The organism is Nocardia brevicatena NBRC 12119, from assembly GCF_000308495.1.
Taxonomy (GTDB): domain Bacteria; phylum Actinomycetota; class Actinomycetes; order Mycobacteriales; family Mycobacteriaceae; genus Nocardia; species Nocardia brevicatena.
In genome coordinates this window covers 1-55,651 of sequence record NZ_BAFU01000021.1, presented here as the reverse complement: position 1 = coordinate 55,651, position 55,651 = coordinate 1, and the positions used below count along the sequence as shown (strand labels likewise).

63 protein-coding genes, 2 pseudogenes and 1 riboswitch are annotated in these 55,651 nt (G+C 65.6%); of the genes and pseudogenes, 33 read left to right on the top strand and 32 right to left on the bottom strand.

From position 1 onward, the window contains the following. The 3 genes from ON20_RS04875 to ON20_RS04865 form a co-directional block, all read left to right on the top strand. The coding region (locus tag ON20_RS04875) for a hypothetical protein (protein WP_040833744.1) at positions 1-342 on the top strand (342 nt) is incomplete at its 5' end. 76 nt (positions 343-418) lie between these two features. Continuing rightward, on the top strand, positions 419-766 hold the full coding sequence (locus tag ON20_RS04870; protein ID WP_040833726.1) for a YbaB/EbfC family nucleoid-associated protein: 348 nt from the start codon (positions 419-421) through the stop codon (positions 764-766). 26 nt (positions 767-792) lie between these two features. Then, positions 793-2,064: a SatS C-terminal domain-containing protein gene (locus ON20_RS04865; RefSeq protein WP_040833725.1), complete on the top strand. Its 1,272-nt coding sequence runs from the start codon at positions 793-795 to the stop codon at positions 2,062-2,064. A 212-nt stretch (positions 2,065-2,276) separates the two neighbouring features. Here ON20_RS04865 and ON20_RS04860 read toward each other — a convergent pair whose 3' ends face one another. From ON20_RS04860 to ON20_RS04850, 3 genes are all read right to left on the bottom strand, one after another. After that, entirely contained in the window at positions 2,277-3,374 is a 1,098-nt protein-coding gene (locus ON20_RS04860; protein WP_040833724.1) for an adenosine deaminase, read from the bottom strand. Positions 3,375-3,533: 159 nt separating this feature from the next. Further along, positions 3,534-4,832, bottom strand: a complete 1,299-nt coding sequence (locus ON20_RS04855; RefSeq protein WP_040833723.1) for a thymidine phosphorylase — start codon at positions 4,830-4,832, stop codon at positions 3,534-3,536. A gap of 75 nt (positions 4,833-4,907) precedes the next feature. Next, a complete protein-coding gene (locus ON20_RS04850) occupies positions 4,908-5,309 on the bottom strand; it encodes a cytidine deaminase (RefSeq protein WP_040833722.1) in 402 nt (133 codons plus the stop codon). 306 nt (positions 5,310-5,615) lie between these two features. Here ON20_RS04850 and sdhC point away from each other — a divergent pair, with 306 nt between their 5' ends. The 7 genes from sdhC (at position 5,616) to ON20_RS04815 (ending at position 11,838) form a co-directional block, all read left to right on the top strand. Next, a complete protein-coding gene (sdhC, locus tag ON20_RS04845) occupies positions 5,616-6,014 on the top strand; it encodes a succinate dehydrogenase, cytochrome b556 subunit (RefSeq protein WP_040833721.1) in 399 nt (132 codons plus the stop codon). 4 nt (positions 6,015-6,018) lie between these two features. After that, entirely contained in the window at positions 6,019-6,450 is a 432-nt protein-coding gene (locus ON20_RS04840; RefSeq protein WP_040833720.1) for a succinate dehydrogenase hydrophobic membrane anchor subunit, read from the top strand. 93 nt (positions 6,451-6,543) lie between these two features. Further along, positions 6,544-8,313 carry a succinate dehydrogenase flavoprotein subunit gene (gene sdhA / locus ON20_RS04835; protein ID WP_040833719.1) on the top strand — a complete coding sequence of 590 codons (1,770 nt, stop codon included), beginning with the start codon at positions 6,544-6,546 and terminating at the stop codon, positions 8,311-8,313. Next, on the top strand, positions 8,313-9,092 hold the full coding sequence (locus tag ON20_RS04830; protein WP_040833718.1) for a succinate dehydrogenase iron-sulfur subunit: 780 nt from the start codon (positions 8,313-8,315) through the stop codon (positions 9,090-9,092). The genes sdhA and ON20_RS04830 overlap by 1 nt, the downstream gene beginning before the upstream one ends. Before the next feature lie 147 nt (positions 9,093-9,239). Then, positions 9,240-10,184, top strand: a complete 945-nt coding sequence (locus ON20_RS04825) for a metal ABC transporter substrate-binding protein (RefSeq protein ID WP_083864655.1) — start codon at positions 9,240-9,242, stop codon at positions 10,182-10,184. After that, positions 10,181-10,915 carry a metal ABC transporter ATP-binding protein gene (locus ON20_RS04820; protein ID WP_040833717.1) on the top strand — a complete coding sequence of 245 codons (735 nt, stop codon included), beginning with the start codon at positions 10,181-10,183 and terminating at the stop codon, positions 10,913-10,915. Before ON20_RS04825 ends, ON20_RS04820 begins: the two co-directional genes overlap by 4 nt. Positions 10,916-10,920: 5 nt before the next feature. Then, complete coding sequence (locus tag ON20_RS04815; RefSeq protein ID WP_051161655.1) at positions 10,921-11,838, top strand: metal ABC transporter permease; 918 nt, start codon at positions 10,921-10,923, stop codon at positions 11,836-11,838. A 6-nt stretch (positions 11,839-11,844) separates the two neighbouring features. On the opposite strand, the gene ON20_RS04810 is transcribed toward ON20_RS04815, so the two are convergent. Both ON20_RS04810 and ON20_RS04805 read right to left on the bottom strand, forming a co-directional pair. Next, positions 11,845-12,537: a JAB domain-containing protein gene (locus ON20_RS04810; RefSeq protein WP_174361853.1), complete on the bottom strand. Its 693-nt coding sequence runs from the start codon at positions 12,535-12,537 to the stop codon at positions 11,845-11,847. Positions 12,538-12,630: 93 nt separating this feature from the next. Continuing rightward, positions 12,631-12,834 carry a type II toxin-antitoxin system VapB family antitoxin gene (locus ON20_RS04805; protein WP_040833716.1) on the bottom strand — a complete coding sequence of 68 codons (204 nt, stop codon included), beginning with the start codon at positions 12,832-12,834 and terminating at the stop codon, positions 12,631-12,633. Positions 12,835-12,934: 100 nt separating this feature from the next. Here ON20_RS04805 and ON20_RS04800 point away from each other — a divergent pair, with 100 nt between their 5' ends. Further along, the gene (locus ON20_RS04800) at positions 12,935-13,837 is read left to right on the top strand and encodes a phenylalanine 4-monooxygenase (RefSeq protein WP_040833715.1); all 903 of its coding nucleotides are present in this window, start codon (positions 12,935-12,937) and stop codon (positions 13,835-13,837) included. 99 nt (positions 13,838-13,936) lie between these two features. Here the strand turns inward: ON20_RS04800 and ON20_RS04795 are convergent, their stop codons facing one another. Next, positions 13,937-16,561 carry an ATP-binding protein gene (locus ON20_RS04795; RefSeq protein ID WP_157228696.1) on the bottom strand — a complete coding sequence of 875 codons (2,625 nt, stop codon included), beginning with the start codon at positions 16,559-16,561 and terminating at the stop codon, positions 13,937-13,939. 193 nt (positions 16,562-16,754) lie between these two features. Here ON20_RS04795 and ON20_RS04790 point away from each other — a divergent pair, with 193 nt between their 5' ends. Both ON20_RS04790 and ON20_RS37790 read left to right on the top strand, forming a co-directional pair. Then, on the top strand, positions 16,755-18,047 hold the full coding sequence (locus ON20_RS04790) for a D-alanyl-D-alanine carboxypeptidase family protein (RefSeq protein WP_083864651.1): 1,293 nt from the start codon (positions 16,755-16,757) through the stop codon (positions 18,045-18,047). A 172-nt stretch (positions 18,048-18,219) separates the two neighbouring features. Next, positions 18,220-18,738, top strand: a complete 519-nt coding sequence (locus ON20_RS37790) for a hypothetical protein (RefSeq protein ID WP_245547057.1) — start codon at positions 18,220-18,222, stop codon at positions 18,736-18,738. 86 nt (positions 18,739-18,824) lie between these two features. Here the strand turns inward: ON20_RS37790 and yhjD are convergent, their stop codons facing one another. The 3 genes from yhjD to ON20_RS04770 form a co-directional block, all read right to left on the bottom strand. After that, complete coding sequence (gene yhjD, locus ON20_RS04780) at positions 18,825-19,850, bottom strand: inner membrane protein YhjD (RefSeq protein WP_040833713.1); 1,026 nt, start codon at positions 19,848-19,850, stop codon at positions 18,825-18,827. 147 nt (positions 19,851-19,997) lie between these two features. Further along, entirely contained in the window at positions 19,998-21,032 is a 1,035-nt protein-coding gene (gene trpS / locus ON20_RS04775; protein WP_040833712.1) for a tryptophan--tRNA ligase, read from the bottom strand. Between the two features lie 21 nt (positions 21,033-21,053). After that, entirely contained in the window at positions 21,054-22,034 is a 981-nt protein-coding gene (locus tag ON20_RS04770) for an oxygenase MpaB family protein (RefSeq protein ID WP_245547055.1), read from the bottom strand. Positions 22,035-22,153: 119 nt separating this feature from the next. Between ON20_RS04770 and ON20_RS04765 the strand changes: the two genes are divergently transcribed. Further along, positions 22,154-22,789: a TetR/AcrR family transcriptional regulator gene (locus tag ON20_RS04765; RefSeq protein WP_040833711.1), complete on the top strand. Its 636-nt coding sequence runs from the start codon at positions 22,154-22,156 to the stop codon at positions 22,787-22,789. A gap of 48 nt (positions 22,790-22,837) precedes the next feature. Here the strand turns inward: ON20_RS04765 and ON20_RS04760 are convergent, their stop codons facing one another. The 6 genes and pseudogenes from ON20_RS04760 to ON20_RS04740 form a co-directional block, all read right to left on the bottom strand. After that, positions 22,838-23,377 (bottom strand): barstar family protein, encoded by a 540-nt coding sequence (locus ON20_RS04760; RefSeq protein ID WP_040833710.1) that lies wholly within the window; start codon positions 23,375-23,377, stop codon positions 22,838-22,840. After that, on the bottom strand, positions 23,377-23,883 hold the full coding sequence (locus ON20_RS04755; protein ID WP_040833709.1) for a guanyl-specific ribonuclease: 507 nt from the start codon (positions 23,881-23,883) through the stop codon (positions 23,377-23,379). Before ON20_RS04755 ends, ON20_RS04760 begins: the two co-directional genes overlap by 1 nt. A 115-nt stretch (positions 23,884-23,998) precedes the next feature. Continuing rightward, a pseudogene (locus tag ON20_RS36090) lies at positions 23,999-24,127 on the bottom strand (exodeoxyribonuclease III); the annotation flags it as partial. A gap of 667 nt (positions 24,128-24,794) precedes the next feature. Continuing rightward, positions 24,795-25,640, bottom strand: coding sequence for a helix-turn-helix domain-containing protein (locus ON20_RS04745; RefSeq protein WP_051161639.1), 846 nt, complete (start codon positions 25,638-25,640; stop codon positions 24,795-24,797). Positions 25,641-25,650: 10 nt separating this feature from the next. Continuing rightward, on the bottom strand, positions 25,651-26,163 hold the full coding sequence (locus ON20_RS40440) for a DUF6879 family protein (protein ID WP_083864647.1): 513 nt from the start codon (positions 26,161-26,163) through the stop codon (positions 25,651-25,653). After that, positions 26,144-26,473, bottom strand: a complete 330-nt coding sequence (locus tag ON20_RS04740) for a hypothetical protein (RefSeq protein WP_040833736.1) — start codon at positions 26,471-26,473, stop codon at positions 26,144-26,146. The genes ON20_RS40440 and ON20_RS04740 overlap by 20 nt, the downstream gene beginning before the upstream one ends. A 220-nt stretch (positions 26,474-26,693) precedes the next feature. Between ON20_RS04740 and ON20_RS37785 the strand changes: the two genes are divergently transcribed. The 3 genes from ON20_RS37785 to ON20_RS36085 all read left to right on the top strand — a co-directional run bounded on the left by ON20_RS37785 (position 26,694) and on the right by ON20_RS36085 (position 27,879). Further along, positions 26,694-26,849 (top strand): hypothetical protein, encoded by a 156-nt coding sequence (locus ON20_RS37785; protein ID WP_218002438.1) that lies wholly within the window; start codon positions 26,694-26,696, stop codon positions 26,847-26,849. 318 nt (positions 26,850-27,167) lie between these two features. Beyond that, positions 27,168-27,617, top strand: coding sequence for a hypothetical protein (locus tag ON20_RS04735; RefSeq protein ID WP_040833707.1), 450 nt, complete (start codon positions 27,168-27,170; stop codon positions 27,615-27,617). Positions 27,618-27,630: 13 nt separating this feature from the next. Next, positions 27,631-27,879: a hypothetical protein gene (locus ON20_RS36085; RefSeq protein ID WP_157228695.1), complete on the top strand. Its 249-nt coding sequence runs from the start codon at positions 27,631-27,633 to the stop codon at positions 27,877-27,879. A gap of 307 nt (positions 27,880-28,186) precedes the next feature. Here ON20_RS36085 and ON20_RS04730 read toward each other — a convergent pair whose 3' ends face one another. Further along, positions 28,187-28,720, bottom strand: a complete 534-nt coding sequence (locus tag ON20_RS04730; RefSeq protein ID WP_040833706.1) for a hypothetical protein — start codon at positions 28,718-28,720, stop codon at positions 28,187-28,189. An 800-nt stretch (positions 28,721-29,520) separates the two neighbouring features. Next, complete coding sequence (locus tag ON20_RS04725) at positions 29,521-30,384, bottom strand: exodeoxyribonuclease III (protein WP_086008914.1); 864 nt, start codon at positions 30,382-30,384, stop codon at positions 29,521-29,523. A gap of 70 nt (positions 30,385-30,454) precedes the next feature. Here ON20_RS04725 and ephH point away from each other — a divergent pair, with 70 nt between their 5' ends. Then, complete coding sequence (gene ephH, locus ON20_RS04720) at positions 30,455-31,294, top strand: epoxide hydrolase EphH (RefSeq protein WP_040833705.1); 840 nt, start codon at positions 30,455-30,457, stop codon at positions 31,292-31,294. 40 nt (positions 31,295-31,334) lie between these two features. On the opposite strand, the gene ON20_RS04715 is transcribed toward ephH, so the two are convergent. Then, positions 31,335-32,561 (bottom strand): acyl-CoA dehydrogenase family protein, encoded by a 1,227-nt coding sequence (locus ON20_RS04715; protein ID WP_040833704.1) that lies wholly within the window; start codon positions 32,559-32,561, stop codon positions 31,335-31,337. 156 nt (positions 32,562-32,717) lie between these two features. Next, positions 32,718-33,719 (bottom strand): helix-turn-helix domain-containing protein, encoded by a 1,002-nt coding sequence (locus ON20_RS04710; protein WP_040833703.1) that lies wholly within the window; start codon positions 33,717-33,719, stop codon positions 32,718-32,720. A 127-nt stretch (positions 33,720-33,846) separates the two neighbouring features. Here ON20_RS04710 and ON20_RS04705 point away from each other — a divergent pair, with 127 nt between their 5' ends. Beyond that, entirely contained in the window at positions 33,847-34,764 is a 918-nt protein-coding gene (locus ON20_RS04705) for an NAD(P)-dependent oxidoreductase (RefSeq protein ID WP_040833702.1), read from the top strand. 75 nt (positions 34,765-34,839) lie between these two features. On the opposite strand, the gene ON20_RS04700 is transcribed toward ON20_RS04705, so the two are convergent. Then, the gene (locus ON20_RS04700; RefSeq protein ID WP_040833701.1) at positions 34,840-36,057 is read right to left on the bottom strand and encodes an NADP-dependent isocitrate dehydrogenase; all 1,218 of its coding nucleotides are present in this window, start codon (positions 36,055-36,057) and stop codon (positions 34,840-34,842) included. A 263-nt stretch (positions 36,058-36,320) separates the two neighbouring features. Then, positions 36,321-36,431, top strand: a riboswitch (SAM riboswitch). Between the two features lie 56 nt (positions 36,432-36,487). Here ON20_RS04700 and metX point away from each other — a divergent pair. Beyond that, complete coding sequence (gene metX, locus ON20_RS04695; protein WP_438803379.1) at positions 36,488-37,624, top strand: homoserine O-acetyltransferase MetX; 1,137 nt, start codon at positions 36,488-36,490, stop codon at positions 37,622-37,624. Positions 37,625-37,637: 13 nt separating this feature from the next. Here metX and ON20_RS04690 read toward each other — a convergent pair whose 3' ends face one another. Continuing rightward, positions 37,638-37,883: a DUF3017 domain-containing protein gene (locus ON20_RS04690; RefSeq protein WP_051161649.1), complete on the bottom strand. Its 246-nt coding sequence runs from the start codon at positions 37,881-37,883 to the stop codon at positions 37,638-37,640. Between the two features lie 187 nt (positions 37,884-38,070). Between ON20_RS04690 and ON20_RS04685 the strand changes: the two genes are divergently transcribed. Further along, positions 38,071-38,535, top strand: coding sequence for a tRNA (cytidine(34)-2'-O)-methyltransferase (locus ON20_RS04685; RefSeq protein ID WP_040833732.1), 465 nt, complete (start codon positions 38,071-38,073; stop codon positions 38,533-38,535). Between the two features lie 62 nt (positions 38,536-38,597). On the opposite strand, the gene ON20_RS04680 is transcribed toward ON20_RS04685, so the two are convergent. From ON20_RS04680 to ON20_RS04670, 3 genes are all read right to left on the bottom strand, one after another. Then, positions 38,598-38,828, bottom strand: coding sequence for a DUF167 domain-containing protein (locus tag ON20_RS04680; RefSeq protein ID WP_040833700.1), 231 nt, complete (start codon positions 38,826-38,828; stop codon positions 38,598-38,600). Beyond that, positions 38,785-39,738 carry a DUF4349 domain-containing protein gene (locus ON20_RS04675; protein ID WP_040833699.1) on the bottom strand — a complete coding sequence of 318 codons (954 nt, stop codon included), beginning with the start codon at positions 39,736-39,738 and terminating at the stop codon, positions 38,785-38,787. The genes ON20_RS04680 and ON20_RS04675 overlap by 44 nt, the downstream gene beginning before the upstream one ends. A gap of 144 nt (positions 39,739-39,882) precedes the next feature. After that, positions 39,883-40,335: a hypothetical protein gene (locus ON20_RS04670; protein WP_040833698.1), complete on the bottom strand. Its 453-nt coding sequence runs from the start codon at positions 40,333-40,335 to the stop codon at positions 39,883-39,885. Between the two features lie 185 nt (positions 40,336-40,520). On the opposite strand from ON20_RS04670, the pseudogene ON20_RS04665 reads away from it, so the two are divergent. Next, a pseudogene (locus ON20_RS04665) lies at positions 40,521-41,459 on the top strand (SDR family NAD(P)-dependent oxidoreductase); the annotation flags it as partial. A gap of 505 nt (positions 41,460-41,964) precedes the next feature. Beyond that, the gene (locus ON20_RS36080) at positions 41,965-42,228 is read left to right on the top strand and encodes a hypothetical protein (RefSeq protein WP_051161632.1); all 264 of its coding nucleotides are present in this window, start codon (positions 41,965-41,967) and stop codon (positions 42,226-42,228) included. 3 nt (positions 42,229-42,231) lie between these two features. Here the strand turns inward: ON20_RS36080 and ON20_RS04655 are convergent, their stop codons facing one another. Next, on the bottom strand, positions 42,232-43,485 hold the full coding sequence (locus ON20_RS04655) for a serine hydrolase (RefSeq protein ID WP_051161645.1): 1,254 nt from the start codon (positions 43,483-43,485) through the stop codon (positions 42,232-42,234). Positions 43,486-44,259: 774 nt separating this feature from the next. On the opposite strand from ON20_RS04655, the gene ON20_RS04650 reads away from it, so the two are divergent. The 5 genes from ON20_RS04650 to ON20_RS04635 all read left to right on the top strand — a co-directional run bounded on the left by ON20_RS04650 (position 44,260) and on the right by ON20_RS04635 (position 46,748). Continuing rightward, positions 44,260-44,691 carry an SRPBCC domain-containing protein gene (locus tag ON20_RS04650; RefSeq protein ID WP_040833696.1) on the top strand — a complete coding sequence of 144 codons (432 nt, stop codon included), beginning with the start codon at positions 44,260-44,262 and terminating at the stop codon, positions 44,689-44,691. Next, the gene (locus ON20_RS04645) at positions 44,681-45,022 is read left to right on the top strand and encodes an ArsR/SmtB family transcription factor (RefSeq protein ID WP_040833695.1); all 342 of its coding nucleotides are present in this window, start codon (positions 44,681-44,683) and stop codon (positions 45,020-45,022) included. Before ON20_RS04650 ends, ON20_RS04645 begins: the two co-directional genes overlap by 11 nt. Positions 45,023-45,032: 10 nt before the next feature. Then, positions 45,033-45,560 carry a hypothetical protein gene (locus ON20_RS04640; RefSeq protein ID WP_040833694.1) on the top strand — a complete coding sequence of 176 codons (528 nt, stop codon included), beginning with the start codon at positions 45,033-45,035 and terminating at the stop codon, positions 45,558-45,560. 59 nt (positions 45,561-45,619) lie between these two features. Then, complete coding sequence (locus ON20_RS36075; protein ID WP_157228694.1) at positions 45,620-45,757, top strand: hypothetical protein; 138 nt, start codon at positions 45,620-45,622, stop codon at positions 45,755-45,757. Between the two features lie 124 nt (positions 45,758-45,881). Then, positions 45,882-46,748, top strand: coding sequence for an LLM class flavin-dependent oxidoreductase (locus ON20_RS04635; RefSeq protein ID WP_040833693.1), 867 nt, complete (start codon positions 45,882-45,884; stop codon positions 46,746-46,748). A 69-nt stretch (positions 46,749-46,817) separates the two neighbouring features. On the opposite strand, the gene ON20_RS04630 is transcribed toward ON20_RS04635, so the two are convergent. Then, the gene (locus ON20_RS04630) at positions 46,818-47,477 is read right to left on the bottom strand and encodes an MBL fold metallo-hydrolase (RefSeq protein ID WP_245547049.1); all 660 of its coding nucleotides are present in this window, start codon (positions 47,475-47,477) and stop codon (positions 46,818-46,820) included. Between the two features lie 128 nt (positions 47,478-47,605). Then, on the bottom strand, positions 47,606-48,259 hold the full coding sequence (locus tag ON20_RS04625) for a cysteine hydrolase family protein (RefSeq protein ID WP_040833730.1): 654 nt from the start codon (positions 48,257-48,259) through the stop codon (positions 47,606-47,608). Between the two features lie 199 nt (positions 48,260-48,458). Here ON20_RS04625 and ON20_RS04620 point away from each other — a divergent pair, with 199 nt between their 5' ends. Both ON20_RS04620 and ON20_RS36070 read left to right on the top strand, forming a co-directional pair. After that, complete coding sequence (locus ON20_RS04620) at positions 48,459-48,794, top strand: winged helix-turn-helix transcriptional regulator (RefSeq protein WP_040833692.1); 336 nt, start codon at positions 48,459-48,461, stop codon at positions 48,792-48,794. 424 nt (positions 48,795-49,218) lie between these two features. Next, complete coding sequence (locus ON20_RS36070; RefSeq protein WP_157228693.1) at positions 49,219-49,383, top strand: hypothetical protein; 165 nt, start codon at positions 49,219-49,221, stop codon at positions 49,381-49,383. Here the strand turns inward: ON20_RS36070 and ON20_RS04615 are convergent. Next, positions 49,345-49,620 (bottom strand): helix-turn-helix domain-containing protein, encoded by a 276-nt coding sequence (locus tag ON20_RS04615; protein WP_040833729.1) that lies wholly within the window; start codon positions 49,618-49,620, stop codon positions 49,345-49,347. The genes ON20_RS36070 and ON20_RS04615 overlap by 39 nt on opposite strands. Positions 49,621-49,894: 274 nt before the next feature. Between ON20_RS04615 and ON20_RS04610 the strand changes: the two genes are divergently transcribed. Beyond that, complete coding sequence (locus tag ON20_RS04610; protein WP_083864643.1) at positions 49,895-50,695, top strand: peptidoglycan recognition protein family protein; 801 nt, start codon at positions 49,895-49,897, stop codon at positions 50,693-50,695. Positions 50,696-50,750: 55 nt separating this feature from the next. After that, on the top strand, positions 50,751-51,101 hold the full coding sequence (locus ON20_RS04605; RefSeq protein ID WP_218002437.1) for a hypothetical protein: 351 nt from the start codon (positions 50,751-50,753) through the stop codon (positions 51,099-51,101). Between the two features lie 74 nt (positions 51,102-51,175). Here the strand turns inward: ON20_RS04605 and ON20_RS04600 are convergent, their stop codons facing one another. The 4 genes from ON20_RS04600 to ON20_RS04585 form a co-directional block, all read right to left on the bottom strand. Continuing rightward, entirely contained in the window at positions 51,176-52,309 is a 1,134-nt protein-coding gene (locus ON20_RS04600) for a hypothetical protein (protein WP_157228692.1), read from the bottom strand. 214 nt (positions 52,310-52,523) lie between these two features. Then, positions 52,524-53,696, bottom strand: a complete 1,173-nt coding sequence (locus ON20_RS04595) for a tetratricopeptide repeat protein (RefSeq protein WP_040833689.1) — start codon at positions 53,694-53,696, stop codon at positions 52,524-52,526. A 229-nt stretch (positions 53,697-53,925) separates the two neighbouring features. Next, positions 53,926-54,555, bottom strand: coding sequence for an SUKH-4 family immunity protein (locus ON20_RS04590; protein WP_040833688.1), 630 nt, complete (start codon positions 54,553-54,555; stop codon positions 53,926-53,928). 682 nt (positions 54,556-55,237) lie between these two features. After that, a complete protein-coding gene (locus ON20_RS04585; RefSeq protein WP_051161628.1) occupies positions 55,238-55,489 on the bottom strand; it encodes a hypothetical protein in 252 nt (83 codons plus the stop codon). Between ON20_RS04585 and ON20_RS40435 the strand changes: the two genes are divergently transcribed. Then, positions 55,468-55,651 (top strand): helix-turn-helix transcriptional regulator (locus ON20_RS40435; protein ID WP_157228697.1); only part of this gene is annotated, 184 nt, incomplete at its 3' end. The genes ON20_RS04585 and ON20_RS40435 overlap by 22 nt on opposite strands.

Genomic DNA, 55,651 nt, shown 5'->3' with positions numbered 1-55,651 from the left:
CAGCAGCCCCCGCGGATACCCAATGTGACGGTGTCCACCAGCACGAACCGCTCCGGCACCATCACCGTCCGGGCCACCGACCAGGGTATGCCGGTGGAGATCAAGTTCGAGCGCAGCGAATACCGATACGGCGCACAGGCGCTGGCCGACGAGATCCTTCGGCTCACCAGGCGGTCCACCATCGCGGCCAAGGCCCGCCGTCGGGAGATCCTGGCCGAAACCGGTATGCCGAACGAGGTCCTCGACGGTCTCGGGCTGCCCACCCGGCAGCAGGCGGTGGACGAACTGGACCGCATCGATGACGCCGACACCGGCCCGACGAGCTGGATGCGGCCCGTATGAGCGGTCAGCGCCCGGAGGCGGTAGCGGAGCGTGACCTCGCAGGGCGCCCGTTCATGCCACGAAAGGACGAGACAGCATGAGTGCGGAGATGGATGCCCTGGTGGCGGGGGCCACCCGGAAACTGGAGGCGCTGGAGGCCGCATTGTACGGCCTGAAGCAGGTGCGTGGGCGGTTCGCCACCGAGGACGGCGTGGTTTCCGTGGAGGTGGACGACAGCGGCGCCCTGGTGGCCCTGCACCTATCCGAGTCGGTGACGTCGCTACCGCCGGCCGAGGTGTCCCAGCTGATCATCTGGGCGTGCGGGCAGGCCGTTGAGGACGCGGGAAATCAGCGGTCGAACGTTATTGGGGCACTGAACGAGTCGTTCACCCCGGAACGGCGCGACGCTGCGGGAACACCCGGGGCCGGGTCGGATAGTGCCTGAGCCGGAAGCTCGATAGGCTTCCGCACATGGCTTCTGGAGACATCGTCCCGATCGAGCTCGGTCTCACCGACGGCGATCTGGTCACCCTGTGGGCACCGCGATGGCGTGACGGTGACGACGAGTGGGAGGCGTTCCTAGGTAACGAGGACGCGCTCTACGGTTTCGAATCCGTAGCGGAGCTGGCCGCCTTCATCCGGACCGACAACGACAACGATCTGGTCGATCATCCGGCGTGGAAGATCGTGGCGGGGCTGTCGGCGGCGGAGCTGGAGCCGCAGGCCGATCATTCCTTCGACCTGGTCGGTGTTCCCGAGCTGGTCGCGGGTGATCCGGATGTGGATTCCGTCGCCGAACTCGAGGACACCCTCACCATGGCCCGCAATATCGGCGAGGTATGCGAGCTCGATACGGTGACCAAGTTCTTCGGTTCGCATCCGGTGCTCGGCGCGCTGGCCGGCGGCGCGCATACCTTCGCCGGCCGCGAGGGCGAGGAGCTATGGCACCAGATCGGTGCCGCGGTGGCCAAGGACTGGGACGATGTGCTCGACGCCATCGATTCGGTGGTCCGCACTCCGGAGGTGGCTGCCGAGGCGGTTGCGGTCGCCGAAGCCGAGCTGCTCGCTGCCGAGGAGAACATCGTCGACGCCGAGGACGCCGCCGACACCGACGACGAGGATTTCGAACCGGTCGACCTCGACGAGGACGAAGACGAAACCGAGGACGAAGACGAAGACGAAGACGACGAGGAGCTGTCGTTCTGGGACGAGGTCGGCATCGACCCCATCAAGATCGTCGCTTCGGGCGCGACCTATTTCACCCTGCGCTGCTATCTGGACGACGAACCGATCTTCCTCGGGTCCAAGGGTTCGATCCTGGTGTTCGGCTCCGAACGGGCGTTGGCCCGCTACCTGGCCGACGATCACGACCACGATCTGTCCCGGGTGAGTACCTATGCCGAGGTACAGACCGCCGCTATCGACGGTTCCCTGGAGGTGGAGGTCACCGACGAGAACGTCTACGTACTGCCCGGCCTGGCCGACGACCTGGCCGAGGGCCCCGAGGCGGTCGATGTGGAACAGTTGGACCTGGCGGTCGAACTGTTCACCGACGCCGCCGACTACGCCGAGGACGACACGGTCGAACAGGCCCTCGCCAAATCCTCCCCCCTGGGCTGGTACGTCTCCTACCTGCTGAATCCCGACCCGACCCGAATGGCCCCCAACCCACCCTTCGACACCGAGGCCGAGGCCTGGCGCGGCCTGGAACGCTACTTCGAGTCCAAACTGTCCCCCCGATAACCACCCCACCCCGACCCCACGGACACACCGCCTCCGCAGCCCCCACGCAAGCTTCTTTAAAACTGACCCCGTCGGGGGCCGCGCCGTCGCGGCCGCGTTCGCGGCCCGTCTCGTGTTTCGACACCCGAAGCGCATGTGCCGAAGGCGCGAGTCTCGGGTGCCGAAACACGAGACACAAGGGGGCCGCGAACACGCTTGCGCGGAACGCGGACCTAACCAATCAGCACGGCGTAGCCGGGTTTGATGATGTCGTCGATGATGCGCAGGCGTTCCGGGAACGGGATGAATGCCGATTTCATGGCATTGATGGTGAACCGTTCCAGATCGCTCCACCCGTAGCCGAACGTCTGCACCAGTTTCAGCATTTCCCGGCTCATGCTGGTGTCGCTCATCAACCGGTTGTCGGTGTTGACGGTGACGCGGAACCGCAGCCGGGCCAGCAGGTCGAAGGGGTGTTTGTCCAGTGAGGGGGCGGCCCCTGTCTGCACATTGGACGAGGGGCACAGTTCCAGCGGTACTCGCTTGTCCCGGACGTAGTTGGCGACCACTCCCAGTCGCGCGTCCTCGATCGAGCCCGGTACGTCGATATCGTCGGTGATTCGTACGCCGTGCCCGAGGCGGTCGCTGCCGCAGAACGCGAGCGCTTCGTGGATGGACGGCAGTCCGAATGCTTCTCCGGCGTGGATGGTGAAGTGGGCGTGGTTGGCCCGCAGATATTCGAATGCGTCCAGGTGCCGGGTGGGCGGGTATCCGGCTTCGGCGCCGGCGATATCGAATCCGCAGACGCCCTGGCTGCGCCAGCGGACCGCGAGTTCGGCGATTTCCCGGGAGCGCGCGGCGTGCCGCATGGCGGTCAGCAGGCAGCGCACCACGATCGGCCGGCCGGCCTCGGCCGCCAGTTGCTCCCCCTGTCGAAAGCCGGCCAGGGTGTGTTCCACCACTTCGTCGAGGGTGAGTCCCCGTTCCAGGTGCTGTTCCGGGGCGAACCGTATCTCGGCGTAGACGACACCGTCGGCGGCCAGGTCCTCGGCGCATTCCCGGGCCACGCGGCGCAGCCCGTCCGGGGTCTGCATGACGGCGACGGTGTGGTCGAAGGTCTCGAGGTACCGCACCAGTGATCCGCTGTCGGCCGCCTCGCGGAACCAGTGGGCCAGTGCTTCGGCGTCGGCGGCGGGCAGTCCGTCGTAGCCGCAGTCCTCGGCCAGCTCCAATACGGTGGCGGGTCTGAGCCCTCCGTCCAGGTGGTCGTGTAGTAGCGCCTTCGGCGCTTGGCGGATCGAGGCGAGATTCAACGGCATCGGTCCAGTCATGCCACGACGGTAGTCGTCCGGTCCCGGTTCGGCAGGCGAGTCGGCGCACGTAATCTCGCGTGGCCATCCGGTGCTCGCCCTCGTACACCGCGATTTCCCGTCCCGCGGGGCCGGTGGGCCGGATGGCGTACCCGTGCGGCGGCCGGTTCGACCGTGCGGTCACGGGTGTTCGCCGATTCGTTCGAGGATCAGCGGACCGGCGGGTCGGGCGTCGGGTTCGTCGGTGATGGTGATAGCGCCTTCCAGCGCGGCCAGGGCCCGGGGGAACGCCGCCGGGGTGTCGGTGTGCAGGGTGAGCAGGGGTTGTCCGGCGGCGACGGTGTCACCGCGGCCTGCGTGCAGCCGTACGCCGGCACCCGCCTGCACGGTTTCGCCCTGCCGGGTGCGTCCGGCACCGAGCCGCCAGGCGGCCCTGCCGACGGCGAGGGCGTCGAGGCCGGTCAGGGTGCCACCGCGCTCGGCGTGGACGGTTTCGGTGTGTGCGGCGCGGGGCAGCGGCGCGTCCGGGTCGCCGCCCTGGGCGCGGATCATGGCGCACCAGTGATCCATGGCCCGGCCGTCGGCGAGGGCGTCGGCCGGGTCGGTGTCGAGTCCGGCCAGAGCGGCCATTTCCCGGGCCAGGGCGAGGGTGAGTTCGACGACATCGGCGGGCCCGCCACCGGCCAGTACCTCCACGGCCTCGGCGACTTCGAGCGCGTTGCCGATGGTGCGGCCCAGCGGGGTCGACATATCGGTGAGCAGCGCGACGGTGCGCACGCCCTTGTCGGCACCCAACTCCACCATGGTGGTGGCCAGTTCACGGGCCTCGTCCCGAGTTTTCAGCAGTGCGCCGGAGCCGACTTTCACGTCCAGGACCAGGGCCGCGGTTCCTTCGGCGATCTTCTTGCTCATGATCGAACTCGCGATGAGCGGCAGGGATTCCACGGTGCCGGTGACATCGCGCAGGGCATAGAGTCGTTTATCGGCGGGCGCCAGGTCGGCTCCGGCAGCGCAGCATACGGCGCCTATCTCGGGGGCGGACAGGATTTCGCGCATTCGCGCCGGGGTGAGGTCGGCGTGCCAGCCCGGTATCGATTCGAGTTTGTCGAGGGTTCCGCCGGTGTGGCCGAGTCCGCGGCCGGACAGTTGCGGTATCGCCGCACCGCAGGCGGCCACCAGCGGAGCCAGCGGCAGCGTGATCTTGTCCCCGACGCCGCCGGTGGAGTGTTTGTCCACGGTGGGGCGCGGCAGATCGGTGAAGTCCAGGCGGCGGCCGGTGTCGAGCATGGCGGTGGTCCAGCGCGCGATCTCCCGGCGGTTCATCCCGCGCCAGAGGATCGCCATGGCCAGCGCCGACATCTGTTCGTCGGCGACTTCGCCGCGGGTGAAAGCGTCCACCACCCAGTCGATCTGTTCGTGGGAGAGCTGCCCGCCGTCCCGTTTCGTAGTGATAACCGATACCGCGTCGAATCCCGTCATCCGCCCAGTTTCACAGTAAAGGGGTGCTGTCGTAGGGCGAAGCCGTCGGCCGGCGCGACGCCGGGCCGCTTGGGGTCATGTCCGTCCGGCATTCAGATCGTCGGGCCCGAAGGCGTCGGCCAGTAGCGTTCCCAACCGCACCGGGCCGTTGCGATGGTCCACCAGGATCTCGGCCCCGCCGAACTCGTAGAGCATCTGCCGGCAGCGGCCGCAGGGCAGGAGAATCTCGCCGCGCGAGTCGCATACCGATACCGCCATCAACCGACCGCCTCCGGTCGATTGATGGTTACCGACGAGTACGCATTCTGCGCACAGGCCTAAACCGTATGAGACATTTTCCACATTGCAGCCACGCACAATCGCGCCATCGGCGCGCAGCGCCGCCGCGCCGACCGGAAAGCGCGAGTAGGGGGCATACGCATGTCGCATGACCTGAAACGCACTGTCGCGCAACGTCTTCCACTCGATTTCCGGCATCGCGGCCCTCCTGCGGCAGCGTCGGCGAGTGGGCATGCGAAAGCCGTCGCGGAGCCCGTCACGACCGAACGAAGGCAACCCTAACCCAGCCGGGTGTTACGCAACGCACGGCACGCCGAATTAGTTCCCCCAATCTCAGAGGATTAGAGTCCACATCAGATCGGTTCAGGTTCCGACGGCGGGCCGGAATACGGCAACCGCTGGGTATACACCCCGCACGCGGACTGCTTCCAGCGATTCGGCTGCTGCGGCCGGTGTCGGATCTTCGACCGGGTCCATCAACGATGTTGGAGGCACCGAACTCTTATGACCACGATAGAGGCTCCGGCTCAGCCGAAGCGCAAGACGCTCTACCGCGGCGACCCCGGAATGTGGTCCTGGGCACTCCACCGGATAACCGGTGTCACCGTGTTCTTCTTCCTTTTCGTGCACGTCCTGGATACCGCACTGGTCCGGGTCAGCCCCGCCACCTACGACGCAACGATCGAGACATACAAGACGCCGATCGTGGCGCTCATGGAGATGGGCCTGGTCTTCTGCGTGCTGTTCCACGCGCTCAACGGCGTGCGAGTGATCCTGATCGACTTCTGGTCGCAGGGTCCGCGCTACCAGAAGCAGATGCTCTGGGGCATCCTGGGCCTGCTTGTAGTGCTGGTCGTGCCCGCTGTCGGACGCATGTTCTACCTACTGTTGACGGAGCACTGAGACCATGACCGCACCCGTTCTCGGCAAGTCCTACGATCGTCCGGCGAGCCTGGATCTGCCCCGCTCCCCCCGCGGCCACGCACGCGGCAACTTCGAGAAGTACGCGTGGCTGTTCATGCGCTTCTCCGGCCTCGCGCTGATCCTGCTGGTCCTCGGCCATATGACGATCATGCTGCTGCTCGACGGCGGCGTGAAGCGCGTGAACTTCGCCTTCGTGGCCGGCCGCTGGTCCAGCCCGTTCTGGCAGGTCTGGGACCTGACCATGCTGTGGCTGGCGCAACTGCACGGCGGCAACGGCCTGCGTACCGTGATCGACGACTACTCCCGCAAGGACGCGACCCGGTTCTGGCTCAAGACCCTGCTGGTCATCTCGATGATCCTGGTCATGGGCGTGGGCACCTACGTCATCTTCACCTTCGACCCCAACATCAGTTAGGAACGGTCTCCTTCGCATGAGTGAGCGCAGCGAACGAATCCATGACACAGCGTGCTTCGCACATGCCGGAGCCGCGCGAAGCGAGGCGCAGGCATGAGTGAAACCCGACCGGTCCAGGAGCACCGCTACGACGTCGTCATCGTCGGCGCCGGTGGCGCGGGTATGCGGGCGGCGATCGAGGCGGGACCCCGGGCGCGCACCGCGGTACTGACCAAGCTCTACCCGACCCGCAGCCACACCGGCGCGGCGCAGGGCGGTATGTGCGCCGCGCTGGCCAATGTCGAAGAAGACAACTGGGAATGGCACACCTTCGACACCGTCAAGGGCGGCGACTACCTGGTCGACCAGGATGCCGCGGAGATCATGGCCAAGGAGGCCATCGACGCGGTGCTCGACCTGGAGAAGATGGGTCTGCCGTTCAACCGCACCCCGGAAGGCAAGATCGACCAGCGCCGGTTCGGCGGGCACACCCGCGACCACGGCAAGGCCCCGGTGCGTCGCGCCTGCTACGCCGCCGACCGCACCGGCCACATGATCCTGCAGACGCTGTACCAGAACTGCGTCAAGCACGACGTGGAATTCTTCAACGAGTTCTACGTGCTCGACCTGGTGCTCGCCGAGACCGATCGCGGTCCCGTGGCCACCGGTGTGGTCGCCTACGAGCTGGCCACCGGTGAGCTGCACGTCTTCCACGCCAAGGCGATCGTCTTCGCCACCGGCGGTTCCGGGCGGATGTACAAGACCACGTCGAACGCGCACACCCTCACCGGTGACGGTATGGCGATCGTGTTCCGCAAGGGCCTGCCGCTGGAGGATATGGAGTTCCACCAGTTCCATCCGACAGGCCTGGCCGGTCTGGGCATTCTCATCTCCGAGGCGGTCCGCGGCGAGGGCGGCATCCTGCGCAATGCCGACGGCGAGCGTTTCATGGAGCGCTACGCTCCCACCATCAAGGACCTCGCGCCGCGCGATATCGTGGCCCGTTCCATGGTCCTCGAGGTGCTGGAGGGCCGCGGCGCGGGTCCCAACAAGGACTACGTCTACATCGACGTGACCCACCTCGGCGAGGACGTGCTCGAGGAGAAACTGCCCGATATCACCGAGTTCTCCCGCACCTACCTGGGTGTGGACCCGGTGAAGGAACTGGTGCCGGTGTTCCCCACCTGCCACTACGTGATGGGCGGTATCCCCACCCGCATCCACGGCGAGGTGCTGCGCGACAACGACAACATCGTTCCCGGCCTGTACGCCGCCGGTGAGTGCGCGTGCGTCTCGGTGCACGGCGCCAACCGCCTCGGCACCAACTCGCTGCTGGACATCAATGTCTTCGGCAAGCGCGCCGGTATCGCGGCGGCCGAGTACGCCCATCGGGTGGAATTCGTGGATATGCCGGAGAACCCGGCGCAGATGGTGCAGGACTGGCTGGCCAATCTGCTGTCGGACCACGGCAACGAGCGGGTCGCCGATATCCGTACCGAATTGCAGCGGTCGATGGACAACAATGCGTCGGTGTTCCGCACCGAGGACACCCTCAAGCAGGCCCTCACCGATATCCACGCGCTCAAGGAGCGCTACGCCCGCGTATCGGTGCAGGACAAGGGCCGCCGCTACAACAGCGATCTGCTCGAGGCCGTGGAACTCGGCTTCCTGCTGGAGCTGGCCGAGGTCACCGTGGTGGGCGCTCTCAACCGCAAGGAGTCGCGCGGCGGCCACGCTCGCGAGGACTACCCCGACCGCGACGACGTGAACTTCATGCGGCACACGATGGCCTACAAGGAAGGCACGGAACTGCTGTCGGATATCCGGCTGGACTTCAAGCCGGTGGTGCAGACCCGTTACGAGCCGATGGAGCGTAAGTACTGATGACCGCTGTAGCCGAGAATTCCGCTGCGTCGGCGGCGAGCCCCGCGCCGGTTCCCGAGGGCTCGACCATGATCACCGTCAAGGTGGCGCGGTTCAACCCCGAGGACGGTAAGGGCCAACACTGGGAATCGTTCCAGGTCCCCGCCCTGCCGACGGACCGTTTCCTCAATATCCTCATCTACATCAAGTCCTATCTGGACGGCACCCTGACCTTCCGCCGCTCCTGCGCGCACGGGGTGTGCGGCTCCGATGCCATGCGCATCAACGGCGTGAACCGGCTGGCGTGCAAGGTGCTGATGAAGGACATGCTGCCCCGCAGCGGCAAGCCCATCACGGTCACCGTCGAACCGATCCGCGGTCTGCCCGTGGAGAAGGACCTGATCGTGGACATGGAGCCGTTCTTCGACGCGTTCCGCGCCGTGAAGCCGTACCTGATCACCACGGGTAACGAGCCCACCAAGGAACGCATCCAGAGTCAGGCCGACCGTGCCCGGTTCGACGACACCACCAAGTGCATCCTGTGCGCCTGCTGCACCACCTCGTGCCCGGTGTACTGGCACGACGGCAGCTACTTCGGCCCGGCCGCGATCGTGAACGCGCACCGCTTCATCTTCGACAGCCGGGACGAGGGCGCCCGGGAACGCCTGGACATCCTCAACGACGTGGAGGGGGTGTGGCGCTGCCGCACGACCTTCAACTGCACGGACGCCTGCCCGCGCGGTATCGAGGTCACCAAGGCGATCCAGGAGGTCAAGCGCGCGCTCATGTTCGCCCGCTGAACCTTGTCGCGGGTATCGCGGTAACGCGAAGGCCGCTCCGTCACTGTGACGGAGCGGCCTTCGCGGTTTTACACCCCGGGCCGGGAGCTGTTTCCGTTACATAACGCAAACTTGAGGATTAGGTATACCGAACATTAAAATTCGGATATGGTCAATCGGCGTTCCGGCAAAGGGACGCGAGTGGTGTCACGGATCGGCGCCCTCCTCGCGGTCTGCGGTCTGGCGTTCACGGCCGTCGGATGCGCTTCGTTTCATCTGCCCCGCAGCGGGGATCCGGTGGTGGTGACGACGTTCACCGTGCTCGCGGATATCGCGGCGAATGTGGCGGGTGGACACCTGGTGGTGGAATCCCTGACGAAACCGGGAGCGGAGATCCACGGCTACGAGCCCACACCGGGGGATATCAAGAAGGCGGCCAAAGCGGATCTGATCCTGGACAACGGATTGAATCTGGAGGGCTGGTTCGCCCAGTTCGTCTCCGGTATCGATGTCGAGCACGTCACCGTCAGCGACGGAGTGCAGCCGATGGACGTCACCGGCGGCGCCTACCGGGGCAAACCCAACCCGCATGCCTGGATGTCACCGCTGAACGTACGCATCTATGTCGACAACATGGTCACCGCGTTCTCCGGACTCGCCCCGGAACACGCCGCCGATTTCCGTGCCAACGCCGAGCGTTACAAGGCGCGCCTGCAACAGGTACACGACGAACTCGTCGCCGCCGTGAACGCGCTGCCGCGTAGCCAGCGAGCCCTGGTGACCTGCGAAGGGGCCTTCTCCTACCTGGCTCGCGACACCGGCCTGAGCGAACGCTACATCTGGCCGGTGAACTCCGAGGCGCAGGCCACCCCGCAACAGATCACGGGCGTTATCGAGTTCGTCCGGAACAACGCGGTACCGGCGGTGTTCTGCGAATCGACCGTATCCGACGCGCCGATGCGGCGGGTGGCGGAAGCCACCGGCGCGAGATTCGGCGGGGTGCTCTACGTCGATTCGCTCTCGAAGGCCGACGGACCGGTGCCGACCTATCTGGACCTGATCCGCCACGATACCGAAACCATCGCCGCGGCACTCACCAGGAGCAAGCCATGACCGTCCCCGCTCTCCATGTCGACGATGTCACTGTGCGCTACGGCGAGGTGCTCGCGCTGGACCGGGTGCGGTTGACCGTGCATCCGGGCCGGGTATGCGGGTTGATCGGAATGAACGGGGCCGGGAAGTCGACCCTGTTGAAAGCGATCATGGGCCTGATCACTCCGGAGCACGGCACGGTGCAGGTCAACGGCGAGAAACCGGCCGCGGCGCGGCGGGCGGGAGTGGTCGGCTACGTCCCACAGAGCGAGGCGGTGGACTGGTCGTTCCCGCTGTCGGTGCGGGACGTGGTGACAACCGGCCGCTACGGACGGATGGGATTCACCCGCCGGGCCCGCCGCACCGACCGCGACTCCGTGGACATGGCCCTGGCCCGGGTGCACCTCACCGAGCTGGCCGACCGCCAGATCGGCCAACTGTCCGGCGGCCAGCGCAAACGGGCGTTCGTGGCGCGCGGCATCGCGCAGGGCGCGAGCGTGCTGTTGCTGGACGAGCCCTTCGCCGGGGTGGACAAACGCTCCGAGGCCACCCTCACCCGCCTGCTGCGGGAACTGGCCGCCGACGGGGCGACAATCCTGATCTCCACCCACGACCTGCACGCCCTCCCCGACCTGGCCGACGAGGCGGTGCTGCTCCTGCGAAAGGTGCTCATGCACGCTGCCCCCGAGGAGGCATTGCGGCCGGAGAACCTGGCGCTGGCCTTCGGACTCGATGTGCTGGAGCAGCGGTGAACGGCATGGATATCGGCACGCTTCTTCTCGAACCACTCCAGTACGCGTTCATGATCCGCGCGTTCACCACCAGCATCATCGCCGCGGTGGTATGTGGCCTGCTGTCGTGCTGGCTGGTGTTGATCGGCTGGTCACTGATGGGCGACGCGGTCTCACACGCGGTACTGCCCGGGGTGGTGCTCGCCTATATCGCGGGCGTGCCGTTCGCGGTGGGCGCGGTGATCTTCGGCTTCCTCGCGGTCGCGCTGATCGGGGTGGTCCGTGACACCAGCCGGGTGAAAGAGGACGCCGCCATCGGCATCGTGTTCACCACGCTGTTCGCGTTCGGCCTGGTACTGGTCTCGGTGACACCGAGCCAAACCGACCTCAACCACATCATCTTCGGCAACCTGCTCGGCGTGGCTCCCTCGGAGCTCGCCCAGATCGCCGTCCTGGCCGCGATCGTCTTTACCGTCCTGCTCCTGAAACGACGGGATTTCACCCTCTACGCCTTCGACTCCACCCACGCCTTCGCCATCGGGCTCAGCCCCCGGCTGCTGGGCGCGGCACTGCTCGGCCTGCTCGCCCTCACCTCGGTGGTCGCCCTGCAGGCAGTCGGCGTCATCCTGGTGGTGGCCATGCTCATCATCCCGGGCTCCACGGCATACCTGCTCACCGACCGGTTCGGCCGGATGCTGCTCATCGCGCCGACGCTGTCCGCCTGCTGTGCCGTCGTAGGCCTCTACATCAGTTACCACCTCGACACCGCCCCCGGCGGCACCATCGTGGTCGCCCAAGGGGCGGTGTTCATCCTGGCGTACCTGTTCGCCCCTCGATATGGAATTCTCGGCAGGCGATCCGCCGCTGCTCGACTACGCCGCCGATCCGACACCGCGCCGCGGGCCGCGCAGCCGACGGGAACCACCCCTTCTCCGGAACACTGATACTTCTCACAGACCGGATATCTCCGGCCGGGCCAATGGCTCGGCCTGGCTCCACCGCTCCCCCGCGATCACTATATGATCGAGAAACCGCAGCCCGACGGTGTTCGCGGCCTCGACCAGCAGGGTTGTGGCCCGGCGGTCGTCGAAACTGGGTGTCGGATCACCCGACGGATGATTGTGCACGATCGCGAAGGCCTTCCCGTCGTGCCGCAGTACCGCGTTGAGGATCTCCCGGACCGGCACCGCCACCTGGTCGATGGCACCCTCCGCCACGAAAACCCGCCGACGCAACCGATGGCGCGCATCGCAGATCAACACCAACAGTCGTTCCACCCGTGCGCCGGCGAACAATGGCCACGCCGCACGCCGCACAGCGTCGGCACAAGCCAACAGCGGCGCCGGATCCGAGGTGACACGGGCCCGGGCAGCCAGCTGAAACGCCGCGGCCACCGCCGCCGCTTTCGCCGCCCCCACCCCATACCGTTGGGCCAACTCCTCAGGCCGCGCCGTGGACAGCCCAGCCACACCGCCGTATTCGGCCAGCAGCGCGGCGGCGAGTTCGAGTGCGTTCTCCCCACGACGACCGTGCCGCAGCAGCAGCGCCAGCAGTTCAGCGTCGCTGAGCGACTGCGGACCCAATGCGACCAGCCGCTCCCGCGGGCGCTGATCGAAAGGCAGATCGGCGATTGATACCGACAAGACTCCCCCTGTGTTCGGTGGTGGTTGCGCGCCATCGAATCATGCCGGCAGAGACCGACAGGTTCGGCGGATATTGGGTCCGTCTCGGATGGATCAGTCCTCGACCACGTTCGGCTTCCGGGATGGTTGCCCGGTGAGCGCGGACGCGGCGAGGCGCTCCATATGTTGGCGCTGCCGTTCATGTACGACGATGCGGCGCAATGCCTCTGTGATGGTGGCCCTGCTGTCCGAGGTGCCGAGAACCGCGCCCGCCGCCGCAAGTAATTTCTGGTCAAGATCGATCCGCACCATCCGCATACCACCCTCCTGAAGAACATCGGCAGTCACCAGCCAGATAGTTTGCCCAGCTGTCGGCGGATTCATTGTGAGAACGACGGGACAGTGCTTGCATTGAGACATGTTCACCGAAGCTCGGCTGTATTCACCGGTGATTCGCGGCCACGACGGTGATGTCACGGTGCACCTGAGTGACGAGCATCCCGGCGTGCGCGACCCCGAATACCGGGCCCGCCGCAACGCCATCGCCGCCCTGGCCCTGGGACACGCCCCTGGCACACCGGTTCCGCATATCGACTACACACCCGACGAACAGCGGGTATGGCAGATCGTCTCGGCCGAACTGGCCCGTCGACACCGTCGCTATGCCTGCGCGGAAATACTGGACGCGGCCGTGCGGCTCGCCCTGCCGGTCGACCATATTCCGCAACTGGACGAGGTGTCGGCGGCATTGGAACCACTGACCGGGTTCCGGTATGTTCCCGCCGCCGGTCTGGTTCCCCTGCGCGAGTTCTTCGGATCGTTCGCCGATCGAACCTTCCACGCCACCCAATACATCCGTCATCATTCCGCCCCTCTGTACACCCCGGAGCCGGATGCCGTACACGAGGTGATCGGACATGCCAATCAGCTCGCCAGTCCCCGTTTCGCCGCCGTCTACGCCGCGGTCGGCGCGGCGGTGACCCGGCTGACCACCGAGACTGCCTTGAGGTTCCTGGCGAATGTGTTCTGGTTCTCGATGGAGTTCGGGGTGCTCCGCGAACACGGCGAAGTGCGGTGTTACGGAGCCGGCCTGCTCTCGTCGTATGGGGAGATAGCGGAATTTCGCCACGCCGAGCTGCGCCCGCTCGATCTCGCGGCCATGGGCACCGCGACCTATGACATCACCCGTTACCAGCCCGTTCTGTACTGCGCCGAATCAATCGCCGAGATCGAGGAGGCGATAGGCGGGTTCTTCGCCGAGATGGACGACGAGACCCCCCTGCGGCTGCGCGCCGGCCTCGAAGGCGGTAGCGCAGCGTGACCACGCAGGGGCAGTGAACCGCCAACGACACAGCGGCCGGGCATCGACATCGAGTCGTTGTCCATCAGCGGCTGTCCGAAATCTTCAGGCACCGTGGATTCAACGAAGCTGTTGAGATTCTCGTCGTCCACGGCCGAGATGAGGTCGTTTCGATATTTCGGCGCGGATTCGGCCGGTCTGGTGTTTGGGGACGAATGCGATGATGTCCTTGCGTGAGGTGATCGCCAGTTTACGAAGGACTGCGGCGATCTGCGCGTCGACGGTCCGGCAAGAGCTTCCTCGACGAAGGGCTATCGCGGCGTTCGTCCATCCCGAGGCCGCCAGGATCGCGACCTCTTGCTCAGCTGTTGACAACTGGCTCCAATGCGACGGGGCGGCGGTGTGGGCCGGGTGACCGGCCGCCATCTTCTCCAGCGACAACGTGCCCAGTGCCAGTCGCTGCACCTCGTTCGATTCCGGACGCAACAATGAGCCCTGCCTTTCGACCGCGGCGTATGCTTCAGCGCCCAGCACACCGCGGGCCACGTCGATGGCCTTGGCCGTCTCATCACCGAAGGGCCCGCTTACCGCCACCTCGGCACCCAGCTCCCTACGAAGGGTTTCGGCCCCGCCGATCAGTTGAGCGGTTTCCTTGGCGAGTGTGCAAAGCCGGGCTCGATCGGTATGCCCGTCCGCGATCAGATTGGTGATGATCCGCGCCAATGACCAGCTCCGAAACTGGACCGCCAAAAGCGCACCCCATTGGTCGCCTATTTCCAGGTAGTAGGACAATGTGGCCCGCTCTCCGGCCAGGGCCTGGGTGGGATCGCCGTGCATGGCCAGCGCGAACGCCCACGCCAACCCGCCCCAGTACTTCATCCAGCGCACCCCGGAAGCATTGGTGCGCTCGAGATGACGTTGCGCTATGTCCAACGCTTGCTGTTTCGTTCCGAGCAAACTGACCGCATACGACTCCCACTGAGCCGACATAATCGCACTGCGGCGGCCTCCGAGTTCCTCGAACCTTTTGCGGGCGCATCCCAACACTTCGATTGCCCTCGGGTCTCGATGAACCTGAAGCAGTTCCATGCCCCACACCAGCGCCACGGACACGGGCAGATCGGAGGCGTTCGCGGTCTGCCGCCAGGTTTGCTTGGTCTGCGGATCATCGATACAGATATCGATACAGGCCTCGAGCATGCGCTCGGCGTCCTCGTGCTCACCTTGGCACAACGCCGCCCACCCGATGAGCGCCATGGCCGTCATCTGGAGCTCGACAGGCTGTGGACTCAGAGAGCGGGTCGCCGACAAAGCCCGCTCGGTCCGTTGACGCATCTCCCACATGGAGCCGGGGAACATGAACCCTCGTAGGGTGATCAGGCTCATCGAGATCTCCAAGCCGAGCGCGGCCTGGCCTGGTGTCGTGAGACTTGTCTCAATCGCAACCAAGAGGTTGTCCAACGCGGCGCGGGCCCAACCCACCGAGTCGTACTCCACAGGACAGAACCAATCACCGCGCTCCTGAGCCAACTTGTTTCGGTAGTATTCTCGGTGCCTTCTGGCCACTCGTGCCGGTTCGTCCGTCTCATCGGTAGAGCGTGATTGCAGTCGTTGTCGGGCGAATATGCGAATACTTTCCAAAAGGGAGTACCGCACCGTTATCGGAGTGATGTGAGCGATGACCAAGGATTGGTCCACCAGACGCTCGAGCAGATATTTGATCTCCTCTCGCGCCAGCCCCCCTATCCCCTCGCTCTCGTGTATGAGCTTCTCGCCGTCATCGGCCGTCCGCTCGTCGCAGCAGACGGCTTCGACGGCTTCCAGTTCAGCTCCCACATCGAGGACGGACCCGGCGGTATCGTCGTCGGGGTTGGTGTCGTAACCGGCGGCGAATACCGACATGCGGTCCAGAAGCAGGCGTTCCTTGTCGGTGCACAGCTCATAGGACCAGGCGATGACGTCGCCGACCCCGCGGTGGCGTGTCTCCGTGCCGAACCTGGGCCCGTGCGACCACTGCAAACGCTCATCGCTCGCCTCGCCGCTGAGTTCTCGAAGAAGCACCGCCAGAGGTTGACGCAATAGTCGCGCGGCCGCCAGACGGATGAACAGGGGATGGTTGTGCACATGATGGCATACCACGCGGGCCATCGCGATCTGGTCGGTATCTGTCAGCGGCCGACCTGCGAGTTCGGCGCGTGCCCGGAACAGGGTCAAGCCCTGCTCCTGTGTCAACGGAGGGACCGGGAACAGAAACTCGTCCATCCAGCCGATCGGTTCACGGCTGGTCGCCAGGATGACCAGTCCTGGCACCGCATCCAGCAACTCGGCACAGACCTGAGCCACACTCTCCAGTACGTGCTCACAGTTGTCCATCGCCACTATGGTGCGCGGAGCCTTGCCCCGTTCATCGGCGCAGGTCAGCTTGTCGAGTAGTTCGTCCACAGTCGGTCGTACGGACGAGTCGGCGTCGAGAACCGATCGCGCGACTTCCAGTTCCACCGCCACGGTATCCGCGCCTGCGGGCAATCGCACCAGTCGTACCCAGTACACCGAGGTGCGGGCGGCTTTGCCAAACCGAGAGACGACCTCCGCGGCCAGTCGTGTTTTTCCGATCCCACCCGGACCTGTCAAGGTGACCAACCGTGCCGTGCCCAACAGCAAGGTAATGATCTTCTCGATTTCCGACTCGCGGCCGACGAACATATCCGAAGCCGCCAGCCGTGTACCGGTTCGTGTCCGATACATGGCCATAAGCCTAACTTCGATCCGGTCACTACGCATCTCTTCGAGGTCAGTCCCGGGGCCGGCCTGCCGGTCCGGTCTCGACGTGGGTGAACAGATCTGTTAACAGGACACTGGTACAGCATCCATCACCCGCCCCTACAACCTCGGTTGCGCCCGCTCTGAAAGACGAGATATCCGCGTTACCCTTCATCCGATGAACGTCTGGGAGCTCCACCATCGCACCGTGCGCCGAATCTGGCCGGTGCTCACCGCCGCCGCACTGGCGGTCGGACCGATCACGCTGTGCGGACCTGCGGCGAGCCAGCCGCCTCCCATGTCGACACCGTTCGCCACACCCGATACCGCCCACTGCCCGCAGAAAACGCAACCGCCGCCGCCGATCGACCTGTCGGAGGTGCCCGAACCGGGTGAGAAGCCCCCGGCTCCGCTGCCGGTGCCGGATCGGCCCGTAGGCGGGGAAAGGCTCGCCACCTGCGGAATCGTGGTACCGGAGGGGGCGCCGCCGGTACCGTCGGATATTTCGGCGACCGCCTGGGTGGTGTCGGATCTGGACACCGGCGCGGTCGTGGCGGCCAAGGACCCGCACGGCCGCTACCGCCCCGCCAGCACGATCAAGGTGCTGCTTGCCACCCTCACATTTCGCACCCTGGACCTGGACAAGGTCGTGGTCGGCACCCAGGCCGACGCGGATGTGGAGGGCACCCGGGTCGGTATCGGCCCCGGCGGGCGCTACACCAACCGCCAGTTGCTGCAGGCGCTGCTCATAACATCCGGCAACGACGCGGCCCATGCCATCGCCGCCCAGTTCGGCGGCGACGACGCGGCCGTGGCGAAAATGAACGACCTGGCGAAAACCCTGCGCGCCTTCGATACTCGCGCCGCCACTCCGTCCGGGTTGGACGGTCCCGGGATGAGCACATCGGCCTACGATCTGTCGCTGCTGTTCCGGGAGGCCATGTCCATTCCGCTGTTCGCCGAGATCATCGGCACCGAGCAGCTCGATTTCCCCGGCTACCCGCCGAATCCGACCATTCCGGGCGATACCGACCATCCCGGCTTCTCGATCGGCAACGACAACCAGTTGCTCTACAACTATCCGGGCGCGCTCGGCGGTAAGACCGGTTATACCGACGACGCTCGCCAGACGTTCGTCGCCGGGGCCGAACGCGATGGCCGGCGGCTCGCGGTCACCCTGTTGCAGGCCGATGTGCTGCCGATTCGCCCGTGGGAACAGGCCGCCCGGCTGCTGGACTACGGTTTCGCGCTCGACCCGGCGAAATCGGTCGGCGAACTACCCGGCGACGAGCCGGAAACCGAGTCCGACGCCGCGGTTCTGGCCGCGCCACCCGGGGAGAAGGTCGGTCATCTGGCACAGCCGCCGACCGGGGACAACCGAGAGCAGTGGCGCATTCTGGCGATGATCGGCGCGCTGGTACTGATACCCACCGGTCTGCTGTGGACCTGGCACATCCGCACCCGCCGCTGACCCGCCGGTCGGTCCCGCCCCTGCGCTCAATCCTCGGTTCCGAGTGCGGCCGACCGCGGAACAAGTGATCAGGAATCGAGAAGCGCTGGTCACAGGGCCGTCATTAGCGTCGTCATCGACATTCGCGCGGCAGATCGCCGGAAACGCGAGATCGATGTCGGAGGAGAACGCAATGAACCGGAACAAGCGGGTTCGGCAGACGCACCGGGTGGTGGCCATGGTTTTCACGGCCACCGTCGTCATCGCCATCGCCGCCTCGGCACTACAGGGGCCGGTCTGGATGTCCTATCTTCCGCTGCCCCCACTCGCCGTACTTCTGTTCTCCGGCCTCTACCTATATGTACTGCCGTTCGCCGTGACCCGGCGCGGCGGGCGAACCGGGGATCTCCCACCCCACCGGACCTCCGGGCCGCGGGCTCGCTCGTCCGCACGATGGATATGGCAACTGCACCGCTGGGCGGCCGCTGTCTTCGCGGTGACCGTCCTCGCGACCTTCGTCGCGTTGGCTCTGCCGGAACCCGTCGTCTGGGTGTCCTACCTGCCCTTGCTCCCGCTCGCCCTACTCTTGTTCTCCGGGCTGTACATGTTCGTACTGCCGTATCGCGCCGCGTGCCACAGCACCCTCGAGGCCCATTCCGGTTCGAGCGGCCGAGGATCCGCGCCGGCGAACGAACCTTCCTCGACGCCCTGAACATCTCCTCGTACCAGGTGCACCGACAGAGATTTCCGGGCCGAGCGGTCGCTCACCGCGCTGGGGGATCTCGGTGGTTTTTCGGCCTAGCGATCACGTCGCAATCGGCTGAGCCCCAGCGCAGCAACAAGTCCCACCCCGAACAAGGCCGCCACACCTGCGCGGGATATCCCGGCGGGCGGCGCCACCCGCGGTCGGATGATCGCCGGGCCGGGGACGGGAGCCGGCGCAAGCTGCTCGTTCTCTCGGGTGGTCGCCGCCCACGCGGTCGCGAACAGGATGATCCGATACACCACGTAGCTGAACACCATGATGCCGATGACCGAACCGAATGCGGCGCCCGCCGGTGAGTTCAGTACCAACTGCAGGTAGATCGAGGCCACCATCTTGAACACCTCGAACGCCACCGCCGCGAGAGCCGCGGCCCGCACCGCGCTGGACAGGGTGACCGGTTCCCGTGGCAGACGCGCGATGATCCATACGAATACCGCCCATGAGGCCAGCAGCGCCAGCGCCGTGGACAGCACCCACAGCACCAGCCGGGCCCCGGGCATCTCCGCGAGCCCGGCGAGTTCGAGCAGCCGCCGGCCGACCCCGCTCGACGCGACCGCCGATAATCCCAGCGAGACGACGAACGCCAGCCCGAGTCCGATCAGCGCCCCCAAATCGGAGAGTTTGGTGCGCCACCAGCTGCCGTCATCTCTCTGCTGTTCCCACTGTTCGGTCAGTGCCGCACGCAGGTTCGCCATCCAGCCCAGGCCGGAGTACAGGCCGGTGAGCAGACCGAGAACACCCACCGTGGCGCGCGAGCTGACGGCCTGATCGATCAGGTCGTTGAGCTGACCACCCATTTCACCCGGGATATTGTCCACCACCCGGTCCTGCAATTCCCTCAGCAGCTCCGCATTACCGGCCAGGACGAAACCGGCCACGGCGAACGCGACCATGAGCAGCGGGAACAGCGACAGCACAGTGAAATACGTGATTCCCGCCGCGTAGTGATCACCGCGCTGCCGCTGGTATCTGCCTGCCGTACGCACCAGATGGTCGAGCCACGGCCGCTGCTGGACCTGACGCTCCACCGTGGCTTTGATATTGTCGATCGCCTGCACCAGCCCTGCCCTCCGCTGTGTCCGATGGGCGGCTTCGCTGCCCCTTCGTGGTCACACTGCGCTACCGCCTCCGGGCCTGACGCTGCGCCGCCGTGTCCGATGGGCGGCTTCGCTGTCGCCTCGCTCGGCCGCCGGCTCGCGACCGGGTCAAGAGGCGAGAAAACCCATCCGATCGTAGACCTGTGCGAGCGTTTTGCCGGCAATCTCGCGTGCACGCTCGGCTCCGGAGGCGAGGATTCGGTCGAGTTCGCCCTGATCCGCCAAATACTCTTCCACTTTCGTCCGCAATGGCGTGAGGAATTCGACCAGAGCGTCGGCCACATCGGATTTCAGGTCGCCGTAACCGCGGCCGGTGTAGTCGAGTTCCAGGGTGACGATCGGGATCTCGGTGAGCGAGGACAGGATCACCAGCAGGTTGCTGATACCCGGCTTGTTCTCGGGGTCGTAGCGGATCTCGCGCCCGGTGTCGGTGACCGCCGAGCGCACTTTCTTCGCCGTGATCTTCGGATCGTCGAGCAGGTTGATCAACCCCGCCTCGGACGAGGCCGATTTGCTCATCTTCGAGGTGGGGTCCTGCAGGTCGTAGATCTTGGCGGTGCCCTTGACGATATGCGCCTCCGGCACCACGAAGGTCTTCTTGAATCGGCTGTTGAACCGCTGCGCGAGATTGCGGGTGAGCTCGAGGTGTTGGCGCTGATCCTCCCCGACCGGCACCTGATGCGCCCGGTACAGCAGGATGTCGGCGGCCATCAGCACCGGGTAGGTGAACAACCCGACGGTGGTGTTGTCGGTCCCCTGTTTCACCGACTTGTCCTTGAACTGCGTCATCCGGCTCGCTTCACCGAAACCGGTAATACAGCTGAGCACCCAGGTCAGCTCGGCGTGCTCGGGCACCTGGCTCTGCACGAACAGGGTGGACCGTTTCGGGTCGATACCGATGGCGAGCAGCTGGGCGACGGCGCGGCGAGTGCGGTTACGCAGTTCTTTCGGGTCGTGCGGCACCGTGATCGCGTGTAGGTCCGGGATGAAGTACAGCGCGTCGTAATCGTCCTGCAGGGTCACCCAGTACTGCAGGGCACCGAGATAGTTGCCGAGATGGAACGAGGCGCTGGTCGGCTGGATCCCGGACAGCACCCGCTGTTTGCGGTCCCCGGCGGCCGGGGTCTGGGCAGGACTGGACATGCCTCGATCTTCGCATGTGGTTCAAGCGGAATTTCGCTCCGCCCAATTGCGCGGATCGATACCCGGCATGCTCGGCAGGCCGCGTCGGACGAGATCCTGCTCCCGTTTGGTGATGATCCGGTACACCGGGGCGCTCGGCCCGTTCAGGGCGGTGCGTATCCGGGGCATTACCAGCCACGACGGCACACCGTGGGCGGTGCGTACCGCGTGGGTCAGGGTGCGGTGGGTCATTTCCTCGGCGATCCCCCAGCGGATGTCGTACATCCGCCGTATCCGCGGCGGCAGACTGCCCTGGACGAGTAGGAAGAACGCGGTCTCCGCCTGGCGCAGCGGCACCGGCGGTGGGTATGGAACCTGCTGTCCGGCCAGGTACTGGCCGACCCGGCGGGCCTCGTCGGTGAGGTACACCTCGTCGGAGGTCAGGTAGTCGTCGTAGTACCGGCGGAAGGCCGGGTAGTCGGCCGGCGCCGCCTCGCGCGGCATTCCGAACAGCTCACCCCAGCGCACATAGTCCTGGTACAGGTCCTCGCGCTCGCCGTCGCCGAGCCGGCGCACCAGCAGGTCGTGCATGACCTCGGCGGATTCGAAGGTGAACGCCATGGTCATGAACATCAGATGCGGATCGTAGGCCGAGTAGGCGGTCCCGGCCGGATGCTTGTCGCCCGCGTCCTCGGGGAGCGCGCCGGCCACCCGGGCGTGCTTCTTCCCGGTGAAGGCGAGGGCCCGGTCGGCTTCCTCTCGGGTGCCGAAGAACACGGCCTCGAACAGTTTCCCGGTGAGCGCCAGCCGGGTGTAGGGCATGGTGCGGTGTTGGGTGCTCTCGGCGGTGCCGACGTACAGCAGGGGATGGACCGCACCGATCACCAGTGCCCGCAGCCCGTAGGTGAGACCGACGGCGCGTTTGCGCATAACCCGTCGAATCATCGAGTCATCGGTGAAGTAGCCGGTGTCGGCAGTGGGCACGGCCATGGCAGCCTCCTGGTCGAGCTCCTCGTCGAGCATCTGGCAATAGCATCCACCAGATTTCGAATTCTGGCAACAACTACTGCCCGAATTCGACGAAATCCCAGCACAACGGCATACCGTCCGGCTCCGAAACGACACCTGCCAGAATCGGAGAGGTGACAGCGCAGCGAACGTATGGCGGAGTCTCCGCCCAGCAGCGACGAGCGCAGCGGCGGGCCGCGCTGTTGGAGGCGGCGCTGGAGATCATCGGCACCCAGGGCCTGGCCAAACTCACCGTCTCCGGGATGTGCACTCGCGCCGGACTCAACGAGCGCTACTACTACGAGAGCTTCGGCAGCCGCGACGAGGTGCTCACGGCACTGCTCGAGGGCATCGCGGCCGAGCTCGCCGCCGCCATCCTCACCGCCCTCGAGGCCGCTCCCGCCGATACCCGGGCCAAGGCCCACGCCGCCATAACCGCCGGTGTCCACGTGCTCACCGACGATCCCCGTAAGGCCGAGGTGGCGCTGGTGGCCTCCATGGCGACACCCGAACTGCGGGCACGAACCACCGAAACCACCCGCACCTTCGCGCGGATGGTCGCCACCGAGGGCATCGTGTTCTACGGAATCACCGATCCCGAGCCGGACCCGGCGATCGATTTCCGCGCCACCTACCTGGTGGGCGGCCTGGTCCAAACCCTCACCGGCTGGCTGCGCGGCGACCTGCCCATCGATCGCGACCAACTGATCGAATACACAACCGACGTCTTCGTACTACTCGGCGAGGACCTGGCCGGCCGCCTCGACTGAACACGCCACAGCCCTCGCGGCCGGCCCGGACGGACATGGCCGTATGTACTACAGAACCACCGCGACGGCGGGCAGCCCTTCCGGGTTGCCCTGCAGCACGACCCGGAACGCGACGTCCTGCCCGGACCAGAACCGCGCGCATTCGCGCAGTGCGGCACCGAGCCACTGCCGTTCGTCGGGGGTCTCGGCCAACACCTGGTCGGCGTCCCGGATCACCACGACATAGCCGGGTGCGGGGCCGAGGAAATCGTCCAGATCACGCAGACAGTCGTCGAACGCGTCCTTGTTCGCACCGAAGTAGTACGGAAATTGCAGCGCCGCCGCGAACTCGTCGAACAGTCCCGCCACGGTGCGCATCCGATCACCGCGTAGTTCCCGCACCTGATATCCGGACGGGGCCTGGTATCGCACCCCGCTGAATTCGGCGGCATCCGCCGTGACCGCACCGAGAACGGGTTCGCCGGTGCGACTCGGCGCACCTTCCACTTCGGCACCGGCGTTCGCATTCACCTTCGCCGCGACGGGCTCGTCGGTCTCGGTATGCCCGGGACGGGTCAGAAAGCGGGCGAGCGGAACGGATTCGGGCATCAGCGCATCCTCGTGAAGGTCTCGTAGTGGTCGCCGGTGTACCAGGCCGAACCGTCACTGCCGGTGACGATGCGCTCGGCGTCACGGGACCGGCCGGGCCGCTTGGGGTTCACGTCCCATTCACGGTAGGTGACCGTCCGACCCACGGAATCGGTATCGGGCAGCCGGCCTTCCCGGTTCCCGAAACGCTCACCGCCCTTGGTGCCGGGCGCGTTCGCAGAATCCGGCCAACGGCCCGCATCGATCTCCTCCAGGGTGCGGTATGCCCGCTCCGGTACACCGGCGACCTTGGGGACGACCGCGGCATCGGTCGCCGTTGTCACCATGCCCGGTGCCGGTTTCGCACTCCCGACCGTGGACACGTTCGACGTCCCCGTTATCGATTCGGCGGCAGAAAAGACGCTCGCCTCGTCCCCGCTCTGGGCGCTCAACACGGCGACGGCAATCGCCACCACCGCGGCGCCCAACGCCGAGAGAATCCTCAGAACTTTCGCCCGCACGGCCAATCCCCTTCCCGACCCGCACCCGCGGCCGATACCGGGGGCGAGAATCCGTCCAACAGCTCGGCACATTAGCGCTTGGCGGTTACCGATCGACGAGCACACCGCCGGATGGGCGGGCTCACCGGTATTGGACCGTCACCGGGGCGTGGTCGGACCAGCGCTGCGCGTATGTCGCGGCCCGCTCGACCACCGCCTGTTTCGCCCGATCGGCCAGATCCGGCGTCGCCAACTGGTAGTCGATCCGCCACCGTCTCCACAACTCGTCCTGACCAGCAGGTGACAACCCGTAGTCCCGCACCGAACCCTCCACGCCGACATGATCACCCATGCGGTGATGCAGTGACCGGTTGAGCCCAAGATCGTTTATGAGACACCCGCTCGGGAGTGGGGTATGCCCCTCCCCGGGGCACGGTGGTCCGCTCTCAGGCATAGCTGCCCGTCTCCCCCCGAGCTGAATTACCGGCACGGGTGGGGGGTGCCCCCCTCCGTGCCCTCCTGCGGCCCGCCCTCGGGCATATGGGCCTATCTCACGCACAGGAGGGGTGGGGGTGCGGGCAGGGTCTCCGGCACTGGGTAGGGAGTGGCGTGGGTGCCGTTCCGGGTGCCCACCTGGCTGCTGAATGCAGCCGTGCCGTCACACCGGTTGTCCGACTGCGGGAATTGGCAAGCGGCCCAGTCGCCCCATGTTCTCTAGAGAACATGGGGCACGCCTCGGAGCGTGACCGTGGCACCCAGGGGCTATCCCCCGCCCCCAGGCTCTCAGATCGGCTCGTTATGCGGGTCTCATCTCGTGTACGGGTTTTGGAAGTCCACAAGCAGAAATGGGCCTATTTTCACCGTGGCGAGGAATAGGTGACGCCACCGGAATTGTCCACCTGGAATGATTTAGTGGCTCAGCGTGGCCGCAGAGGCTTCTAATCGCTGTCCCCATGCTGGGCTTCAAGCGCCCGGCGGATCAACTCTCGCGCTTTCTCACCGGTCACGGATTGACCGGCAAGAATATCGAACGTCCGGTGATAAACCTTGATCTCTCGCGGTTGAGTAATCGTCAACTCTGCGGTAATCGCCTCGACAGTTACACGGCGTTCATCGAACATGACGAAATTTGTCAACTGCATCGGCAGTTCCGCATTTAAAGGAACGATTCCGAAGTTGACGCGGGGCAATCCCATTGCCGCGAGCAACCTATCCAGTTGTCCCGCCATCACCGAGGGACCACCGACGTTGTTGTATAACGCTGGCTCACCCATCAGGATATGAAACCGCCGATCGCCCCGATATAGAATCTGCTGACGATCTAAACGCATGGCAACGCCTTCGTCCAGATCATCTGGTATCTGATGAAACTTGATGGACCTTCGCAGAATCGCCGCAGCGTATTCGGCCGTTTGAAGGAGTCCAGGTATCAGCGTCGGTTGATATACCCGCATCACCTTGGACTGTTGCATCAAGCGTAAAATCTCGTGCTGCTTTTGCCTAGTTCCGCCGCTAAGCGTGCGCCGCCACTCGTGGTATGCGGCTTCTATGTTCTGAAGTGTTGCGATTAGGTCGGGTATCTCGCTTTCGGCTCCGGTAAGGGAGCACCAGACCTGTATGTCAACAACCGATGGCTTTGTCTTACCGTATTCGATTTTCGGCACCCTGGTTTGATGCCACCCCGCTCTACGTGCAAGCTCGCTACCACTGAGCCCGGCAGACTGGCGAAGCCCCCGGAGACGTTCCCCGACAGCTTCGCGCGCTTGCTGTACCGAATTAGTCACCGGTCAGAGTTCACCGGGAGTATTCGTTGAACGGAACCGCAGATTGCCAGAGATTTTCTTTCACGCTCCGGCAATAAGCTGCAATACCAGGGTCGATGGTTATTGCCGCTCCAGCGGGCTTCCCGTCAATATCTACTAGATTGAAACCTACCTTTGTGTCATCGAACAGCCACCAGTCATCCGAAGGAACTTCCCCGGCAAGATGACGGGGCAGGTAGCGAATATCTTCGCCGGCCTCTACATTGCTGGCCGTTATGGAAAACAGCCAGCGCTGATAATCGCTGTGCGGCACAGTGACCACTCGGACCCGTGTAACCCTCACCCCGCGGCTAACGGTTTCCTGGACCAACTCCGTCCACGGCCGCTTGCCGTATTCCGGCACAGGTGGCTCACCGCTCAGAAACCGGCGCAGCGGTTCGGACTCGCTAGGCACGGAGTAGGTGTCTCTCACTTCCAGGTGGAATGCTTCCCGTTGGGCCTCCCGGAAGAGTTCAGCCCACGGACTAGGCTGCCGCAGTAACACCGTAATAAGTCCTCTCTGCCTTCGGTACTTCGACGGCGGTCTCGTGAGGTTCCATGCTCATATGATCCAACGTCTCACGGTCAGTGATCGGCCGACCGGACACCAGGAAGGTTCCCCGGCCCGTGTCCGTCATGGCGGCCCCGATGAAGGTGTCCGGCTCAGCGAACCCGGTCAGAAGGTGCGGTATCTCCACCGTCCCCGGTGTCTCCGTCTTCCAGCCCACCACAACGTAGGTACCCGTATCCGTCGCGAACAACGTGGGGCACTCGCCGTCACCTGAACCACCCTTACCAAGGAATTTCAACCACATGATGAGTCTCCTGTCTGGTTCTACGCGCAACTATGCTTGCGCGTCTCAATCATCCCTCTCGTAAGGTGTGTTTGACCTCGGAATAGGCCAATCTGAGCATAGTTCGGCATAGATGTGGTCGTGGTAGGCGGACATTTCCTAGCGTCTGAGCTGGCCCCCGTGACATGTGACGCCAACCGGTCACGGGGTGCCTAACCAACACCGGACTACAGGAGTCGAGATGGACAGGCGCACACTACTGTTCGTGTTCCCAGGAGGGTTGTTGGAGGTCTCCGACAACGGCAACGAAGACGGTTCGGTGTACCTGGAGTTGTTCAGGCCGGACCCCCGGACCGAGCAAACGAGCCGCCACCCGACCGAACCAGAGGTTTCCTGATGCTCGACCGGCATATCGGCTTGGTCGTGGCCGTCTGCATCCCGCTCGGTGTGTTCGCGGTGGCGGTGTTCTGGCCTCAGCGGATACCGAAAGAGAATTCTGCACAAGCGATCCGGGAACGGATGGAACGCGAAGATACGCGTCGGCAAGGCGGTACGTAGATGACTGACGACGATCTTCCGGAACGTGACCCGGGTGCGAGATTGGGCCTGTTTTTCTCTCTGGCTTTGACGAGTGGGAACCTCCGACGCCCGATCTTCCAGAGCGAGTTAAGTCCGGACTGAATAATTCGAATCCATCACAATCGGGGGGGTCCCTTTGAAGACCAATATTGCCCGATTCGGGCTTATCTCTGCGGCCGTGCTGATCGGCATGAGTCCAGCGGCTACGGTCGGCACCGGCACGGCCCGCGCTGCCCTCAGTTGCGATTTCGAGTTCACGCGCAGCGTGCCGACAGTGCTCCCGCCCCAGATCACGGGGGATGGCATTGCCGCCTGTGATGTCCCGCCGGACGAACACATAGTTACGTTGTCGCTGGACTATCAAGAGGGTGGTAAGTGGGTTTCTGCCTCCACCCGTCCCGATTCGACCATTCCCCCGCCATACCGGGCCGGTGGACACTCCTACACGGTGTCGGCCGCGTGCTACGCCGGACGATGGCGCGTCAGTGTCGGCATACGGGGCAAGATTCAGGGGCACCAGTTCACCTACGCCAACGCATCCGGCACCGTGGAGGTACCCACCTCGCAGTGCCACCCCCGATTCTGAAGGAGCCAGAGTCGTGTCTACACCCGAACCGATCGAGTACCCGATAGATCCCGACAACCCGCCGGAGTTTCCCGGAAAGCTACCCCGAGAGCTTTCGGAGACGCTCCGTGATCGGTTGCAGAAGATTGCCGAGGAAGTGAACCCGTACCTGGGTCCAGAGCACCGGGCCATAGCCGCACTGGTTCAAGCCGCACGAGAGTTGACAGTAGCCACCTTCCCTAAGTCGTCGGGGCGGTACGCCGAGTACACCCCGGACGAGTGACCCAGGAGGGGAATGGTCGAGCGTTCGACCCGCTCGCCGGACAGTCCGTGGCCGGAGAAGCGGCCCGCCTGCTGATCAGACGGGCGCTGGTCAGTCGGGCGTAGGAATACCAAAGCGCTACCGCGCCGGGGGCTCCTTACCGGCTTCGTCGGTATCGAGTAGATCCAAAACGAATCTCAGTAATTCCGAGTCACGAGTTCTCAGTTCGCTACAGGAGGGGCGTCTCGTATTGCCGTGAACTAATTTGCAGCGAATATCGTACGCTTCTTTGAAATACGCTACAGAATTCATGCCACCATATACCCCTTCAAGTATCGCGGCTTTCTTCGCGGCTAATTTCGACACTGACTCTCTTGTCGTCGCGAAGTAGGTCAAGTAGGCGCTTTTTGACAGCCGGGTCGGCGTCGGCCCATCCGTCAACTAGCTCTTTTAAACGATCCAGCCCGGCAAGAATATCCGGTTCCACTGGTCGACCAACAAGGAGAGCTTCCACGGCGGTTACAAGGAGGATGTATCTTACCTCGGGGTTCTCGTCCCATAATGCGTTGTGAACGAGGCGGTACGCGAGTTTGTGCTTATCAGACCATTTTGTTGAATCTGATTGGCGAATATCGCGCAACTGCGTTTCAAACTGAGACATACCCCTTTTCACTTTCGCTTCGGCAGTGAAACACACAAACTTCGGGGCGGGCTCAGTTTGAAACACCTGCAACCGGTCGCTGTCCATGATTATGCGGTCCCCCTCCGATCCCATTTCACTGAACGGAAAGGGGGTGTCAACACTGACGATCACACTTTCAGGGAAAACAGGCGAGTCGTCTTCACTGAAATCTACGGCCATGGATTGGCGAGCGAATACTTTGAGCAGATAGTGTTTCCAACGGCGTCCCGCGTCGATGGCGTCATCAAGCCTGCCGTACCCGGTTCCCTGGACGGCTAAATCCGATAGTTCGCTGATATTGCTGCCAGATATGGTCGATAACAGGGAGACCTTGCCTCTGAATCTGAATCAGCCAGCACGTACACCTCCGCTTCGACATCAAGATGGTTACCTCTGACGATTTTGAAGCAGTGCCGGAATGTGTAGCTCATACCGACGCATGTTTCCATACATCCCTAAATCGAGGAGCCATTCGGCAGAAATCTCGGCGAGAGGTCAGATGGCCGCTCGGGGTATTTCCACCGAGGGGTATTTGGAGGCGGGAAAGCTGACCGCCGGTATGTCGCAAAGCCGTTGGGCACCGGCCCCGGCGGTCAGCCCCGCCGGAACCTATCAGCCGGACTCGGTGGATGCGATATCAACCCGACTCTGCGGCTACAGCATTGGTGGGTTTCTCGGAGAATTCGGCGGTTTGTCATCGTTACGCTCACGACCAGGCACCTCCCGGCGCGGTCTCCGGAACAGGTTTGCAAGCGCGTTGATAATCTCCGCGCGCGTTTCGGGTGGTGCACCCCGAAGGGCGAAGATACAAACAGCCGATCCACAGGCGGCCGTGATTGCGGTAGTCGTTCCCACGTCCATACCGGTTTTGAACCTTCCTCGGTCAAAGGAAGGCGTCGACGGCCTCACCCGTGACCAGATGCGTACTCATGCTGGCAAGGTGACGGCTCAATTCGTCGATCGGCACAAGTCTACATACGTCAGTCGACCAGCACGGATGCCTTCTCGGCGCCGGGGACGCTGCCCGTAGGTGGTTTGATCACCACCGGCTCAGGTGCTTTGTCTGCGAACTCCACCGTGACCGGGGCATGATCCGACCAACGTAACGAGTACTCGGCAGCACGCTCCACCCGTGCCGACACGGCTCGGGATGCGATATCCTGCGTTGTGTAAACCGTGTCGATGCGCCAGCCCGTATCGTTGTCGAACGCCCGCCCCCGATACGACCACCAACTGTACGGTCCGTCGCCGTTCGGGTGCAGTCGGCGGACCACATCGACATATCCCGCGGCCAGCTGCCGGTCCACCCAGGCCCGTTCCTCGGGCAGGAACCCGGACTTCTTCAGGTTGCCCTTCCAGTTCTTCAGATCTCGTTCGGTATGGGCGATATTCCAGTCCCCGGCGATGACGAACGCTCCGGTCCTGGTGGCCATGCGGCCGGCGATCTCGTCGAGGAAGCGGTATTTCTCGTCCTGTCGCGGGGTCCCGGCCTCCCCGGTGTGCACATACACGCTGGCCACCGTGACCTCGTCGAATTCGACCTCGATATACCGACCGGAGGCCGCGAATTCACTGTCGGAGCCGGGTCCCACCCGCACCGAACACGCGGGCCGCCGCGACAGCACCCCGACCCCGGCGCGCCCCTTGGTCTCCGGTTCGGCATGCGCCAGGTACCAGCCGTCGGCGAGGGCGGGCGCCAGGGTGGCGGCCACCTGGGTGTCGTCGGCGCGGGTCTCCTGCAGGCAGACGATATCGGCTTCGGTGGCAGCCAACCAGCTCAACAGCCCTTTTCCGGCGGCGGCGCGCACGCCGTTGACGTTCACGGTCGTGATGATGTACGGCACGTATCGACCGTACAATGCAGTTCACAGATCCTCCCCCAGGACATCCGTCCAGGAAGGGGTGCAGACGACGATGTCGAACACCTCCGCACCCGCGCCGGTCAAGGCGCTGCATCTGGGGTCGGGTGCCCCGCTGCTGCTCTTACACGGACTCATGCTCTCACCGCACTGCTGGGAGCAGACCGCCGAACGGCTGGCCGCCCGTTGCGAGGTGTTCGCGCCGGCCCTGGCCGGACACTGGGGCGGTCCCGACCTGCCGATCGGTCGCATCGACGTGCGGGCCCTGACCGATCGGGTCGAGACCCAACTGGACGAGTTGGGTTGGCGCACTTGCCATATCGTCGGTAGCTCACTCGGCGGCTGGATCGGTTTCGAACTCGCCCGGCGGGGCCGCGCCCGCACCCTCACCGCCATCGCTCCCCTGGGCGGCTGGACGGCCCCGTCACCGGCCCAACTTCGCGCGGTGGCCGAATTCGCCTCGCTCGATCTGGTGACGAGGATCTGCCGCCACCTGGGTTCCTTCCCGACCAACAGCCGAATCATGCGCCGGGCCACGGCGTTCCTACTGGCCAAGGACACCCGAGCCGTCTCGCACGGCGATATCGAGGCCCAGATCACCGCGGCCCTGAACTGCCCCGCCGTGGCGCCCCTGGTCGTCGAGTTCCTGCGCGGCGCGCGCCTGACCGACCTGGCCGATATCACCACCCCGGTCCGGCTGCTGTTCGCCGACACCGACCGCATCCTCCCCCGGCACACCTATGCCCCCCGCTTCCTGCGCGAACTCCCCGACTCCACCGACCGCATCCTGATCGCCGGGGTCGGACACGTCCCCATGCTGGAGGCGCCCGACCGGATCGCCGGCCTCATCGCCGAACATATCTACGCCAGCCGCGACCACCTGAGAGCGGTATGACCCGGGGGATGGGTTTGCGTGCCCCGTCCCCCACCGAGCCCTACGCGCCGAGCAGCCCCTTCGCGACGTGGGTCACCTGGATCTCGTTGCTACCCGCGTAGATCATCAGGGATTTGGCGTCGCGGGCCAACTGCTCGACACGGTATTCGGCCATATACCCGTTCCCGCCGAACAGTTGTACGGCTTCCATGGCGACCTCGGTGGCGGTTTCGGAACTGTACAGTTTCATCGCCGACGCCTCGGCCAGGCTCAGCGGTTTTCCGGCGCGGCCGCGTTCGAGAATGGTGAACACCATGTTCTGCACATTGATCCGCGCGATCTCCATCTTCGCCAGTTTGAGCTGGACGAGTTGGAATCTGCCGATCTCCTGGCCCCATAGTTTCCGGTGGCGCGCGTAGTCGATACACAGCCGGCGGCATTCCTCGATGATCCCCAGCGCCATGAACGCCACCCCGACCCGTTCGGCGACGAAGCTCGCACGGGCGCTCTCCCGACCGTCACCGCCGGAGTGGTCCTCGGTCTCACCGAGTAGGTGCTCGCGGCCGAGCCGGACATCGTCGAAGAACAACTCCCCGGTGGGTGAGGCGTGCAAACCCATCTTTTTGAACGGCTTGCCCTGGGTGAGGCCCTCCATTCCCTTCTCGAGCACGAAGGTGAGGACCTTGCGGTCGCGGGGCGGTGTCCCGTCGCCCTCGTCGAGCTTGGCGTAGACGACCAGGATGTCAGCGAACGGGCCATTGGTGATGAAGGTCTTCTGACCGTTGAGGATGTAGCCGTCGCCGTCACGCCGGACCGAGGTCTTCATCCCGCCGAACGCGTCCGATCCGGAATCGGGTTCGGTGATCGCCCAGCAGGCGATCTTGCGCAGGCTGACGATATCGGGGACCCAGTGCTCCTGCTGGGCCAGGGTGCCCCGCGACATAATGGTGGCCGCGCCGAGCCCGAGGCTCACCCCCATCGCGCTGACCATGCCCAGACACACTCCGGACAGTTCCCCGATCAGCACGGCCATCATCGACTGTTGACCGCCGAGCGGGTTGCCGCCGGAATCCCCACCGCGCTCACCGGCCCGCTTGGCGGCCAGCGACTTCTCGACGGCGTCCTCGTTCATGGCCGCGATCCCGAAGTCCGAGAACAATTTCCGCAGGATCGGATACGGCTGCATCTCACCGCTGTCGAGCGCGTCGAGGTTCGGCCGCACCTCTTTGTCGACGAACCCGCGTACCGCGTCGCGGACCATCAGATCGGTCTCGGACCATTCGAACATCAACGTCCTCCTCCATATCACCGTGCACCGCCCGCATGTCCGGACGGCCCCGGGCCGGCCCGCCGGTTATGGCGACCGATACAACGACAGCCTGCCGGCCGGGCGGCCGGTCTGTGGCGGAGCGGGGAAAGTCTCCCGATAAGCGGGCACCCGCCGTCACGCCGCGGGATGCGATTCGCGACGGCGAAAGGTGCGGCGGTACTCGGCCGGCGCGACGCCGACGACCGTGGCGAAATGCCGCCGCAGGTTCGTCGCCGTGCCCAGGCCCGACATTCGGGCGATCCGATCGACCCCGAAATCCGTTTCCTCCAGCAGGGACTGCGCATGGGCAATGCGCTGGTTCAGCAACCACTGCATGGGCGTGAGCCCGACGGTCTGCTGGAGCCGCCGATGCAGTGTGCGGGCGCTCATATTCGCCCGCGCGGCCAGGGTGTCCACGGTGATCGGACGGTCGAGGTGGGCGAGGGCCCATTGCAGTACCGGGCCGAGATCGTCCTCGGGCCGGGCCGGCACCGCTCGCTCGACGAACTGCGCCTGTCCTCCGGAGCGGTGCGGTGGGATCACCATGCGCCGGGCCAGCCGGTTGGCGACCGTCGCACCCAGATCGCAGCGGACCAGGTGTAGGCACAGGTCCACGGCGGCGGTCATCCCCGCGCTGGTGAGCACATCGCCATCGTCCAGGCAGAGCAGCGAATCGTCCACCGTGATATCGGGAAAGCGGGCGGCCAGCGCGGCGGCGTGCTCCCAGTGTGCGGTGACCCGGCGGCCGGCGAGCACACCCGCGGCGGCGAGCGCGAAGATTCCGTCGCACAACGCCACCATGCGCGCGCCGCCGGCATGTGCGGCGGCCAGCGCCTCGAGCAGTTCGGCGGGTAGGTCGTGATCCGCGGTGAGGTAGTTGTGCGCCACCGATGGAACGATCACGGTGTCGGCGGACAGCAGTGCGTCACGGCCGTACTCGGCACGCAGGAAGGTACCGAAACCCAGCTCTTGGGTGCGCGGACGCGACCGCACCGAGCAAACCTTCAGGTCGTACCAGGTCTCGGACAGGTCCGGCTGCGGGGTTCCGAAGATCGACACCACCACACCGAGTTCGTACAGGTCCCATGGATGCAACTGTCCGGACGAGACGGCCAGTGCGACGGTATGAGCGGACATGATCGCCAGCTTATGGCAGGAATCGTTCGGTCGGTGGCGGTTCTGACACTCACATTCCGCGGCGGGAACGACGCAGACTGGTCCTCGGGCGCCCGGACCGACACACCACCCGACCAACGGAGTAACGATGAACCACGACAGCACATCGGTGAGCGTGCTCGGCCTGGGCCGCATGGGCTCGGTGATCGCCGAGACCTTCCTGCGCAACGGCCACCGGACCACCGTCTGGAACCGCTCTCCCGGCAAAATCGACCGACTCACCGCGCAGGGCGCTACGGCCGCCGACACCGCCGTCGACGCCGTGACCGCCGGAGAGTTGGTCGTGTTCGCCGCGGCCGATACCGCCTCGACGGCCCGGTTGCTCGCCGAACTCGACACCCGCCGGTCGGACGGCGACTCGCCACTACGCGGCAAGGACATCCTCAATGTCGCGACGGGGCGACCGGACGAGGCGCGCGCACTCGCCGAGCGGATCGCCGCATCGGGCGGCCATTTCCTCGACGGCGCCATGCTCGCCGTACCGCAGACACTGGCGACACCGGAGGCGCTGATCATGTACAGCGGTTCCCCCGAGGCCCGTCGCAGGCGGGAATCGACGCTCGCCGAACTCGGGACCGCGAGATATCTCGGTGCGGACGCCGGCCTGGCGGCCCTGCACGATATGGCGGTCCTCGCCGGAATGTACGGGTTGTTCGGCGGGTTCTTCCAAGCCGTCGCCATGGTTGCCGGCGAAGACACCACCACCGGCGCGTTCACGGAGAACTATCTGGGCCCGTGGCTGCGCTCGGTGCTCGACCTGTTGCCGATCATGGCCGACGAGATCGATTCGGGGGATTTCCCCGTGCATTTCTCGGACTTGTCGGTCAACGCGACCGGGTTGGAGAACATCCGGACGGCGAGCCGCGGTCAAGGGGTGTCGACCGAATTGCTCGACCCTCTGCAACGACTGTTCGACCGTCAGGTGGAGCACGGCCACGGCGGGGACAGTTTCACCCGTGCGGTCACCGGCCTGCGGCCCGCCCGGGTGCCCACCGACGCGGACTAGCCCGGCGGTTCGGGTCCGAAGACACCTCGGGCACCCGCGATACCCGCGGGTGCCCGGTCTTCGAAGGGGACCCGGTCAGCGCAGGGCGCGGGCCAGGTTGGCGTCGAGCGCCGCGAGGAACTCCTCGGTGGTCAGGTAGCCCTGGTCTCCGCCGACGAGCAGCGCGAGGTCCTTGGTCATCTGACCGCCCTCGACGGTCTTGATGACGACATCCTCGAGGGTCTGCGCGAAGCCGATCACCTCGGGGGTGTTGTCCAGTTTGCCGCGGTGTTCGAGGCCGCGGGTCCAGGCGAAGATCGACGCGATCGGGTTGGTGGAGGTCGGCTTGCCCTGCTGGTGCTGGCGGTAGTGCCGGGTGACGGTGCCGTGCGCGGCCTCTGCCTCGCAGGTCTTGCCGTCCGGGGTCAGCAGCACCGAGGTCATCAGGCCGAGCGAACCGAAACCCTGTGCGACGGTGTCGGACTGGACATCGCCATCGTAGTTCTTGCAGGCCCACACATAGCCGCCCTCCCACTTCATGGAGGAGGCGACCATATCGTCGATCAACCGGTGCTCGTAGGTGAGGCCCGCGGCGTCGAACTGGCTCTTGAACTCGGAGTCGAAGATCTCCTGGAAGGTGTCCTTGAACATGCCGTCGTAGGCCTTCAGGATGGTGTTCTTCGTCGACATGTACACCGGGTAGTTCTGCTGCAGGCCGTAGTTGAGCGAGGCCCGCGCGAAATCCTCGATGGACTTCTTGAAGTTGTACATACCCATGAGGACGCCACCGTCCTCCGGCATCTGCACAACTTCGTGCACGATCGGCTCACTGCCGTCGTCCGGGGTGAAGGTCAGCGTGACGGTGCCGCCCTGGAACACCTTGAAGTCGGTGGCGCGGTACTGGTCACCGAAGGCGTGGCGGCCGATGATGATCGGCTTGGTCCAGCCCGGAACCAGGCGCGGAATATTGGAGATGATGATCGGCGCACGGAAGATCGTGCCGCCGAGGATATTGCGGATGGTGCCGTTGGGCGACCGCCACATCTTCTTGAGACCGAACTCCTTCACCCGGGCCTCATCCGGGGTGATAGTGGCACATTTCACACCGACACCGTGCTGTTTGATGGCGTTGGCGGCGTCGATGGTGACCTGGTCGTCGGTTTTGTCGCGGTACTCGATGCCGAGGTCGTAGTATTCGAGGTTCACGTCGAGGTACGGGTGGATCAACTTGTCCTTGATGAACTGCCAGATGATCCGGGTCATCTCGTCGCCGTCGAGTTCTACGACGGAACCTTCAACCTTGATTTTGGACATGGATCTTCGTGTCCTCCTAGGATGTGTGCCCTCATTGCACGGCCAGGCGAACACGCTTGTGAGCGGACCCCAGCTGTTCAACGACAAACGTATACCGCCCCACGTCGGTCCGAGGGGCGGGTAGTGGTAACAAGACGAGCGTACTGCTGATCGGACCATCACAGCATGGCCGGCCCCCCACGGTGATCCTTACCACACCGTTTTCCCGCGGTCGATAACCATGATTTCGATCCGCCGGGTCTCGCGGTTACCATGTGGACTCAGGTCATGAGCGCCAGCGCGAAGCCCCGGCTCGCTGGCCGGCAACCCTCCAGCTGCGGTGGGGTGCTCCGGGTGATGACCGGGTTCCCGAGAGCCGGGAGCAAGCGCAGCACGAGGAGGTCCCGAGGAATGTGTTGTCCGTCATTCGTATCGAAATAGCCTCGTGACGGTGAGGTCGGAATGGAGTACCACCCGTCCGGCGCAGTTGCCGCCACCGGACGGGCGACTCGGCATAGTCGGCATCGGGAACATCGTGCTGGAGAGCGGAGCGGTCGTTCCCGATGTGCATCTGGCGGTTCAGCGCTGGGGTGAGCTGTCCCCCCGTCTGGACAATGTGGTGCTGGTCGAACACGCCCTCACCGGGGACTCCCACGTGGTGGGCGAACCGGACGATCATCACCCGCTGCCCGGCTGGTGGAACGGCATGGTCGGCCCGGGCGCCCCGCTGGACACCGATGAATGGTGCGTTGTCGCGGCCAATGTGCTGGGCGGCTGTCAGGGCAGCACCGGCCCCTCCTCGCTCGCGCCCGACGGTCGGCCCTGGGGCTCCCGCTTCCCGTGGATCTCCATCCGCGACCAGGTGAGTGCCGAGGCGAAGCTGCTGGATCTGTTCGGTATCGAACGGTTGGCCGCGGTGGTCGGCGGATCGATGGGCGGTATGCGGGTCCTGGAATGGATGGTCGGCGCCCCCCGACGAGTGGCCGCGGCCCTGATCCTCGCGGTGGGCCCACGCGCCACCGCCGACCAGATCGGCACCCAGACCACCCAGATCGCCGCCATCACCAGTGACCCCGACTGGCAGGGCGGCGACTACCACGGCACCGGCCGCGCTCCCCTGACGGGTATGGGCATCGCCCGCCGTATCGCGCATCTGACCTACCGCACCGAGACGGAACTGGAACAGCGGTTCGCCAACCGCCCGCAGGACGGCGAGAGCCCTTGGGACGGCGGACGGTACGCCGTCCAGAGCTATCTGGACCATCAGGCCGCCAAACTCGGCAAACGCTTCGACCCGGGGACGTATGTCCTGCTCAGCGAGGCGATGAACCGACACGATGTCGGCCGGGGACGCGGTGGTGTCGCGGCCGCCCTCGCCGCGACACCGGTGCCGTGCCTCGTCGGCGGCGTCGATTCGGACCGTCTGTACCCGTTGTACACCCAGCAGGAACTCGCCGACGGACTGCCCGGCTGCCAGGGCCTCGAGGTCATCCACTCGATCGACGGTCACGACGGTTTCCTCACCGAGGCGGCGGCGATCTCCAAACTGCTGGTCCAGACCATGAACCTGGCCCGCACCAACCGCTGACCGCCCCGCCCGGTCATATCACCCCGAGGGTGTTGATGGTCACGGCAATGAACACGATGGCACTACCGAGCAGTGCGAGGGCCCCGACATCGAACCGTTTGCTCCGCACCGCGAGCAGCCCGACCCGTTCCGTCGGCAGGCACAACCGGAACATCGCCGCCAGCAGCGTCGCGCCCCCGAAGAACAGCGCGCCGCGCCGCCAGCGGTCCCAGACGACGAAGGCGACCGCGACCGTGATCACCAGCGCCACCACGACCATCGGCAGATGACAGCGCAGGAACCGCGCTGCCCGGGTACTGGTGCTGATGGTCTCCGCGTCGCTCACGGCCGCGATTCTTCCAGACGAGGACGGCGGCGAGCAGCCCCCGTTCCGGGATCGGCACTTGTTGCCCGGCCGACCGGCTCGGTCATCGAACAACCGCAACCGCCTGGTTGACTGGTCGGCTGTGTTCCGATTGATGTTCCACGAGCCGTGCATCCCGCCCAACACCGGTAACGCCATCCGGCTCTCCGCCGGCACCGGGTGCGAACTGCACCTGGTCGAGCCGTTGGGGTTCGACCTGTCGGAGCCGAAACTGCGCCGCGCCGGATTGGACTACCACGACCTCGCGAAGGTGACGGTGCATCCAAATCTGGCGGCGGCGTGGGCGGCGTTACGGCCGGAGCGGGTGTACGCGTTCACTACCAAGGCCACGACCCGATACACCGATATCGAGTATCGGTCGGGGGATGTGCTGCTATTCGGCACCGAACCCAGCGGGCTTCCCGAGGATGTGCTCGCCGACGAGCACATCACCGACCGGGTGCGTATCCCGATGCTGCCGGGACGGCGTTCGATGAATCTGGCCAATTCGGCCGCGGTCGCGATCTACGAGGCGTGGCGGCAGCACGGCTTCGCCGGGGCGGTCTGAGCCCCCGCACCGAACACCGCCCGCGCCCGCCTGGTACGCGACCCGCGTGTCGGCGCGTCCGTTCAGTTGTCGATATCGAAGCGCTTGTGTCGTGAGGTGGCGCCCGCGACCAAGCGGACCGCGCTCTTCGGAATGCCGAAGTACTCGGCCAACAGCTCGATGGCCGCCCGGTTCGCCTTGCCCTCCGCGGCGGGTGCGCGGACGTAGAGCCGCAGGGTGCCGTCGGGTAGGGTTTCGACCAGTGGGCCCTTACGACTGTTCGGCTTGATCGTCGCCCGAACCGTTGTCGGCATGCGTAGCTCCTGTCCCGGTGGGCGTTTTCGCGTCGACGGCGGGGCGGGTCCGGGCGGGGCGGCGAACCAATCGCACGATCCCCCAGCAGATCACGCCGATCAGTGCGAGGAATCCGAGCCACGGAACGGCTGTACCCGCGAAGACGACAGCGTCCTTCAGCCAGTCGACCAGGGAGTTCCATCCGGCGATCACACCGTCCCAGAAGTTGGTCGGCCCGTCGTCGGCCTCCTCCTCGTCGGTGGTGATGGTGAGGGTGAGGGTGGACAGCGCGATCTGGTCGTCGAGCAGGCGTTTCTGCCCGGTGAGGCTATCGAGTTCCCCCTGCCGGGTCGAGAGGGCCTCTTCGGCGGCGATCAGATCGGCGGTGTTGGTTGCGCCCGCCATGAGTGCGCGCAGCCGATCGACCGAGGCGCGCAGGGCGGCGATCCGGGCGTCCAGGTCCTGCCACCGCATGGTGACATCATCGCGGTTGGTGGTGATTTCGGTGAGTTCGCCGATACTTTCCAGGCCGTCGATGAACGCGTCGGTGCGGTCGGCGGGGATACGCACGGTCAGTTCCGCGCGCGCATCCTCGTCGTCGGTACCGGGCTGTTCGGTGCGACTGTCGACTCTCCCCTTCAGTTCCTCCACCCGGTCGACCACGGTGGCGGCGGCCGCCACCGGGTCACCGGCGGTGATGTCGACCTGACCGGTGACGACCTCTTTGCGGTCGGTTGTCTGTGCGCCCGTGTCCTGTTCGGGTTTCGGGCCCTGTTCCCGTAGCCCTGGCGCGATGGCCGGGGCGGGCGCCTCGGAGTACGACGACCATCCCGCGCTCGAACCCTTTTCACCGTCGTTGTCGTTGTCTCCGCATCCGGCGAACAATATCAATCCGAGCAGGACGACCAGCAGCACACCAAGCTTCCGCATGATCGCAGCGTAGTGGTTCGTCCAGGGGGTCGGGCGGCGAAATGAGCGAGGCCGCCGGAACTCCGCGGGAAACGACGACCGGGCGTGGACCGGCCGCCACCCCGCCGGGCGGCCGATCCACGCGCCGACCGTTCGGCGAAACGGTCAGCAGGCCAATCGTTCCGTGGATTCGGCGTCCAACGCGGCCTCCACGTGCTCCAGGCCGGTCCGAATCACGTGACGGTAGGCATCGTTGGGGAGCACACCGATATGCCCTCGGGCGAGCGCCAACTGCATTCGGGCGGAGTCGAAATCGCCGACCAGCCGGTGACTGTCGGCCAGGCTCAGATACAGCGACGGCAGGAATCCGCGAATCCCGTCGTCGAGCGGATTTCCGGGCATGAAGGCCGAATCGAGTGCCTGCCGATCCCAGAACAGCGCCTCTTCGGCCGATTCCTGGACATCCGCCAGATGATGGGCGATCACGCAGCGATACAGCGGACCACCGCCCTCGCCCATGTCCTCCCACAATGCGCGCAGCGCCCGCCGCGCCGCCCCTCGATCCACCCCGCCGAGCCGCACCGCGGCATAGATATCCGCCATCCGATCGTCCGTCATGGGCCTCATTATCGCACATATGTTCGAATCTCGAGCTCGAACATATCGGCGAATTTTCAACTCCCAGAACAAGTCGGGCGCGCCGCACACCCTTGGCAGGAGAACTTACTTAGGAGTAAGTTCAATCCGGGAAGAACCTGCGAAGGGGCAGCGCCATGACCGAGATCGACAATCGGAAACCCACCCGGTCCCCGCGTGACAAGCGCGACCTCACCGGACGGCACGTCCTCATCACGGGCGCCTCTTCCGGTATCGGACGGGCGGCGGCCATAGCCGTCGCGAACAGAGGCGCGGTGGTGTTGCTGCTCGCCCGGCGCGGCGCGGAACTCGACGCCGTGGTCGAGCACATCCGGGCCACGGGCGGTGCCGCCTGCGCCTACCAGTGCGATATCACCGATTCCGAGTCGGTCGACCATACGGTGAAAACCGTGCTGGCCGAACACGCTCACGTCGACATGCTGGTGAACAACGCCGGACGGTCGATCCGCCGCGCCATCCACCGCTCCACCGACCGACTGCACGACTACGAACGCACCATGGCGGTCAACTACTTCGGCGCCCTGCGGCTGACCCTGGCCCTGCTGCCGCAGATGCGGGAGCGGAAATTCGGCCATATCGTCAATATCAGCAGCGCCGGTGTCCAGGTGGCCACGCCCCGCTACTCCGCCTATCTGGCCAGTAAGGCGGCGCTGGACAAATTCACCGAGGTCGCGGCGGTCGAGACGATGGCCGACGGGGTCACGTTCACCACCATCCACATGCCGCTGGTCCGTACCCCGATGATCACCCCCACCGGTAACCAGGGGCGCGCCGAAACACCGGAATGGGCGGCCGCCACCGTGATTCGGGCGCTCGTCGAACGCCCCCGACGCATCGACGTCCCGGTCGGTACCTTCGGGGAGTACGGTGCCCTGTTCACGCCTCGCCTGCGCGATTTCATCATGCACCGCTACTATCGCGCACTGCCCGATTCCCCCGCCGCCAAGGGCGAGAAGACCGCGTCCGCGGAGCCCGCCGAACAGCCGACGCGGCCCCACCGTCCCCATACCCGATCGACGGCACGCAAGGTAGCCGGTAGCGCGGTGCGCCGGGCCGCGCGCTGGGTGCCCGGCGTCTACTGGTGAGCCCCACCGCCTGTTCCCGACCACGGCAAGGGCCGGCATCCTGCGCATACATCCGCTTCAATACTGTTTACTGGCTCGTTGCCGTTAGGTGACCCGGTGCTCGCGGAACCGGCACGGACTTGCGGCGGACAGCGTTCAGGAAAGCGTGTGTCTGCGTATGGTGATCGGATACCCGGCGGAAGAGACCTACCGGCACGGAATGTATCCGGATGAGCAGGGGCGTTTCGGTCGTTTCGGTGCAGGTTCGTCCCGGAGGGACTCATGGCGGCCCTCACCCAACTGGAGGACGCCTGTCACCACGCCGCGAGCGATCCCGGTTTCCTCGCCGAACTGTCCTATCCGCTGCGAGAACGCGTCGGCCGCCCGACCCTGCTGCGCCAGGTGCCCCGGTTCGCCGAGTTGCTCCGGGTGAACGGCGCCAAAGTGTATCCGAAGCGCGAGGATATGGCGCACACCGGTGCGCACAAGATCAACAACACCCTCGGTCAGGAATTGCCGGCCGCGAATGGGCAAACGGCGGATCGTCGCCGAAACCGGCGCCGGACAGCACGGAGTCGCGGCGGCGACGGTGTGCGCCCTGCTCGGGCTGCGCGGGCTCGGCCGCACCGAGGCCATCATCACCGCCCTCGAATCCGCGCACGCCCTCGGATATCTGCTGGAAATGGCCGAACACGCCGAATTGCCCGCGGGTTCGATCGTCCTGCTGTGCCTGCCCGGACGCGGCGACAAGGATCTGGCCATCGCGGCACGGGAGCCCGGTGTCGCCTGAGACTCAGAGTTCGAAGACCCGGTCCGCGGCCGGGAGCGCACCCACGGTGGCGGAGATCTGCGCGACCAGCCGCCACGGCCGATCGGTGTCGGTCTTGGCCTTCCCGCTGGTCAGAATGGCGCCGGTGAGCCCGCGTTCCGGATCGGCCCAGCCGTACTGGGTGGTCAGACCGCTGCGCCCGAAATGGGACCGGGTGTCACGGCCGAATTTCGAACGCCCCGCGCCCAGCTCGTAACCGGCGCGGCTCACTCGCCCGGCAATTCCCGGAATCCACGGGGCCGGCCGCACCGCGGCACGGACGGTCTCCGGCTCCATCATCCGCACACCGTCGAGTTCGCCTCCCCGTACGAGGACCTCGTAAAACCGCGACAGCTCGAAGGCCGTGGTGATGAGATTGCCGGAAGGCAGTTCCGCGGTGAGGAACTCCCGGTTCGCGTCCATGGACTTCGGCCCGGACATCGGGCCGCCGAGCGCCTTGCCCGCCACGAATGTCGCGAACCGGGGCGGCGGCGGGCCGGTTCGCACACTGGGCACCACCGCGTCGACATCCTCGGGGCGCACTCCGAAATTCGTCCAGCGGAACCCCAGCGGCTCCAGGACCCGTTCGGCCAGATGTTCGCGCATCCGTTTGCCGGTGGCCCGCCGCACCAACAGCCGCTGGATCAGCCCGCTGGTCAGCGCGTGGTAAACGCGGAACCGGCCCGGCTGCCAGCTCGGCTTCAGATCCGCCAGACCGCGCACGCACAGCTCTTCGTCGAACACCAGCTGGTACCCGCGATAGGGCGGTGTCACAAACGGTATGCCGGCCGAATGCGACAGCACGTCCCCGATCGTGATCGTGTCCTTGCCGTTGGCCGCGAACTCCGGGATATGGGCGCACACCGGATCGTCGAGGGCGAAGGCACCCTGCTCGACGAGCATGAACATCACCGCGGCCGAGACGCCCTTGGCGGTGGAGAATCCGCAGAACGGGCTCTCGGTCGTCACCGGGATCTTCTCGGCGTCGGGCCTGTCCTTCGGCCCGTTTCCCCACCCGTGCCCGATCGCCCGGTTCAGCACGACCTTCCCACCGCGGCGCAGACACACCTGGATGGCCGGTGTGGTTCCCATCCGGTACCACCGGCGCACCGACTCCCAGATCGCCTCGACATCCGCGCGGTTCAGGCCCGCGTCGGCGGGGTCGTCCTCGTATCCGAACGAGGTCACGGAGTCCAGGTCGGCCACTATCTGCACCAGCGAGGAGGTATCTGCGCTCACGGCGCCCAGGGTAATCACGGCGCGAGCGGTATGCGGCTGCCCTCGCGCCGCTCGGCCCGCCGAGCGGTGAGGAAACCGTCGACGATAGCCATGTTTGGCCTCGGCCGACTTCGCGCTGTCCGCAGCTTCGGTCTGCTCACTGTCACGACCATGGACATGCCACCCGCCGCCGGCGGAGATCCTGCCGACCTTCTTCACGTCGAGATGGGCCATGCGCCCAGCCCGGCGAACGTCGAGCAGCAGGCGGACGGCCGCGTGCCGTAGCCGTTGCCGGAAGGACTCGCCGTGGAGGCCATAGACGCCGATGTCGCCATTCTGAGCACCGGAAATGGCCCACCTTCTGCCACCTCGGCGGCGAATGGTCATGTGCCGGACTTTCACCGGAGGGACTGGAGGCCATCATCCGGACAACCGCGCACACCCTGCCGGCCGGTTCCGCCGATCAGGCCGATATCGTCGCCTGCACCGATGTACGCGCCGATCCGGCCGAAGTGACCGTCCCCGCTCTGGTGATCTCTACGACCGCCGACGCCCTGGTGCCTCCCGACCTGCATCGCGAGGTGCCGAAGGACCGGTCGCGGCCCGGCTGGTCGATATCCGCACCGGCCACCTGCCGTTCGCCGAGAAGCCGCCGAATGGACCGCCCTGATGACGGAATTCCTTGGTGAACAGGCCGTCTCGGGCCACCCGGCGCAAGCCACCCCCATTCCTTGACGCAACTGATCGGTTGCAATATTATTGCAACCGATCAGTTGCTACTCAAGGGAGGTTGTCATGGGATTTCCGGACCGTATAGAGCGCACCCTCGAACTCGTCCACCCGCCGGACAAAGTGTGGGCGGCACTCACCACCGCCGAAGGGCTGGGCACCTGGTTCGGCAACGCGGCCACGATCGATCTGCGTCCGGGCGGCGCCGCCCAATTGCGCTGGGCCGAAGGACACCAGGCCGACCTGCGGGTCATCCGGGTAGAGGAACCCACGGTGTTCGGCTTCACCTGGCGGATCGACGGGATACCCGAGGACGATCCGCGCCGCACCTACGTCGAGTTCACCCTCGAACCGAGCGGTTCCGGCACGCGACTGCGAGTGGTCGAGTCCGGTTTCGCGCAGATGCCCGACGACATCGGCCACAAGGCGTACGACTCCCACGCCCAGGGCTGGACAAGCGAGTTGGGCGAACTGGTCGACTATCTCGATGCCGTCTGACAACGAGGCGGTCGCCGAACAGGTCTTCATCGCGCTGGCCGACCCGAGCCGCCGCGCCATCCTGGCCGAACTGGCCGCCAAGGGTCCGGCCACCGCGACCGACCTCGCCGCCGCACTGCCTATCACCCGACAGGCGATCGCCAAACATCTGACCTTGCTCGCCGAGGCAGGTCTGGTGACGGCCGAACCCGGGGAGCGGCGCCGGGTGCGCTACCGCGTGCGGTCCGCCCCCATGCGGTTGGCGCAGCAGTTCCTGGCCGCACTGGCCCGCGACTGGGACGGCCCGCTCGACGCACTGCGCGACTATCTCGATGGTCCCGCCACCGGGTAGCGGCCACCCCGTGACCCGACACCCACCGATCATCGATGAGGTTCACCCGATATCAGGGTCCTACTGGTACGGACACCTATTCGAGAAGGAGGCGCTCGGTTACGGCCCGACGCTCACCTGGTCCCTGTTCATCGAGTGTCAGCCGGTGCGGCGCTCCTGCGGGGAGATGTCCGTCGCCATCCTGATCGATGGGATACCGCTGGACGTCACCTCCTGGCAGGATATAGCCGGCACACAGGCGGAATGCACCGAATTCGGCGAGCCGATCGAGGCGTCGGTGTATTTCTTCGACCATCGCCCCTACGAGTACGTGCGCATACAGGCTCTTCGGCAAACGGGCACGACCGTTCGTTTCTCCGTTGATCTGAAAGGCGACCAGCACGGAATCGGCATCGATCCGCTCTCCGTGACCGCCGACGCCGAGTTCCGCGGTATCGCCGTGCAGTTGGGGCAAAAGCGCGACATGGTCGAGTTCACCGATCCCGCCGGTCTGACCTTCGATGCCCGTTCCGGCTGGTACAAACCGACGGTCCGGTAGCGGCCACCATGAGGAAAGGACAGTTCCGAGGCGATCCGCGGCCCTGACCGTGCCCGGCCGTGGGGAGCACCGCCCGGCTCGGCCGCCCGGTCACCGAGTCCCCGGGCGGGCACAACGGAATCCGCACCGACGCGGAGGAATTCGCCCGCCGGCTCGTCGACGTTCTCCCACCGGGAGCCGAGGCCGATTCCGTGTGATACGGTGCTGAACAACCCATTGCGCTCTCCGGAAGTACGCCGCAGATGAGAGCGCAGTTCGATGTCATCGGGCCGGGCGGGGCGGTACGTCGTATACGCATACCCTCCCGAAGGAGAATCACCGATGTCCGTGGGCATTGGCCTTCCTGTTTCCGATCCCGCCGTGCTGTTGGAATGGGCTCGGCGCGCCGAGCACGGTCCCTTCGACACCATCGCCATCCTCGACCGGCTGGTCTACGACAACCCCGAGCCCATGATCGGCCTTGCCGCCATCGCGGCCGCGACCACGCGAATCCGCCTCCAAACCGAGGTCGTACTGGCACCGCTACGGGAAACCGCGCTGCTGGCGAAACAATCCGCGACACTCGACCGGATCTCCAACGGCCGCTTTACGCTCGGTGTCGGTGTGGGTGGCCGCGCCGACGACTACCTCGCCACCGGCGTCGATATCCATACCCGCGGCAAGCGGCTCGACACCCAACTCGACCGCATGCGCTCGCTCTGGGCGGGCGCACCGTTCTCCGACGAGGCCGGACCGATCGGCCCACGGCCCACCCGCACCGGTGGTCCGGAACTGTTGATCGGCGGGTTCGCGCAGGCCGCACTGGCCCGCGTCGCCCGCTGGGCCGACGGTTTCCTCGGCGCCGGACTCCCGCCCGCGTACATGGACGCCAAATTCCGTGCGGTGGAGCGGGCCTGGGCCGAAGCCGGCCGCGCCGGCAGCCCGCGCCTGGTCGCGCAGGTCAATGTCGCGATCGGGCCGGATGAGGTGGTGGCGGAGGCACTGCGCGAGCTACGCCGCTACTACGCGTTCAGCGACTACGTCGACGGGATCGCATCCGGCATGTCGAGCAGCGCCGAATCCGTCCGACAGGCGATGACCACCTACACCGATATCGGCGCCGACGAGGTGATCTTCTACTGCTGGTCCGCCGACCCCGACCAGGTCGACCGGCTCGCCGATATCGTCGACGCAACCGCTCGTAGATGAACCGGGCTCGGTGAGCGGGGAGGCGGCTTCCACCCGATATCCGGGGAGCCGTCGCCGGTGCTCGACCGTTCAGGACGCTCCGGCACGCACCGCGATCTCCACGGCGGCCACGACCCCGTCGCGCCAGGGCTCACCGTGTCCGGGAAGCACGGTCCGCGCGCCGGTGTCGGCCAACGCCGTCGGCGAGCCCAGCGCCCGAGGGCTGTCGGCGGCGGCCGCGCCCGAGACGATCTGCGGCCGACCCCACCGGTATAGGGGTCGAGGTGACCAGCGCGTCCCCGGAGATGACAACGTCGCGATCGGGCAGGTGCAGCGCGCAGTGCCCCATCGTGTGCCCGGGGTGAACACCACCTGGGGCCGGCCCGGCACATCGAGCCGGGCCCCGGCCTCCATCGGTACCGGGTTGGCGAGTCCGCGCACGAAGAAGACCCCGGCCGGCGCCGTCCTCCCCAGCACCGGCAACGACCGCGGGTACCGGATCGAATACCGCAGGGGGTTGCGTTCCCGCTGGTAGCGATAGGGATGAGCGGCCAGGAAACGGTCGCCGTCGTGAGTGAACACCAGCGCGCCCCAGGTTCCGCGCACCCGTCGCGCCGAACCGACGTGGTCGAAGTGCGCGTGGGTGAGTAGCACCGCACGCACGTCGGCGGGGCCACGCCCGATATCGCGCAGGGGCGGTTTCCAGACGGTGGAAGGTCGCGGGCCACCCGGTGTCGAGCATGGTGACACCGTTGTCGTCCTCTATCAGATAGACATTGACATCGGCGTGCGCGAGTCGATGCACGCCGTCGGCGACGTTGCGTTGCAACATGCCGTCCGCCTACCGCGGATACCGTGGGGCAAACGGCCGACCTTCCTCACCGCATGACGCCGGCCTCGGCCATCAGGGTGGTGAGCGTTTCGGTCTCGGTGGTCAGCGAACCACCCGCGAAGGCCAGGGTCCGGTACGTGCGTTCGGCCGCCTCGCGGTTCCCGGCTCCGCAGGCGTCCGTTACCATGATCGGCAGGTAGCCCAGGTCGAGGGCGTGTCGGACGGTGGGCTCTATCCCGACCTCGAGCGCGATCCCGGCCACCGCGAAGGTGTCTATACCGCAGTCGCGCAGCGCAATGTCCAGCGGGGTAGCGGCGAAGGCCGACATGGTGATCTTGTCGAAGACCATCTCGTCCGGCCCGGGGGTGAGTTCCGGTACGAGCTGATATTGGGGCGAACCCTGCGGGAAGCTGCAGCGCACCTGCGCCGGATCGTCCACCCGCTGCCAGGCCATCGCGGTGCGCAGCTGCGCTACACCCGCCACGGCGGTCGGCAGCGACATGTGTCGGACATAGAACACGCGGAAACCATTGGCACGTGCCGCGTCGCGCAAGCGCACGCATCCGGCGACGATCCGGTCACCGTCCGGGACCTGGCGAACGATACCCACCTGCATGTCGTAGATGAGCAGGGCCATCCGTGCCGGATCGCAGGCGTCTTCGACGGTTTGCGGAATGCTCAGGCCGTATGCGTGTCGCACGGTGCCGTCCTCACTCACTCGCCGCGACGGCGTCGCGGCGCCGGCCGGGGATCACCGGATGAGCTCCGGAACGGTCGAAAACACTGGCTCTCATCGGATCGGGTTTCCCTCTCTGGTGGGTTCGGTGGGACGAACCCATACAAGTCCGCGGGCTACTCTCGGACAAGAACGCACTTTTTGGTGAGTACCGGGAGGCCAGATGCCTAGTAAGCGCTACCACTGCCCGGTGGAGGTGGCCGTCGACCTCATCGGCGGCAAATGGAAGCCGGTGATCCTGGCCCATCTCAAGGAGGGCGTGCACCGCTATGGCGAACTCCGCAGGCTCATGCCCATGACCAGTGAGAAGATGCTCGTCCAACAGCTGCGCGAACTCGAAGCCGACGGCCTGGTGCGGCGTACCGCCTCCGATACGGTTCCGCCCCAGGTGGAATACGACCTCACCGCCGAAGGGCGCAGTCTCGCCCCGGTACTCACCGCTCTCTACGAATGGGGACAGCGGCGGGTCGAGCGGGCGGGGCTCACCCTGGCCCGTTGAGGCGTCCGAGGGCAACGGGAACTCCTGGGCCCCTGCCGTTTACCCGGACCACGATCTTCGGCCACGGAAGCCATTGACCCCCATTCCTTCCCGGACCTAGGCGGAAAGCCCCAGGATAACTACACTCGGCATCAGGCTCCGGTGATGGGTTCGGGAGCAGGGGTCGGGTAGCTGGAAGGTGTCGACATGGGTATCGAGCTTGTTCCAGAAGGGGAAGATCCTCGCAGCGTGTTCGGGTGCGACGGACGACCGGACGGTATCGGTCCGGCGTCTTCCAGAAGACGGTTCGGGTAGCCCGGGCGGCGAATTCGACCGGCTTTACCGCGCCGACCCTCGAACGAGGGTGTCGAGTAGGAACAGTCGGGCTTCGCGGGGGATACGGGATACACCTCGCGAGCGTGGATCGGTAGAACTGGAAACGCTCATGGGCAACGAAGCTCCGGACCGTCCCGCCGTCGAGATGGCGGATTATCTGGCCGAGGACCGCACCACGACGACCGTGTCCTCGTTCGTCCTCGAGGCACGCCGGCGCGGCCTGGACCCGTCGCCGTTACTGGATGCCGACTTCTTTCTCCGCGGCGCCGACTAACTCGCTCGGCCGAATGCCGAATGCCTTGCAGATCTTGTACATCTGCGCCATTGTCATGGCCCGTTCTCCACGCTCGAGCCGGGTGATGGTCTTCTTGTTGTAGCCGGTCTTCTCGGCCAGCACCTCCTGGCTCCAACCCCGGCGCGCCCGCATGGCACGCACCTCCGCACCCAGGGCCGCGTCCAACCTCGCCTCCTCGGTCGTCGCTTCTTCCGACTCAGCGGGCGTCGCATCCATGTCGACCATTCTGGGGACCGAGCCCGGTTTGAATCAAGTGTCCGATCACTTCGGCCCCGCGTTCGAGCAGCAGTCGATGAACAGACCGAAACTGGATAAATATAGACCAATAAAGGTTGAAAAGAGACCAAAATAGGTCTACCTTGAAGTTGTGGCAGCGCACCGCCGCAGCTCACGTCCCGGAAGCACCGCCACAACTCTGCCAACCGGGCACACCGGGCACGGTGCTGCGCTGCCACCCCGACAGCAGCGGTACGGGAACCAGGAGCGACCGATGAGCTGGAGTGGAGACCCCGTATGGCTGGCCGACGTGCTTCGCGACGCCGGCCTGTCCGTACTCGAACACGACGGCTGGCGAGAGCGCGGCCACGGCGACTTCCTCGATATCCGGGGCGTGCTGTGCCATCACACGGGCGGCGGTGGTCCGAACGACTGGCGCCTCGTCCAGGACGGACGCCCGGACCTTCCCGGACCGCTCGCCCAGCTGGTCCTCGAAAAGGACGGCACCTACCGGGTGATCGCCGTCGGCGTCTGCTGGCACGCCGGCCGCGGCAGTTGGCCCGGCTGGCCCACCGACAACGCCAACTACCACACCATCGGTATCGAAGCCGTCTCCCGCGGCACTCCCCCCTGGGACTGGACCCCCACCCAGCTCGACGCCTACAAGCGCGGCTGCGCGGCTATCCTGCGCCGCATCGGCCGCGGCTCGGGCGACTGTGTGGCGCACCGCGAATACTCCAGCGAAGGAAAGATCGACCCGGCGGGCATAGACATGAACGCCTTCCGCCGGGACGTACAGGCACTGATCGACAGAGGTGACGACATGGCGTTCCTGGAAGAGAAGCTCACCAACTACTACGGCGACCAGGTCACCGTCGGGACCCTGCTGCACTATCTCGACAAACACGTCGGACTGACACTCGACCAACTCGCCGGCGCGGGCACCGCCCGCGGCGCCGACTTCCCCGGCTGGGACTTCCTGGGCGGCCGCACCACCGCCGAAGCGCTCGGCGTCATCGGCGCGGCCCTGAAAATCCCCGGTTTCCGGGACCCGACCACCGGCCAACGCGCCTGAGGAGAAATGCGCGGTACCCCTGCCGCGCGGATCGGAGGACGGCATGCTCGCCGATGTGGCATCTGTCCTCGGCGGTCTGCTCACCGGCGTCGGGGGGGTGTTCACCGCCGGCATCCTCGGCCGGCGCAAACGCCGCGCCGACGCCGTCCAGGTCCTCACCCAAGCAGCCGCCCAAATGGTCGAACCCCTTTCCCGGCAGCTCGCCGCGATGACCGCCGAACTGGAAGCGCACCGCCGCACGATTGTCGCGGCCGAACAACGCTGCCGCCTCGCCGCGACCTGCCACACCAGCTGGGACACCGAAGTTCGCTCGTGCCTGCTGGATCTCGGCGTAGACGTACCGCCGCCACCACCCGTGGAGAACGATCCTCACGGCCGAGCGGTGAATTCGCCCGTACCGAGGTGACGCCGGGTGGTAGCCGGTTCCGAAGGCACCGACCGCAGGCAACATCGCCGTAACCCCATTTCACGGTTGCGGCGTCAGGGAATCCCGCCGGTCCGGTCGAGCCATCTCTCGTACGCGGCGACGGGAGCCAGAAACTCGGCCACTTCGGCCGCCCGGTCTCCGCTGGTGTCGATACGCCCCGGCAACTGGTTCCCTTCGAGAACCGTCGATCTGAGCTGGCGTGAATACTCGTACGGGTCGTAGGGGTTGTCGCGACTGAGCGCGGCCCGGTGTGGGTCTTCGCGCTGGAGTCCGAAGAAGTCGTTCATGACCTCGGGGTAGGAACCCTGGTGCTCGGCCGCGATGCTGTCGAAGCGGGCCCGATCTTCGGGATGCATGAGTTCGGTGTGCACATGAAACGGGGTGCCCGGTACGTCGGACAACCCGCCGGTGAGAACGACGGCACGGCCGTAATTTTGGCGGTCCGCCCATTCACGCAGGCTCAGAGGGCGCCCACTCTCATAGGTGGGGTCGATCGCCATGGTTTCCACAGAGCCGTCGGCGTTCTCGACCCGAATGGTCGGTGCTACGTGGTTGCAGAAGGGGCTGTACTCACTGGGTGAGTATACCGTCAGCGCGCGCCCCCCAGCGGACGAACTGATGGTAACGATCCCCAGGTCACCGTCCGGGATCAGGGTAAAACGCGCTCCTTCGAACTCCACTGTGTCGCCGGAACCTCCGTCGGCCCGGACCCGCTCGGAGAAGGACAGGGTGGGGTTGCGGTCCTTGTGCATCGCCATCCCGGTGGCGTACGCGCGTTCCAACCCGTCGACCGATAGATCGGGGACGAACGAACGGGCAATTCCCAGCGCCTCCGGAGGAACACCCGCCCGACGCAAAGTCGAAAGAATCGCTTCCGCCCGCATAGTACAGGAGGTGTTGATGCGAAACGGCAGGGGTAGTCGCGCGGCCATCGCGGTCAGCCGCTCGGCCTCGGGCATACTGTAGCTCGACCGTCCCCCCCACCGATCCCCCACGTTCACACCGGAATCCGGCTCCCTCAGTCCGGCATTTTCTATGGCCGCCCGCCCCTCTGCCTCAGCGGTATCCCAGTGATGGTCCGTACCATGTAATGGATCGGTCAGCGAGTGGACGGTTTTTTTGCCGGCCAGCATGGCATTATGGAAACCATTCGCCAACCGCATGGTGATGTTTTTAAGGGCAGCCACGACCGGCTCGTACAACCCGATGCTGTTCTCCTGTACCTACTTTTCGGTCTGCCTGTAGAGTCCTTGACCGGATGCTGCGGTAACAATGTAGTAGTGGTACGCCTTCGTTCAGGCGCTGCCCACCGCTGAGAACAGTTCGGTGAAGCGCCGGACCTGTTCGAATAGAGAGGTGGCCGCATCTGCCCCCTGTGATCAGGTGCTCGCCGTGCCCAGCTCATACGAAGACGAAACGGTCGATCGCCCAACAGATCATCTCCACACACCCCGCCACCGGCAACAGGAGGACCGGCACCGCGACGGCCCGACCAACCCGGTCGGTATCCGCGGCGAACGCCGATATCGCTTCGACGCACAGAGTCACGAACACGATCCCGACCAGTACGCCGAATGCCCACACCGCATCGGGCCGTAGCGCCGAATCGTAGCCGAGTACGAGCAGTCCGCCGACCGTCACGGCGGCCAACGACACCAAGACCACGCCGGAAAGGGCGTATTGCCAGTGGGCGGTGCGATCCTCGGTATCGTCGTCCCGGCGCAGCCAGGCCGCGAAGAACAGCAGATGAGCGAACCCGGCAGCGGTTACCGCGGCAAGGATCACCACATAACCGATAGTGGTCGCCGTGTCGCCGTGATCAATCGTGATGAGCGCCTGCCCCGCGAATCCACAGAGCACCGCACTCGCCAAGGCCGCGAAACCGAGTAACGCCTCACGACAACACATCTGGTGTCCGAGGTAGCCGTCCGGTAGTCGCGTCCGGGCACCACGCAGGAAACCGACGCCCACGACCACGAGCACGCCGAACACGATCGAACCCACCGCGCGCAGAACGGCCGGACCCGCGACAAAGGAGGTCGATACGACCAGCGCCGCCCAGAACCAGAAGCAGCCCACGAGCCGCAGCAACACCCGCCAGGCGTATTCGGCGAGCAACCGATGGGCGGGGCGCGTATCGACGCTGTCCACGAGCGCCCGCAACGCCCGCAGCGTCGACGCGCCCGGCTCGCACCGCTCGGCACGAATCCGCGAGTAGATGGTGTCCGCTGGACCGAACCCACGGAGGAACGAATTCCCCTCCGCGTACCGCTCGGCCAGTTCCCCGGAGCGCCGCGCCCGTGCCCGCATCGCTCGGCTGCTTTTCGGATAACGACCGATCACCACCGCGAGTAACAGATGGGCCGCCGCGTCTTTCGGCGCTCGCTCCACAGCCGACTCGGCATAGTGGATCGCGAGTTCGTGCCGTTCCTGGACACTCGCCACGAGCGCGGTCACCATCCGCGCCTCCGCCGACCGCGGCTCCGTCCGCAGTGCCTCTTCCGCCGCCTGCTGCGCCGCGTCGATATCGCCGATGTGCAGGCAGATATCGGCCAGGCGAGTCAGCAGTCGCACATCCCCCCCGGCCTCGCGACCAGAGCCTCGTTCAGTGCCGCCGCGCGACCTCGGCCTGCCCCAGGTCGGTTTCCACCACGGAACGCGCCAGGGCCAATTCCACCGAATCCATATCCCCCTCATTGCTCCGGCCTCGTCGTGACCGCCAAGTCTTCCATCGCGGCCCCGAGCCGTCATCCGAGGATCATTCCTGTCGCGACCATTGCGATACGGCCGAGAGCGCGAAAAGCTACCCGAGCCGAATGGTCAGGCCGCCGTGTCCGGGCGTGCCGACAGTCCATTGCTCGAACTCCGGCAGCCACCATCCTCCGTCCAGTGCCCGGTCGTCCCACCCCGTGAGTACGCGCTGGGCGTCCTCGAGTAGAACAATGAGGTCCTTGAGCCCGATCAGACGGTTCATGTGGCTGTATTCGCCTTCTTCAGGGATCTGTCGATGGGCCTCCTGGCATTGGGGGACCAGTTGGTTCAGGTAGCCGGCATATGCGACGAACCGGGTGATATCGGTATTGACGAACAGAGGGCTGTTCTGCAGCGATGGGATTGTGGGCACTGCCCAGATCTCATGGCTCGACGTGTCGATCGCGAATATCCAGCCGGCCTCGTGGTGCATGAGCGCGAGGTAGTCATGGCCGGCGGCCGATATCGGAGCCAAGAGCTCGTCGTCGGTGCACACCCGGTAGTTGTCCCCGGCGAACGGGAAGGCGGTCGGTAGTCCCGTACTTGCGAGGAACTCGGCAGTCGGTCCGCCGAGGACGGCCGAGCGAGAAGACGGTACCGGTGCGAGTCGGGTGGCCCACAGGGCTCGCGCAGCGGATTCGGGAGACTCGAGGGTTCCGTTGACGTTCGATACCTCTGTCACGATCGCACCTGTCGGTCAATTCGGTTGGCTGGGTATAGAAGGCCAAGTGTGCCTCACCGGGCATCCGGCGGTCCGGCAACCCAGGGCCGACCGGGCGTCCGACACCGACTCCGGCACCGGAAGTAGCGATCTACCTGCTGCATAGCAGTGCCCCCAGTGGACTCGAACCCACACTGGGCGGGTGTATTTTCCTCTATATTGGTACGTCCGTACATGTCCACCAATGTCCTCTATTATTTTGTACTGCAACGCATTACATCAGAATGACCGTCCGTGTGCGTCCACTCTTATCCGCACGAATCCGGGTGCGTTTATAAGGGGAAAGTATGGACTCGGCACCGATCGGCCCACCGATTCCGGCGACCGCCGAATAAACTCCGATAGCGACGTGACCGGCCATTTTGCCGAGGTTGGCAAGATGATCGGCCGGGAGTACTCACGAGCGAGTACCCCCGCCGTTTCCCTCCGCCTGGTGGACGGTATTCAGGACTCCGGACTGGCACGGACCCTAGGCTGTCGACGCCGACAAGCTGGGTTATCAGGGGGTACGCACTGAGCGAGTACCCGAGGGGAGTTGCTTCGCGTAACTCTCCTCGGGAGTCATGGACAGGATGTCCACGCATCACGCCCGTGCGCTCCTGGGTGGACTCCACTACTGACATATTCGTGTCGGTAGCGAGCCTCACGCCCCGTCAATCTCGGCGGGTAGCTGCCCGGTCGACCATCGGGCGTAGGTGTTCTGCGGGCTCACGGTGATCACATCAGCGACCGACACCAGGGTCCAGGGCACGATGCCATCGAGGTGTTCGAGGCTGGGCACAAACACGGCGTCCGCTCCGGCCCGCTGCACCGCCGACACCAGTTCGCCTACGGGATCCTCGGCGAACTCCCCGAACACGATCGTCTTGCACAATTCGTACCCGAACCGCTGCACCAGGGAGCGAATACCAGCCAGACGAAGACCGTTACGTCGGCCGTCAGGTCCGCGCCATCCGCGCCCGCCGGGGCATCTCTCAACAGGTGCTCGCCGATCGGGTCGGAGTGAGCCGCGGCGCCATCGCCAAATACGAAGCCGGCGAACGGCCGGTCGATTCAC

Coding starts and splice junctions, on each gene's coding strand:
- ON20_RS04870 (WP_040833726.1), top strand. CDS start 419: ATGAGTGCGGAGATGGATGCCCTGGTGGCGGGGGCCACCCGGAAACTG.
- ON20_RS04865 (WP_040833725.1), top strand. CDS start 793: ATGGCTTCTGGAGACATCGTCCCGATCGAGCTCGGTCTCACCGACGGC.
- ON20_RS04860 (WP_040833724.1), bottom strand. CDS start 3,374: ATGACTGGACCGATGCCGTTGAATCTCGCCTCGATCCGCCAAGCGCCG.
- ON20_RS04855 (WP_040833723.1), bottom strand. CDS start 4,832: ATGACGGGATTCGACGCGGTATCGGTTATCACTACGAAACGGGACGGC.
- ON20_RS04850 (WP_040833722.1), bottom strand. CDS start 5,309: ATGCCGGAAATCGAGTGGAAGACGTTGCGCGACAGTGCGTTTCAGGTC.
- sdhC (WP_040833721.1), top strand. CDS start 5,616: ATGACCACGATAGAGGCTCCGGCTCAGCCGAAGCGCAAGACGCTCTAC.
- ON20_RS04840 (WP_040833720.1), top strand. CDS start 6,019: ATGACCGCACCCGTTCTCGGCAAGTCCTACGATCGTCCGGCGAGCCTG.
- sdhA (WP_040833719.1), top strand. CDS start 6,544: ATGAGTGAAACCCGACCGGTCCAGGAGCACCGCTACGACGTCGTCATC.
- ON20_RS04830 (WP_040833718.1), top strand. CDS start 8,313: ATGACCGCTGTAGCCGAGAATTCCGCTGCGTCGGCGGCGAGCCCCGCG.
- ON20_RS04825 (WP_083864655.1), top strand. CDS start 9,240: ATGGTCAATCGGCGTTCCGGCAAAGGGACGCGAGTGGTGTCACGGATC.
- ON20_RS04820 (WP_040833717.1), top strand. CDS start 10,181: ATGACCGTCCCCGCTCTCCATGTCGACGATGTCACTGTGCGCTACGGC.
- ON20_RS04815 (WP_051161655.1), top strand. CDS start 10,921: ATGGATATCGGCACGCTTCTTCTCGAACCACTCCAGTACGCGTTCATG.
- ON20_RS04805 (WP_040833716.1), bottom strand. CDS start 12,834: ATGCGGATGGTGCGGATCGATCTTGACCAGAAATTACTTGCGGCGGCG.
- ON20_RS04800 (WP_040833715.1), top strand. CDS start 12,935: ATGTTCACCGAAGCTCGGCTGTATTCACCGGTGATTCGCGGCCACGAC.
- ON20_RS04795 (WP_157228696.1), bottom strand. CDS start 16,561: ATGTATCGGACACGAACCGGTACACGGCTGGCGGCTTCGGATATGTTC.
- ON20_RS04790 (WP_083864651.1), top strand. CDS start 16,755: ATGAACGTCTGGGAGCTCCACCATCGCACCGTGCGCCGAATCTGGCCG.
- ON20_RS37790 (WP_245547057.1), top strand. CDS start 18,220: ATGAACCGGAACAAGCGGGTTCGGCAGACGCACCGGGTGGTGGCCATG.
- trpS (WP_040833712.1), bottom strand. CDS start 21,032: ATGTCCAGTCCTGCCCAGACCCCGGCCGCCGGGGACCGCAAACAGCGG.
- ON20_RS04770 (WP_245547055.1), bottom strand. CDS start 22,034: ATGCTCGACGAGGAGCTCGACCAGGAGGCTGCCATGGCCGTGCCCACT.
- ON20_RS04760 (WP_040833710.1), bottom strand. CDS start 23,377: ATGCCCGAATCCGTTCCGCTCGCCCGCTTTCTGACCCGTCCCGGGCAT.
- ON20_RS04740 (WP_040833736.1), bottom strand. CDS start 26,473: ATGTGGTTGAAATTCCTTGGTAAGGGTGGTTCAGGTGACGGCGAGTGC.
- ON20_RS37785 (WP_218002438.1), top strand. CDS start 26,694: ATGGACAGGCGCACACTACTGTTCGTGTTCCCAGGAGGGTTGTTGGAG.
- ON20_RS04730 (WP_040833706.1), bottom strand. CDS start 28,720: ATGGCCGTAGATTTCAGTGAAGACGACTCGCCTGTTTTCCCTGAAAGT.
- ephH (WP_040833705.1), top strand. CDS start 30,455: ATGTCGAACACCTCCGCACCCGCGCCGGTCAAGGCGCTGCATCTGGGG.
- ON20_RS04715 (WP_040833704.1), bottom strand. CDS start 32,561: ATGTTCGAATGGTCCGAGACCGATCTGATGGTCCGCGACGCGGTACGC.
- ON20_RS04710 (WP_040833703.1), bottom strand. CDS start 33,719: ATGTCCGCTCATACCGTCGCACTGGCCGTCTCGTCCGGACAGTTGCAT.
- ON20_RS04705 (WP_040833702.1), top strand. CDS start 33,847: ATGAACCACGACAGCACATCGGTGAGCGTGCTCGGCCTGGGCCGCATG.
- ON20_RS04700 (WP_040833701.1), bottom strand. CDS start 36,057: ATGTCCAAAATCAAGGTTGAAGGTTCCGTCGTAGAACTCGACGGCGAC.
- ON20_RS04690 (WP_051161649.1), bottom strand. CDS start 37,883: ATGGTCGTGGTGGCGCTGGTGATCACGGTCGCGGTCGCCTTCGTCGTC.
- ON20_RS04680 (WP_040833700.1), bottom strand. CDS start 38,828: ATGCCGACAACGGTTCGGGCGACGATCAAGCCGAACAGTCGTAAGGGC.
- ON20_RS04675 (WP_040833699.1), bottom strand. CDS start 39,738: ATGCGGAAGCTTGGTGTGCTGCTGGTCGTCCTGCTCGGATTGATATTG.
- ON20_RS04670 (WP_040833698.1), bottom strand. CDS start 40,335: ATGACGGACGATCGGATGGCGGATATCTATGCCGCGGTGCGGCTCGGC.
- ON20_RS36080 (WP_051161632.1), top strand. CDS start 41,965: ATGGGCAAACGGCGGATCGTCGCCGAAACCGGCGCCGGACAGCACGGA.
- ON20_RS04650 (WP_040833696.1), top strand. CDS start 44,260: ATGGGATTTCCGGACCGTATAGAGCGCACCCTCGAACTCGTCCACCCG.
- ON20_RS04645 (WP_040833695.1), top strand. CDS start 44,681: ATGCCGTCTGACAACGAGGCGGTCGCCGAACAGGTCTTCATCGCGCTG.
- ON20_RS04635 (WP_040833693.1), top strand. CDS start 45,882: ATGTCCGTGGGCATTGGCCTTCCTGTTTCCGATCCCGCCGTGCTGTTG.
- ON20_RS04620 (WP_040833692.1), top strand. CDS start 48,459: ATGCCTAGTAAGCGCTACCACTGCCCGGTGGAGGTGGCCGTCGACCTC.
- ON20_RS36070 (WP_157228693.1), top strand. CDS start 49,219: ATGGGCAACGAAGCTCCGGACCGTCCCGCCGTCGAGATGGCGGATTAT.
- ON20_RS04615 (WP_040833729.1), bottom strand. CDS start 49,620: ATGGATGCGACGCCCGCTGAGTCGGAAGAAGCGACGACCGAGGAGGCG.
- ON20_RS04610 (WP_083864643.1), top strand. CDS start 49,895: ATGAGCTGGAGTGGAGACCCCGTATGGCTGGCCGACGTGCTTCGCGAC.